Genomic DNA, 55,012 nt, shown 5'->3' on the forward strand with positions numbered 1-55,012 from the left:
GAGTTGGGGTGCTCGCGGGCGGCCAGCTCTCCGCCACCCAGGAGGCGCTGATGCCGCTCCAGACCGGGCTGTGCGACCCGTGGCCGGTCGAGCTGTGCTGCAAGCTCCCCGACGACCTGGACCAGGCCGTCATCGACCGCTGGCAGCGCGTGGCCTCACAGACCCTGTGGCGGCTGTCCGGCATGCGCTGGGGACCCTGCCCGGTCACGGTGCGGCCGTGCCGCCGGGCCTGCCTCGACGACGCCCCCGTCTCGTTCCAGGCCGGCGCCGGCACGGGCCCCTGGGTGCCGTACACCGGTGCCGACGGGGCGTGGCGCAACGCCTCCGTGTGCGGCTGCGCTTCCAACTGCTCCTGCGGGGAACTGTGCGAAGTCCGACTGGAGGGCCCGGTGCACGACGTCGTTGCCGTCGCCGTCGACGGCCAGGTCCTCGTGCCGGAGGCGTACCGGGTCGACGCCCCCGGGCTGCTGGTGCGCACCGACGGCGAGTGCTGGCCGACCTGCCAGGACATGGCCGCCCCCGAGGGCGCCCCGGGCACGTTCACCGTCACCTACCGGGTCGGCCTGCCGCTGGACGAGGCCGCGATCGCCGCCGTGTCCGAGCTGACCTGCCAGCTGATCCTGGCGTGCCTGCCGCCCGGCACTCGCGGCTGCGGCGAATGCCGGCTCCCGGGGAACGTCACCCGAGTCGTGCGCCAGGGCGTCGAGCTGGAGATGGCCGACCCGACGATCGTCTTCGCCGAGGGCCGCACCGGCCTGCCGCTCGTCGACCTCTGGCTCAGCACCGTGAACCCGCACCGGCTGGACTCCCCGAGCAGGGTCTACAGCCCCGACTTCCGGCGCCCAAGGGTGACGACATGGCCATGAACCCACTCGGCGCGCACGAGCTCGCGGAGACGCTCCTCGGCTGCGTCTGCGCCGAGCTGGAGGAGACCGCAGCGGCCGTGGACGGTCAGCCCGGCTGTCCGTGCCGGGCGTGCGTCGTCCCCGGCCCACCGGCCTGGGACGGCTGCAACGACCCGTGCAGCAGCGACGCAGCCGGCGGCCAGCTGACCGTTCACGTCGCCCGGCTCCTCGCGACCAGCGCGTTCCCCTCCGAGGACCGGGCGCTGCAAGGCGCCCGGAACTGCGCGCCGCCGACGGTCGCCGTCGAGCTGGTCATCACCCTGCTGCGCTGCGCCCCGGTCATGGACGAGCGCGGCTGCCCGCCCGCCTGCGACGAGCTGTCGGCCGCCGCCCGTACCGTGAACATCGACATAGCGACAATCCACAATGCCGTGCTGTGCTGCCTGCCGACAGCGACCGGCGGTGGACGCCGCGGCCCGCAGTTCTACCTCGGCCCCGGCCGGCTCCTGGAACCCGAAGGCGGGTGCATGGGCGTCGAGCAGCGCGTCACCGTGGCCCTGCCGACCTGCGGATGCCCGACAGAGGAGGGCCCATGAGCGTAGAAGTCCGAATTGACCAAGGCCGCATCGCCCGGCTCCTGCGACTGCGCGGCGGGCTCGCCGAGCGAGGCCTGCGCCGGCGCACCGAGCGGACCGCCGCCATCGCCGAGCGGATGGCCCCCGGCCGGATGGGCGACTTCATCTCGTGGAAGATCACCGAGGGCCCGCGCGGGCTCCAGGGCGTCATCGTCTGCGATCACCCGGCGACCCGGTACGTCATCGAGGGCACCCGCCCGCACATCATCAGGCCCCGCCGTGCGAAGGCGCTGCGGTTCGAGGTCGGTGGCCGGACGGTGTTCGCGAAGGTCGTCCACCACCCCGGCACGAAGCCGAATCCGTTCCTCCAGCGAGCGTTGCGCGAGGGCAGCTGACCACCCTGGCCGTGGCAGTGGGAACTCCTAAGCCAACCCGGACGCTGATCCGCTCGTACCCCAGAGGCTGCCTCGTGTTGAGTCGGCGGAGAGGAGTGACGTAGGTGAGCGCATCGGGCGGCGAGGACGAGGTCCCACCTCCATACCTGTCCACCCTCAAGGACGGGACCTCCTACTTCACGAGGCACCCTGAGCCCGAGAGCTGGTGCTGCCACGGCCACGTCCCGGGTCTGGATCCGGTCACCCACCGGCGGGCGGTGTGTGTTCACGAGGCCGGCCATCTCGTCGTCTCCCTCGATGTCGGGATGCACGTCAAGACCGTCGAAGTCGACAGCTACTCGTGGGTCCCTGCGTGCGGGCCTCGGCTGGATTTCACCGGGGCGGTGACCCACGCGCCCTACGAACTGCGCCACTCGGCCGTGATCATGCAGTTCGCGGCCGGGGAGCGGGCCGAGCAGCGATGGCTCCGGGAACAAGGCCGGTGGACAGAGAAGCGAGGGTGGGCCGCCGAGATGGCTGCCCTGAACGACCGTGGACGGGCCATCGAGAGGCTGATCGCCCTCACTGGCTCGTACGACCTGGAGACTGTGCTCGGCCGGTACGTGTTCCTCGGGGACCAGGTCGAGGGAATCCTCGATCGGCACTGGCCGGCGGTGCTTGCCGTAGCGGAAGCGCTCGACGCCGCAGGCGAGCTGACCGGCGACCAGGCCGCCGAGCTCGCCGGTCTGCCGAACCCGATGCCCGCCTGAGCCGCCCGCCAGTCGGCGGCGAGCAGCCCGGCCCGACCCACGGCTACCCTTCGAGGTACGCCGCTGGTTCTGGGCCGGGCGACCTGCGCGGGAGGAAGGGCTACCCGTGGCCACCAAGAAGTTCGCGCTCAACACAACGCCGCACGTCGCCGAGGTCGGCGCGCACACGTTGCTGTTCCAACCCGAGGCGTTGGGCGACGAGTTCCTGGAGTCCTACAGCCGGCTCCAGGGCACCTACAAGGGCCTGAACCTCGACCTTACGAATCCGGCCCTCGACCTTGGGCAGGTCCGCGATGCGACCGTCGCCCTGCGCCAGTTCCTCGCCAGCCTCATGCTCCCCGAGTCCGCCGAGGAGTTCGCCCGCTGGGACGTCGTCGTGGGCGGGAAGACGGCCAGCTCCCATGGCGACCCGGCGGAGGCCCGGGAGGCCGCCGACGGCCGCAAGGGCGCCCGGGTGGTCGACCGCGGGCTGCGGCTGCCGGACCGGGTGCTCATCGAGCTCATGGAGTGGGTCGTGGAGCTGTACGGAGGCCAGCGCCCTCCTACGTCGTCCAGCGGCTCTGCGACAGCATCGCCGCGGCCTGGGAGTCCTGGGAGGGGCACCTCGCGCTCCAAGGCGTAGACCTTCACAAGTGGCCGCTGCGGGTGATGCTCTCCGCCGCCGAGGCCGCCATCGATGACGCCGCAGCGGACGACACCGAGCGGCAGCGCAACCGCGCACGGCTCTACACGCCGCCGCGCACCGCCGATGGCCGGCGCATGCGCCCGGCGGGCACCCGCCTCGACGCCGCCAGCGCGCAGGCGCTGATGGCGCAGCTGGCCGCCGAGGACGCACAGCTCGCCGGGAGACGGACCAGCTAGTCTGTAGTCGCCGCTGGTTTTGGGCCGGGCAACCACCGCTGAGAAGCAGAGGTTGCCTTGGCCGCCGAGGAGGACTACGGCGCCGGCCGCATCCGCATCGAGCTCGATGATGCGGGCGCGGTTGCTGACGCGCGTACGCTCGGCGAGCGCATCCAGCAGGCGCTCGACCGCAGCACCCGCACCGTCGGCACCACGATCCGGCGGAACATCGAGCGGGGCCTGCGCGCAGGCGGTGCGATCGCGGTCCAGGTCGAGCCGGACATCGCCCGGTTCGGGGCCAGGCTCCGGCGCGAGCTCCGAGGGCTCGACGGGCTCCGCATCCCGATCGACCCGGACGTCCGGCGCTTCGGCCCGCGGCTGGTCGCCGGCCTTCGGGATCTCGACGGGATCAACATCCCGGTCCTGCCGGATCTCCGCCGTTTCAACGCTCGGCTGGTCGCCGGCCTTCGGGACCTGGACGGGATCAACATCCCGGTCCTGCCGGACCTCCGGCGCTTCGACGCGCGGCTGGTCGCGGGTCTGCGGGACCTGGACGGGATCAACATCCCGGTCCTGCCGGACCTCGCGCGTTTCGCCGAGCGCATCCGGGCGGCCCTCGCCCGCGAGGAGTTCAAGGTCCGGGTCGTCCCGGACCTCACCGGCGTCGACGAGCGGATCCGGGCGCACCACGCGCCGCCGGTCCGGGTCGAGACCGACGTCGACCACGACCGGCTGACCCGGTCCCTCTCCGCCCTTGGCGGTGTCGCCGGCCGCGTCGCCGGAACCCTCGGAGGCCTCCTCAAGTTCGGCGCGATCGGCATCGCGGCGGCCAGCGCCGCCCAGTCGGTCGGCGGCCTCCTCGCGGCCCTCGCCCCGGCGGCCGGCATCCTTGCCGCGCTGCCCTCGGCAGCCCTCGGGTTCGCAGCCGCGCTCGGGACGCTCAAGCTCGGGCTGATGGGCGTCGGAGACGCCTTCGGGGCCGCGCTGACCGGCGACGCCAAGGCGTTCGACGAAGCGCTCGATGCGCTCAGCCCGAAGGCCCAGTCGGCCGCCCGGGAAGTCCGGGCGCTGAAGCCGGCCTTCGACGACCTGCGCAGCTCGGTCCAGGACGGGCTGTTCGGGCCGGTCGCGGGACAGATCACCGCCACCGCGCGGGCGCTCCAGGGCCCGCTGAAGGCGGCCTTGACCGGCATCGCCACGGAGTGGGGGCGCGCCGCCTCCGCGGTCCTGAGCTACGTCGCGTCGGGCGATGGGGTCCGCAACGTCCAGGGCATCCTGGCGGGCACCCAAGCGGCCATGGGCGGCGTCGCCCAGTCCGCCGAGGACGTCGTCCAGGGTGTCTTGGAGATCGGCCGCGCCGTCTCCGAGGCGTTCGGCACCCGCCTCGCCGGCGGACTTCAGCGGGCCGCCGCCTCGTTCGGTTCGTTCCTCTTCGAGGCGGGCCAGTCCGGCGATGCCGTCCGCTGGGTCGACGGCGCGCTCACGGTCTTCGCGCAGCTCGGCGGCGTCGTCGCGAACGTCGGGCGCATCATCGGAGGGCTCTTCTCCGCCGCGACGACCTCCGGTGGGGGTTTCCTCGCCAACCTCCGCGAGATCACCGGGGCGTTCGCCGCGTTCGTCGCCTCCGCTCGAGGGCAGCAGGCGATCGGCAACGTCTTCCAGACGGTCAGCCAGATCGCGGCGCAGCTCGGCCCGATCCTGGCCGCGCTGGTCACCCAGGTCGGGGCGATCGCCCCCGCGCTCGCGCCGGTCTTCACCGCGCTCGGCCCGGCGATCGTCGGGCTGATCAACGGCCTGGGCCCGGCGATCGCCGCGATCGCCCCGAGCCTCCAGACCGTCGCGAGCGCCCTCGCGGTCGGGCTGGCCGCGATCGGCCCGAGCCTCGGCCCCGTCGGCACGGCGGTCGCCGCGGTCGCCAGCGCCCTGGCCCCGCTGCTGCCGCTCGTCGGCCAGGTCGTTGCCGCCGTCGCGGGCGCCCTGGCCCCGACGCTCCAGGCGCTGGCGGCGCTCTTCGCGCCGATCATCTCCGCGCTGACCGGAGCCCTGCTGCCGGTCCTGCCGGGGATCGCCGCCGCGTTCGCCCAGCTCGCCGTCGCGCTGACGCCCCTGGCCACCGGGGTCGGGCAGGCGGTCGCCGCCCTGCTCGCAGGCCTCTCACCGCTGCTGGCGGTCCTCGCCGACGTCCTGGTGCGGCTGGTCGCCGCCCTGGCGCCGGTGATCGCGGCCATGGGCGCGGCGTTGCTGCCGGCACTCGGGCCGCTGGCGCAGGCGTTCACCGCGCTGGTCTCGGCGCTGCTGCCGCTGCTGCCGCCCCTGGTAGCGCTCATCGAGGCGTTCGCCCCGCTGCTCACCCTGCTGGTCCAGGTACAGGGCCGGGTCCTGGCGGTCGAAGCGTCGTTCGGCACGTGGGGGGCGATCAATGTCGTCGTCCCGATCATCCAGCGGGTCGTCAGCGGGCTTGCGTCGCTCGTCAACGGCCTGGCGGCGGCCGTCTCGTGGGTCGCGGCGCTGCCCGGCCGGATCGTCGCGGCGTTCTCGTCGGTCGGGCCGTCGCTGACCGGCTACTTCGACCAGGCGACCGCGACCGTCAGCGGGTGGATCGACACGGCCGCCGGCTTCTTCTCTGGGCTGCCGGACCGGATCGTCTCGAAGCTCGCCTCGCTCCGGGACACCCTGAGCGCGTTCTTCACCTCCGCGCTGACCGCAGCCTCGGCGGGGATCTCGGCGGGGATCGACGCGGTCGTCTCCTTCTTCCAGGCGTTGCCAGGCCGCATCGTCGCCGGAATCCAGGCGCTCCCCGGCCTGCTGGTCGACGCCTTCGTCAACGCCGTCGCCGGCGTGGGCATCGCCCTGCTGACGGCCTTCGCCGGACTGATCTACCTGTTCACCGTCCTGCCGGTGCAGATCGCCGATGCGCTGGTCGCGCTGAACTCGGTGATCGGTGACGCGTTCGTCGTTGCGTTCGACTGGGCGAAGGCGCAGGTCGTTTCGTTCTTCACCGGCGTGGTCCAGGACGCGACCGCGCTGCCGGGACAGATCGCGGCCGGGATGTCCTGGCTCGGCTCCGCGATCGGGGGAGTCTTCGCGGGGGCATTCAACTCCGCCTCGGCGACGCTCAGTTCGTGGGCATCGTCGACGGTCGGGTTCTTCCAGGCGCTGCCTGCGCGAGTGGGGTCCGCGATCTCCGGCGTCGCCGGGCAGGTGTCGTCGGCGTTCTCGTCTGCCGGGAACTGGGCGATGAATGCCGCCTCCTCGTTTGGGAACGCGGTCGTCTCCTTCTTCTCTGGGCTCCCCAGCCGTGTCGGCAGCGCCCTGTCCAGCGTGGGGTCCTGGATCAGCGGGGCGTTCTCCAACGCGATCGGCTGGGTCTCGAACGCGGTCAGCTCGCTGCTCAACTCGATCGTCAACCTGTTCTCCTCGCTGCCGGGCCGGATCGTCAGCACCCTGGGGAACATCGGCAACCGGATCGTTGCGAAGATCAAGGACGGGTTGCCGTCGGTCGTGCGTGATCTGCTGCCGTTCGCCGACGGCGGGATCGTGCGGCACCCGGTCGTCGGCCTCGTCGGTGAGGCCGGCCCCGAGGTGATCATCCCGCTCAGCCGCCCTCGCCGCGCCGTTGAACTCGCGGCTCAGTCCGGTCTCCTGGACATCCTCGCGAGCCAGGGCATCGCCGCTGGCGGCGCGCCGAGACCGTCGGGCCGCAGCGGGGGGCGCAGCGCGGCGTCGCAGGTGACGCACAACTGGCACATCAACTCCCAGGTCTCGGACCCGTACGTGCTCTCCCAGCACCTCTACGGCCGGATCGCCGTCGCGACGGGGGTATGACGATGCTCATCGACTACGCGGACCTCGGGTGTGCGGAGGTCGTCAACTCCTCGCGCGCCGCCGCCTACGTGCGGGCCCACTGCCTCCCCGTCGACTGCGAGGACTGCCCGAGCCTGCCGCAGGCCCTCGGGCACGCGCCGTACACCAACCCGAGCGGCGACGACGCCCCGTGGTACGACCCCAACATCCCGGAGTCCGCCGGCTTCCTCGGCGTGATGGGCCTCGACGCGGCCGGTTTCCAGGCCTCGACGGTCAGCCGCTCGCCGGTCCAGCTCGTCGGGGACGGTGCCGCCCTCGGGATCGTCCGCCGCGCACACCGGGAGATCGCGTACACGGTGCTGCTCATCGCCGTCGACGAGTGCGCGCTCTCGTACGGGCTCGCCTGGCTGTCCTCGGCCCTCGACGGTGCCGGCTGCGGCGGGACCTGCACGGGGGAGACCCTGACCACGTTCGCCTGCTGCCCGACCGGAGACGGCTCGGCGCAACGGCGCTACCTGTACGACGTCGCGCTCCTGGAAGGCCCGAAGGTCACCGAAGCCGAGTACCTGGCCGAGGCGATCATCGCGAAGGTGGAGTTCGTGTTGGGCGCGGCGAAGCCGTGGATCTTCCGCGATCCGCTACCCGGCACCACGGTGTGGAGCCAGCTCGCCGCCGGGGCACAGGTGACGCTCGACCCGGATGCCATCTACGGGCTGTGCGTCGAGCCGGGCGACTGCCTGGACGATCCGGCCTGCCCGCCGCCGGCCCTCCCGGTCCGCCCGCCGGTCCCGGTCGACGCCTGCTACCCGAGCGGTTCGGCGACGTTCCGGCGTACGGTCATCTCGATCCCGCCAACGGACATGTACCAGTGGCTGGAGGCCGTGCCCATTCTGGAGTTGGAGACCGGGGCGAGCGACCTTCGCCGCCTGATCGTCCGGCTGCGCCCCAACGTCCTCGGCGACTGCTCGCTGAGCCCGGACCCGTGCGGGATCTGCTCCGACATCCAGATCCCGTACCTGCCAGCCGGGTCGACACTGCGGGTGGACGGCAGGGTGCAGCGGGCCGAGGTGCAGTGCAACGCGGCCGGCACGGCCACGAGCGCGCCCCTCGTGTACGGCCGCCAGGGCCACGCCTTCGAGTGGCCCGTCTTCGACTGCCCGACCGGGCTGTGCATCGAGATCCTGTCCACCGCGGCGACGACCGCTTCGGATGCGCGGGCGCGGGTGCTGCTCACGGCGCGCGCGGATGCGGGGTGACGCGCCGTGCCGGGAGTGCTGGGGTGCGCGCAGGAGTACAGGGCCGTCGTCCACTGGCGGGGCGGCGCCCGGCCGTTCACGACGCCAGGCGTGGACTCGCTGACCCACGTGAAGTGGAACCGGACGATCAACGACGTCTCCGAAGGGCAGGTGACGATCTCCAAGTCCTTGGCGCCGGACTGCTGCGGGCTCCTCGGCGACATCGAGCCCTGGGTGCACGAGCTGACCGTCTACCGGGACAGCGAGCTCGTCTGGCAGGGGCCGGTGACCCGGGTCGTGGAAAGCCGGACGAGCCTGCGGATCGAGGGGCAGGACATGGCCGCCTGGCTCGGCCGCGTGGTGAACACCTACCGGCTGCGGTTCGTGAACGCGACCGGCACAACGCACGCCGGGCCTGTCCAGGAGATCGCCGACACGATCATCCGGCTCAACGTCAGCGACCCGGGGCTGAGCACCCCGCCGGACTGGTGCAGGATGCTGCCGTACATCGTCCGCCAGGACTCGCCGGTGACCACCCGGTTCGAGAAGGACGGCAGCGACGACGCGTCCATTTGGCTCGTCCCCGTGCTGCGGATCCTGCACGACGAGCTGGTGCCGCGCGGACTGCAGTACACCACCGTGGGCCGGGCCCTGGTCCTCGGGCGGCCCCAGACGGCGAGCGACCGGCCGCAGGCCCGCCTCACCCTCGACGACATCGCCGGCGACGCCCAGCTCATCAAAGATGGCCCGTCCGGGGCGGCGATCGTCTGGGCGACCAACCAGACCGGCAACGACATCACGGGCGCGTCCTGGGGCCTGTCCGGCTACACCAACACCGCGTATGGGCGCCTGGACAGCCTCGTCGTCACCCAGGCCGAGAACATGTCCGGCTACGACCTGCTCCAGCTCGCCCAGGCCTCCATGCTCGGCCGCTTCCCGGTGCCGATCTCCCTGAGCATCCCGGCCGGTTCCCGGCTCACCGCGACCGCCCCGGTGACGATCGACCAGCTCGTGGCCGGCGTGCGCCTGGACGTCGAGGCGACCGGCATGTGCAGTGCCGTCACCGTGCCCTACCGCCTGTCCGACGTCGAGGTCGAGTGGAGCGACCAGGGCGGCGAGCAAGTCGGGGTGTCCCTGATCCCGCTCGGCTACGACCCGCCGCCTCCAGGAGGTCCCTGATGCCCGCAGCACCCGGCCAGCGCGCCGCACAGCACCCGCTGAGGGCCGCCACGGCGACGCAGCGGGCCCTCGGTGCCGCCCTCACCCAAGGCGGCAACGAGGCCCTGCCGCCCGTTGGCGTGGCCCTGCTCGACGGCACCTACTACACCGTCGACCTCTCCGGCGACGTGCCCCGGCTGGTGCCCAGCCCACCGCTCCAGGCCATCGAGCCGCACCCCGATCCGCCGCAACCGGTCCCGCAGCGGGACGCCGGGTCGGCGCTCCTTGGGCCGGCCAGGCCGCCGTGTCGGGCGGACCGCGATGAGAACTGACGCGGGCACCGGACGCCGGGTGTCCGGGCGTTGTCCGGACACCCGGATCCGTGACCCTGGCACGGCCCGTGAGCTGGGCGGACACCATCCGGACAGGGCAGGCCGGGCACTGGCCCGCCGGGCATCGAAGACCGACCAGCGGACACCGAGGACACCGTGTCCGGACATGCCCCTTCTGGGCGTCCGGACAGGAGCGACAACGAGGAGGACACCAACGATGAGCGCACCACTGACTGCCGACCAGCTTCTCGCCGCACTGCGCGCCGAGGGCGCGACCGTCGTCGAGACCGGTGGCTGGCGTACCCACAACCGCAACAGCCGCGGCCCCTGGGGTCCGGTCAACGGCGTCATGATCCACCACACCGTGACCCGCGGCACCGACGCGACCGTGCGGATCGTCCACGACGGGTACGAGGGGCTGCCCGGTCCGCTGTGCCACGTCATGATCGCCAAGGACGGCACGATCTTCACGATCGGCTGGGGCCGCACCAACCACGCCGGCCTCGGCGACCCGGGCGTCCTCGCCGCGGTCGTCGCCGAGCGCGCCCTGCCGCCCGACGTCCAGGCCAGCGTCGACGGCAACAGGGCGTTCTACGGCGCCGAGTGTGAGAACTTGGGGACGGGCGACGACCCGTGGCCCGAGCTCCAGTTGCTCGCGATCGAGCAGTTCGCGGCGGCGCTGTGCCGCGCCCACGGCTGGACGGCCGCCTCCGTCATCGGGCACCGCGAGTGGCAGCCCGGGAAGGTCGACCCGCTGGGCTTCCCGATGGATGCGATGCGGGACCGGATCGCGACCCGCCTCGGCCACGGAGCGCCCCGCCAGGTGCCGCCGCCGTCCCGCCCGCAGGTGTCCCTCTCCCAGCTGGTCACTGCGGCCCGGACGAACCCCGGCATGGCGGGCACGCCCGTCACCTACCCGGGGGTCCTTGCCGTCGAGGCCGCCCTGGTCGACGAAGGCCTGCTTGCCAAGCCGTACAGCGATGGGCACTACGGCACCACGACCGTGACGGCGATGTCCGGGTGGCAGGAGCGCTGCGGATACAGCGGCAGGGCCCCGGGCCAGGCCGCCGACGGCATCCCCGGCCGGGCCAGCCTCACCCGACTCGGCGCGAAGCACGGCTTCGACGTCATCGACTGAGAGGAACACGACCATGGCCAAGAACCGCGTGGAGACGAAGGTGACGGCTGCGTCCGCCTTCGCCTACCTCGGCTCGACCGGCCTGCTCGCCACCATCGCGGCGGTGCAGGACAACGCCCGGCTGATCAGCTGGATGCCGGACTCGCTGAGCCCGTTCGTCCTGGCGCTCCTGCCGACCGCCGCCTCCTTCGTGGCGGGCTGGGCCGCGCGCCACACCCCTCGGGAGGAGTGAGTGGTGAGCACCGGTGTCCCGGTGCTGGACGTCGTGCTGCTGTGGGCCGGCGTGGCCACCGTCCTCGGGACGGTCGGCGCCGGCCTGTGGCGGGTCGTCCGTGCCGGGCTGCGCCTGGCCCGCCGGATCGAGGAGCTGGCCGACGACTGGGTCGGCGAGCCGGCCCGCCCGGGTGTCCCGGCCCGGCCGGGGGTCGTTGAGCGCGTGGCGGTCATTGAGGAGCGGGTCAGCGGCATCGAGCACGAGCTGCACCCGAACGCCGGCGGCTCACTGCGGGACGCGGTCGACCTGGCGAACACCAGGCTTGCCCGGCTCTGCGTGCCCGGGCCCGCTGGCGACGACGGCGACCCGCCGCCGGCGGCCCCCTGACGGACCGCCCGCCCCTACGGCTCCAGGGGCGGGCGGTTCACTTCCACGGCTTTCGGCAGGTCACGGGGTGTTGTCCTGTTTCCGGAAACAAGTGGAGAAAAGTGGAAACAGCTACCCTCTGGTGGAGGGGTGTTGCGGAGGGTCATCGTCGTGGGTATGGAACCCATCCGGATTGCCCCCGGCCTGCTGCTCAGTGAGGCCCAGTACGAGACCGCGGCGGCGGCCGTCGCCGCCCATGCGCCCGAGGTCGGCCCGCTGGCGTGGTCGACGTTCACGGACCCGATGCGCTGGTGGCTGGTGCCCGACCTCGATGGCCGGCTGAGCAAGGCGGAGCTGACCTTGCGAGAGGACGCCGAGCGGACCGTCAAGATCAACATCTGGCACTTGCCCGACCTGCGCGGGCCGGACGGTGCGCCTCGCCCGCACAGCCACCCCTGGCGGTTCGAGTCGTTCATCCTCGCCGGCGGGTACGCCGAAGACCGCTATGTCCTCGACGCCGGCCGGGTCGTGGAGGAACTGGGCGTCGAGCACCGCAAGGGCGGCGTCAACGGGGTGCCGCGGGAGTTGTACCACGAGGTGACGCACGTCGAGGCGCCCGGGGAGACGATGACCCTGATGGTCTGCGGGCTCGGCGTCCGCGGTTCGTGGCGCCACCTCGACCCGGCCACGGGCCGGCTCTACCGGCCGGACGCCGACCCGGGCTTCTCGTCCCGGCTCCAGGCCCTCAATCCTCACCGGGCGTGATCCGGCGAGCGCGAGGACTCGGCAGGAGGCGCGGGTGCGGGCCGCGCTGGACCAACATGAGCGAACCGTGCACTCCGATCACGCGTCGGGTGCAGACTCGGGAAGCGCCCGGCCGGACCCCCCTCGGCTGGGCGTGCCTGGCCGGGCTCCCCCCACCGGCCAGCGGTGCCCCGCCGGACCCCCCCTTCGGCGGGGCACCGCTGTGAGCGGGCAGTCAGATCCGCCGCAGGACGTCCTCGCACTGCTGGCACCGACGCGCCCGGAGGTAGACCGGGTACCAAGGTTCGCCTGGGCGGGCCGGCCGGTAGTGCGAGTGCACCATGGCGGCCGTGCTGAGCCCGCAGAGGGTCTGCTCCAGGGGGTCCTCGACCGCCTCCGCGCTGGCCCCGGCGGCGTGCACTCGCAGCACCCCCGAGCTCTCGTCCTCCGGGTCGGGGCTCTGCCCGGGCCCCATCTCGAACAGCACGGTGATCGCCATAGGTCGACCATGGGGCAGAGTTGCGGCGCCCGCACCTCCTGGCGGGCTGGGACTACCGGTATTCCAGCGCCTGGAGCACACGGGCGGGAAGCGCTCGCTACGCGCTGGTCTCCGGCGCCGGAGGGAGGTGCTTGAGCTTGGACCGGGCGTCGCTGCGGTCCTCGGGCGAGAGCGTGGCCCAGAAGTTGTCCGACCACACAGCGTGGCTGGCCTGGCGCTCTTCCTCCTCCAAACGCTTGGACTCCGTGACCTGCTCCTCGCCCAGACCCTGCTTGGCGGCATCTAGGTTGCCTCCCCAGATGGGGAGGCTGGCGAGGAAGGCGTGCCGCCGCGCCTGAACGTCGTTGAGCTTGCGCTGCGCCTTCTGGAGATCATCAGGGAAATCGAACGTCTTTTCTTTCTTGGCCACGCTCGAATCGTACGGCGCCCCCTCCGCTGTGGAGGAGAGCCACCCTGGACGCCTACTCCTGTCGGTGCCGGCCGCGGCCGTGTGCCCGGGGAGGGCGCCGCGCGTTGTTACCCCGGGGTCGGTGGCGGTGGCGCCGAATGCGGTCGGGTCCGCTGGATCAGAGGGTGATCTGTCGGAACATCGACACGTATCGGGGCGATCCGGGGTGCTGCATGATCCCCATCTTCTCGTAGCCCCACCGCTCGTAGAGCGCCCGCACCTTCGGGTGCTCCTCCTCGACCAAGAGGTGCGACCGCTCCTCGGGGCGGTGCGACATCAGCTCCTCGTGGAGGGTGCGGGCGATGCCGGTGCCCCTGACTTCGGGAAGGACCATGATCTCGCAGAAGGCGAACGTGCGGGTGTCCGTCTCCGTCAGGTCGGCGCCGGGCTCCGTCTCGATCAGGCCGCCCCACTGGTAGTCGGCGCGGCGGGCGAACCCGTAGGCGTAGCCAACCGGCCGGCCGTCGACCTCCCCGAGCGCGCAGCCCCAGCGCGGACCGGCGGCCTGACGGTGGAGACGGCCGGTGAACGCCTCCATGGTGAAGAACTCGTCCCCCGCCTTCTCCTCGGCGTAGATCCGGGCGTAGAGGTCGAGCAGCACCGGCTCGATCTCGGGCAGGTGCTCGGTGGTGTAGTAGGTGACGGTCAGGGTCGGTCCGGGGTGGGCGGCCACGTTGCTGCTCCTAATCCCTAGGCGGCGGTGACGGTGTCGTAGCGTTCCACGAAGACGTCGCCTTCGGGAAGATCCATCCCGGCCACCTTGTCCCGGACTGTGCCGAGGTGGACCGCCCAGCGGGGGCAGTTGACGGTCGGGTAGAGGTCCAGCGCCTTGCCGGCCATGCTGATCCCCAGCTCGACCTGGCCGTCTGCCAGGTAGCACTGCGAGAGGTGAACGGACGTAGCGAACTGGTTCCTCCTGAACCCCGAGGGGCGGAGCGCCATCGCCTGTTCTTCCTGCTGCGCCGCCTTGCCGGGCTGACGGAGATTCATGTAGGCCAGCGCCCCGGCCGACAAGACCTCGCCAGCGCCGACGAAGGCGAGCCACGGGGCGACCGGGTCGGGGCCGATGCGGTCGAGGACGGCCTCGGCTCTCGCCAGCGAGTTGCCGGTCTGGGCCTTCTGTCCGGAGGCGGCGTAGCCGAGGGCGAGTCGGCCGTGGAGGAGGGCACTCAGCCGGTGGTCGCGGTTGTTGCGGGTTGCGTCGAGGGCCAGGCGCGCGATGGTGATGGTCTCGGTCGCGCGGCCGAGCGCCCAGGACTGGCGGGCCATGTACGACCAGATGCGGGCCTGGAGTTGCCGGTCGCTGGCGAGGAGGCCTGCGCGGAGGCCGGAGTCGAAGTTCTTGCTTGCGCGTTCCTGGTCGCCGCTGTCGAATGCGAACCATCCGGCTGAGGCGTGCAGTTCGCCGATCACGCGGTAGAGCGCCTTCTCGACGCTGGGCCCGTACAGGCAGCGGGCCATGGCCTTCTCGATCTGTCGGACGAACTCTTCGGCGATGTCGGCCAGTTGGTCACCGCCGTAGAGGTCGTCCACTTCGTGCAGCTTGGTGATGCTCTCGCGGATTCTTTCGACGTCGCTGGCTCCTATCCGCCCGCTGCTCGGTAGCGGAGCGAACGCGAAGGACAGCAAGTTTCCTGCGGCGGCGAGCATGAAGGAGCGTCGGAGCACGTGGTCCTCCTGGTCAGGGGTCTTCACCAGCAGCGTAGAGGCCGGTTGGAACGCGGCAAGCTCAGCCAGTCTCTTACCCGAAAGAGCGAAGCCCAAGGCGTCGCCAGTTAGCCCGAACACGTCCATCATGCTGACCAGGTAGTGCGTTTGGGGCATCGCCGTCTCTCCGGACAGCCACCTGCGGACCTGGCGCCCGCTGGCGTTCCCCGGCTTCTCGAACCGCTTCTCCTCGGCCTCGTTGACCGCCTTCGCCAAGTCCTCGTGGGACAGCTCGGCGGCCTCCATCAGCGCTCTCAGCACGGTGTTCGGGCGGGCGTCTGCCATGGGCACTCCTGAGTCCGGTGAGGCGACCCCCTCGCCTCCCTCGCGCTGTCGGCCCCCCGGAAGTGTCCTAGGGGCGTGAAGACAACGCCCTCAGAATGTCCTATCCCCAGTTGCGTGACTACCAGTTCACTGAATGTCAGCAGCCGGTGGGCAGCACGAGGAACATCGCGCACCGGTCGCCCCGCACCCCCGCAACGGCGCGGTGGTGCGGTCCTGCGCTCCCGGCACGGGTCCTCACGGATTCTGCGGAGACGTATCCACACTGACGCCGCCTCGGCGGCCCCCAGGAGGTACAGACCCATGAGCAACAACAACCACGGCAGCGGGAACAACGACCACCACTCCGGCGACGAGGGCGGCAACAACGACAGCGCCGGCGGTTCCACCGGCGGCGACGAGTAGTCAGGCCCGTACGTAGCAGGGCCCCGGGTGCACCCCTTTGCAGCGCCCGGGGCCCTACCCCTCGCGGAAGAGTCAGCGCCCTCTGACCGCTGCACGTCCCCCGACGTGACTGGCCATCAGATTCAGGTCGGCACCCGCTTGAGCTTCACCGCGGGCCCCGGATTCCCAGTGGCGCACACGCTCCCTACCGAGCTGCCGTGCTCGGCCCTGCGACCCCCGTCGGGGCCGGGCGCGGCGACCATCTGTGTCGTCCACAGGAGCCCCCCACCATGCGCACCGCGATCGTCTACCTGTGTTCCACCGACCAGCTCAGCGGCCCCCTGATGGAGGGATGGTGCGAACAGCGCGCCGCCGCCGAGACCGTCCCGGTGTCGGAGGTCATCACCGACACCGACGAACTCCTCCCGCCGGCCGAGCGCCCCGGCTGGCAGCGCGTGATGGCGCTCGTGGCCGGCGGCGACGTCGTCATGGTCGTGACCCTTGACCGCACGATGCTCGCCGTCGGCCGTAAGGACTGGGACGCGCTTTCGGCCGGCCTCGCCGAGCACGCGGCCGTCCTGATCACCCACCGCACGCCCGTCCCGACGGTTCCCCCCACCGACGGGACGCAGGAACGACCGACCGTCCCCGCGGCTCCCCCCGTGGTGGAGCTGGTCGAAGCCGGGGCGCAGCGGTGAGCGGGCGGAGGGCGCGGCGCTTCGGCCGGGGCTACCGCCTGGCGATCGACGCGACGGACGAAGACCCCGACGTGCGGCTCTGCGTCATCGCCCCGGTGAAGGAGAAGCTGCACGAGACGCTGATCGACTGGGGCATCAAGGGCGTTGACCACGACGACCTGATGTCCATCGCCTACGAGCTGCTTGCGAACGCCGTGCGGCACAGCCCGCCCGGCCAGCACCAGGTCTCCCTGTTCCTGTTCCCCGAGGGGGACCGCCTGGTGGTGACCGTCCACGACAGCAGCAGGGCGATGCCGTTCATCCCGGCGGACGCCGTTGGCAACCCCTTCGCCGAATCCGGCCGCGGCATGGTACTGGTCGACGGGCTCTCCGAGCGGTGGAACGCCGCGCTGACCCCCGGAGGGAAGAAGGTGTGGGCCGTGCTGCCCCTCCAGGCCCCGGTGCCCGTTCTGAACCTGGCGTCGATCACGCCGCAGGCCGTACGGCGCGCGGCCGTCATCGCCGCGGCGGTCGGCACATCCCGCTTATGGGCGGTCGGGCCTCGTCAGGCGGTCGCATAGGCACCACAAGCTCCCGGGGCCCGTGCTCCCCGGGTGTCCGCCGGCGTCGGTCGGCGGACGAAACGGCGCGCTGTCGGGGCGCGCCGGGCCTCCTCCGGCTTCATGGGTCGGGCGAGGGAGGCCACCACAGAGGCCCCGCAGGTGGTGACACCTCCCGCCTGCGGGGACTCTGCCCAGCTCCTCCCCGGTCTGACTGACGACACCAGACCGGGGAGGCCCACCCTGTCTTTCTCGGAGGACGTCGTGCAGCCCACCCCTGACGAGCCGGGCCGGCTCGACACCGTGGCTATCGCCGCGGCGATGGACCGCGTGCACCAGTTCACGGTCGACGCCCAGGTGAGCGGGCCGCCGCCGGAGGACGGGTTGGCGGAGTTCGTCGAGGAGCTGACCGGGCATCTGGCGCAGCTGATCGCCGCGGTGCACGTCACCTGCGGGGAACTATCCGAGGACGCGGCGATGCGGGGGCCGGCCGAGAGCATCCTCTGCGACGCCCGCCGCATGCTCAGCGACCCGCCGCCGGACCTGGCCTCGGGCGTCGTCCTCATCGGTTCGTTCTGCCGGGTGCTGTTCGCCCTGCGGGCGGTGCACCTCCTCACGGGGGAGATTCAACAGCGGTGCGTGCCGTGCGGCGGCATCAGGGTCGACAGTAGGCCGCCGACGGCCCCGCAGAGCCGTCACCGGCACGCCCGGATGCGGGCACCGCACGGGCGTCGGCCGGGGTCGAGCTAGCTAGACGGCCTGCTCGGCCCGCACGCCGGCGGCCCGTCGGCTGCGTCCTGAACCTCTCCCGGCCTGACGACGAGACCAGGCTGTGGAGGCCCCGGCCTTTCTGGCCGGGTTTCCCCTCGATCACTCGCGAGTACCCCGGAGGACATCGTGTCTGGCAATGCCCCTGTTGACGCGGCGGCGCCGCCGACTGCTGGTCGCAGCGGCCCTACTGATTCGGGCGGAGGCCTGAGAGGCCACCTGGTGACCGGCGTGGAGCGCGAGGCCGCGGTGGCGCAGTGGCTCATCTGCGCTGTGCAGACGATGGAGCGCCGCGCGGTCTGGCAGGACTGGACGGAGCGCGGTGCGGCGCTGATGCCCACCGGCGTCCTGTTCTCCGGGGTGAGGATCCCGGCGCGGACCGTGGTCGCGGCGGCCGGCAAGGAAGACGTGGACACGTACCTGGCGCGCGTGATCCACGGGCCGGTGATCTGCACGCAGGGCGGTCGGTCGTACGTGGCGCTGGTCGGGCCGAGCGTGGCCCGGCGGTGGAGGGTGCCCGGGGTCAGCATGGTCGGCGACGGGGCGCTCCTCGGTGTTCCGCGGCCGTCGCTGGACCGGGCCTCCGGGGCGGTGGCGTACTGGTCGGTGCCGTTCGACTCGCCCGGCGTGCTGTGCATGGGGCCGGACGTGGAGCACGTCGTGGAGGCGGGCAGGCGGGGAGGGCCGGCCTGTGACTGAGACCGGGTATCCGCTGGACGTGAAGGCCGCCGAGGCGGCGGTCCGGGCGGCGGACGAGGTCGGGCTGGCCGCTGCGGTGGGCGGCTCGGTGGGCTTCGTCGCGCTCATCCAGCTCCATGAGGAGCTGACCGGCCATCTGCTGCTGCTCCTCGCGGCGGTGGAGGGGCTGTACCGGGATCAGCCGGGGCGCTCGTGGATGGGGCAGGTCGTCGAGGGCGCGGCGCGGCTGGCCGGCGGGCTCGTGGCCCGACCGGGCATCGGCCAGTTGAACGAGGTCCTGGTGGTTGCGGGTGTCTGCAAGCTGCTGCTCGTGCTGCACCAGATGCACCCGCAGGCCGCTCCCGTTCTGGAGGCCCTTTCGTGATCGCAGATCTGTCCATGAACGACGCGATGCGGTGGCTGAACAAGGAACTCGCCACAGCGGGGTTCCGGGCCTGGGAGGTCATCAAGGACGGCCGCTACAGGCAGGTCACCGAGGGCACTGGCTGGTGTCAGGCGGCCGGTGTTTGGCCGGAGTGCTGGCCGCCCGGCGTGCTCGGGTGCCTGCGCGTCATCTGGACCCCCGACCCGGCGTACCAGCGTGACGACAGGACCGGTCGCATCCCGGCCGGCGCCGCCGAGCACTGGCAAGAGTCCACCGGGGCGCTGCTCGCGGCGGTTCGGGCGCTCGGCCTCGGCGCGGCGCTGACCGGGCCGCCCCGGACCCCGGAGCGGTTCACCTCTGCGGAACTCCTCGTGTGGGAGCCGGGCCTCGAAACTCCGGCGGAGTGGCCACCGCCCGGTGCCTGGGAGGGCGTCCCCCCGACGCGGCCCAACTGGGTAGACGGCTGGCACCGATGGGGCTCCGATCCCCGGGAGGAGCTGGCATGGGCGCTGCGGCAGGTTCGTAAGGCGCGCAAGGCGGAGGGGCGGCGGACCATCGGCAAGGTGTCGGCCGGCGACCTCGACGGCGTCCTGTGGCCGCCCGGCGCACACGCCTGCGCCCGCGTGCTCTGGCACCCGGAGCCGCCCCACGAGCGAGGCTCTGGCGGACTGCTGCCGGAGGCCGCCGCGACGCACTGGCACGACGGTATCGCCCAGCTCCGAGACGACCTGACCTCGCTCGGCTACAAGAGCCGCACCGCGTGGGGCCACCGCGCGGCCAGGCGGACCAACTTCGCCGTCGTGCTGGCCTGGCGCGGCGCGCTGCCGGCCGCACGGACGTGAAGGACTACCTGATCCGCACCAAGTGAAGTGGAGTTCAGCGTGATCGCACCCGCCGTGTTCCCCACGTTCCAGCACGCCTACGCCGCCGTCCTGCGGCACGTCACCGAGAACCACGAGCACGTCAACACCGCTCGGGGCAACGACAGTCACGAGATCATCGGCGCGGCCTTCCGGCTCACCGACCCCCGCCGGCGCGCCCTGTACCTGACGAGCCGGCCGGTCAACCCCGTGTACCACTACGCGGAGGCGCTCTGGTACCTGGGCGGCCTGCGGAACCTCGACCTGATCGGGCACTACGCCTCGCGCCGCCGGGCGGACTCGCGCGACGGGACGACGATCGAGGGTTCGTCCTACGGGGCGCGGATCTTCGCCCCCCGGTCGGACGGCACCCCGTCCGCGTTTGACCGCGCGCTGGAACTGCTGCGGGCCGAGAAGGACAGCAAGCGCGCGTACCTGCCGGTGTTCCAGGCCGGCGACCTGGACGAGATCGGTCACCCCGATCTCCCGTGCCTGGCCGGGCTCCACCTGCTGGCCCGTGACGGCTACCTGCACATGGTCACCTACATGCGCGCGAACGACGCCAACCGCGGCATGGTCTGCGACGTCTACTCCTTCACCCTGATCCAGGAGTTCGCCGCCGTCCTGCTCGGCCTGCGCCTGGGCGACTACACCCACCACGTCGGGTCCATGCACGTCGGCGTCCGGGACCTGGAGCGCGCGGGCAAGGTGCTGGAGGAGTCGGCAGCCAGCGGTCCCACGGCCGCGCCGCTGTTCCCGGGCCCGGTGATGCCCGCCGGCACCACGTGGAAGCACATCCGGACCGTGCTGGAGCACGAGGAGCTGCTGCGCACCAACCGGGTCCAGTACACCCCGGCCGACGTCGCCGGGCTGGACCTGCCGCTGTACTGGCAGCGGGTGCTCCTGCTCTTCGAGGCACACCGCCAGATCGTCAACTGCCCGGCGGACCCGGTCGATCAGCAGACCCTCGACGCGCTGGAGCCCGGGGCCCGCTGGCAACTTGAACGCCGCTGGCCCACCCGGGTCGCCACCGGGGAGATCGCGTGAGGCAGAACCCGCTGCACGGCGTGGACTGGTCGCGCTGGAGCGTGGTCCTCCTCAAGCCGGACTGCCTGCACCGGGGCCTGGCCGATGAGGTGCTGGCCCGGCTGGAGCCGGCCGCCCAGGTTGTGCACCGGCGCCGGGTCGTCGTCGCCGACTGGCAGATCCACGTCCACTACTGGGACCTGCTGGTCGACCGGGACCTGTTCGAGGTGGACGTGCCCGGCTGCCTGCGCACCACCTACGTGGGGCAGCGGGTCGAGGTGGCGCTCGCCTACGGCGCCCCGGGCATCCCTGAGCGGCTGCGCGGCCTCCTCGGGCACTTCGATCCGACCCAGGCCGAGCCGGGCACCATCCGCGCCGACCTGGGCACCGACAGCCTCACCGCCGCCCGCGCCGAGCGGCGTCTGGTGGAGAACCTGATCCACACCTCCGACCACCCCCGTGCCGCGCGGCGGGACTTCGGGACGTGGTTCGGCGCCGGCCAGCACCAGCTACTGGAGATCAAGGAGGATCACCGATGACGACCGCCACCCCGAGGGCCCGGCGCCCGCTGCCCCTGCTGACCAGCGGGCAGATCGCGGGGCTCAAGCCCGAGCTCGCCGAGGTCATCGAGTACCGCAAGTCCGGGCTGTCGCTCAACCACATTGTGGGCTGCCCGCTGGACTGCGGGTACTGCGTGCGCCACCTGTTCGACAACTTCGAGCTCAAGACGCCCAGGCGGCTGATGAGCGACGAGGCCGCGGTGGAGCTGCTGACCGGGCACCGCTACTTCCGGCCCCACCGCACGCCGATCCAGATCTTCAACAGGGCGACGGACCCCATGCTCCCCGTGGTCAAGCCGCACACGTTCAACACGCTGCGGCTGCTGGACGAGCAGGGCCTGACCAACCACGTCCTGGTCATCACCAGGTGGCGGGTCGACCCCGAGGACTGCGAGGTCCTGAACAGCTTCCACAACATCCGGTTGACGGTGCTGGTCACTCACTCCGGCATCGACCACCCGGGCATCGAGCCGGTGGACTCGGCCATCGCCGCCGCCAGCCTCCAGACGCTCCACCGGCACGCCGAGCGCTACCGCACGGTGCTGTACTGGCGGCCGATCGTGCCGGGCCTCAACGACTCCGACGCGCACATCCAGCGGGCCCTGGAGCTGTCGAGGCACGCCGACGCGACGGTGTTCACCGGGCTGTTCTTCCGCAACGAGATCGCCCAGTACTACGCCGACCACGGCCTGCCGATGCCGTACGAGGACACCGCCCGCCGCAAGATCATGCCGGAGGAGTCCGAGCAGCGCATCCTCGCCGCCTTCCGCCGACCCGACGACCAGGGCGAGCCGTACGGGCCCCTGTTCCGCAAGACCAGCTGCGGCGTCGCCTACGCCCACAAGGTGCCCGACTACAACGGCCACTACGGCATCCGGGAGTTGTGCGACATCTGCCCGGTGGCGCAGCTCGGCCTGTGCCGCGACGCCTGGAAGGCCCCGAGCCTGGAGGAAGCCACCGAAGCCGCCCGTGCTCTCGGGGCGATCGGGGACGTTGAGGTGGATGAACGCGCCATCATCGTCGAGGGCTTGAACGAGCCGCCGCGCTACTTCATGCAGCACGGCTTCGGCTACCAGGTCCACGACCGTGACAAGCCCCACCGCCCCCGTCGGCACGGCCGGGCCGAGATCGGCTGGACCGACCCGAAGTAGAGGAGACCGAGATGGACTTCGGCACCTGGCCCACCGTCTTCGTCGTGGACGTCGAAGGCAACGGCGGACAGCCCCCGGAGCTGGTGGAGGTCGCCGCGATCCCCGTGGTCGGCGGGAGTCCGGTGCCGTCGTCCGTCCGCTCCACCCTGCTGCGCCCGCCGAGCCCGATCACGCCGTTCGCACGGCGGGTGCACGGCATCCGCAACCAGGACGTCGAGCAGGCGCCGACCTGGGAGAAGGTCGGCCCCCAGATCCACGCCTCTCTGGAAGGCGTGTGGATCTGCGCGCACAACGCGCACGTGGACTACGGCGTTCTGCTGCGGCACATGCCCGACTGGAAGCCGGCCGGCGTGCTGGACACCCTGCGGCTCGCCCGCGCGACCTTCCCGAAGGCTGGCGGGTACAGCCTCGACGCGCTGGTCGGGATGACCGGCCTCGACCTGGCCGCCATCCCCGGCCAGCGCCACCGCGCGGCCTACGACGCTCACGCCACCGCGCTGCTGCTGATCGCCCTCGCCGGGCACTACGAGACGTGGGACGCACTGCTCGCCGCAGCCGTCCCGCCCGGAATGCCCGGCGCTCCCCTCCCACCCGCCCCCAAATCCGAGGAACAGAAACTGTGGTGACACCGCTTCGCCTCTGCATCGCCGGCACGCACTCGACCGGCAAGACCACCCTCGCCAGGCGCATCGAGATGGAGTTGCGCGCTACCGGCATCACCGTCGCCCGAACCGGCGGCTTCGCCAAGCGGGCCGCCCAACTCGGCTTCCCGAAGATGACGCGCCACACCGACCGGTCCACCGCCTGGATCATCCACGCCACCGCCAACGCCGCCCTGGAGGCGGAGCTCACCGCGGACGTCGTGATCGTGGACCGCACCCCCTTCGACGCGCTCGCCTACTACCTGGCCGCCGTCCGGCATCGCGGCGAGCACCCCGACCCCGAGGCGCTGTCCCGTCTGACCGCCCTGGCGCAGCTGGCTTGCCCCCGCCCGCAGGTGTTCCTCGCCACCCTCCTCGACCCGGCGATGCCGCTGGCTGAGCACCCGGGCAAGGACCCCGACTGGGCGGACAGCGAGTTCCGCGAGGCCGTGGACGAGCAGCTGCACCGGGCCCTCAGCGCCTACGCCGTCCCGCACGTTCCGGTGCCCAGCGACGGGCACGCCGCCGCCGTCGAGCTGGCGGTCGAAACGATCACCGCTTCCTGGGCGGCCGCCGCGTGAACACGATCGCCATCGCGGGCAAGGAGGTCCCCCGGCTGGGCCTGGGCACCATGCGGCTGACCGGCCCTGGCACCTGGGGCGAGCCGGCCGACCCGGCCGACGCCATCGCGCTGCTGCGCACGGCCGTGGACGACCTCGGCGTCCTCCACATCGACACCGCCGACGCCTACGGGCCGCACACCGTCGAAGAGCTGATCCGCCACGCGCTGCACCCCTACTCCGAGCGGCTGCTGCTGGCCACGAAGGTCGGCATGGTGCGGCCCACGCCGAACGTCTGGAAGCCGCTGGGCCGTCCCGAGTACCTGCGCGCCGCCGTCGAGGCGTCCCTGCGTCGCCTGGGGACCGAGCGGATCGACCTGTGCTACCTGCACCGGGTGGACCCCGCGGTGCCGCTGGCCGATCAGGTCGGCGAGCTTGAGGACCTGAGGACCGAAGGCAAGATCGGTTCCATCGGCCTGTCCAAGGTGACCCCCGAACAGATCCGCGAGGCCGCCGCCCTGGTGACGGTCGACGCCGTGCAGAACTGCCTGAACGCCGCCGAGCCGGACGATCCGGCGCTCGCGTACTGTCTGGCCAACGGAACTCCGTACGTGCCGTACCGGCCGTTGAACGCGGGTCTGCTGCCCGACCCGGCGGCGGCCCTGCGGTGGCTGCTGGACCTCGACCCGCTGGTGGCGCCGATCCCTGGCACCGCCAACCCCGCCCACCTGCGCGCGCTCTTCGCGCCCGCGACCTGAGCGGCAGGCGCATGATGTCGAAGTCCTGGATGCCCCGCGAGGAGTTCGTCGAGACGCTGCCCCGTGCCCTGCACGGCTGCGGTGTGCTGCTCTTCGACCCGGACGGGAAGCTGCTGCTCCTGCACGACTCCTACAGCGCGGGCCGGGCCGCCCAGGGCTGGCCGCAGCGGTGGTGGGCGCCGGGCGGCCTCCTTGACGACGGCGAAGCGCCCGAGCAGGCCGCGCGCCGGGAAGTGCTGGAGGAGACTGGCCTCAAGCTGGACGGCCAGCTCTGCCCGGTCGGCGTGGACTTCCTCCCGCCGGCCGAGGGCTGGCCGCCTGTCTCAACCTACTTCTTCACCGCTGAGCCCCTTACCTGGGAGCAGATCGACTCGATCAGCCTGTCCGAGGCGCACGATCAGCACCGGTTCCTTGAACTTGCCCATTGGGAGGACGAGGTGTCGTCGACCATGTACGCGCGCCTGACCGCGCTGGTCACCGCCTTCACGACCGAGCAGCAGATCGTCCTGCACTGCGGCAGGCCGATGTGATCTGGAAGCAGCACGCCCGCGCGACGGTCCTGACCGGCCCGCGCCTGGCCGTCCACCTGGACCAGGTCACCCGGCCGGACGGGCAGCCGGGGGAGGTGTGGGTCACCGAGCAGCCCGACGGTGCCCTGATCGTCCCCCTGGACGACTGCGGTCGGGTCGGCATGGTCCGCTCCGTCACGTACATCCATGGCGAGGTCGTCACTCCGCCGGGCGGGGCCGTCGAGCCCGGTGAGAGCCCTGAGGACGCCGGGCGGCGGGAGCTCCGCGAGGAGGCTGGGATCACCGCCCAGGAGTGGACGGCGCTGGGGAGCGTCGCCCTGATGACCCGCAACACCGCACGCCTGCACGTCTTCCTGGCGCGAGGCCTGACCCTCGGCGAGCAGCAGCTGACCGTCTCGGAGTTCGGCATGACCTTGGAGTGGTGGGGTCTGCCGGAAGCGGTGAAGGCGGCGTGCGACGGCCGGCTGACCCTGGCCGGCGCGTCGCTCGGCATCCTCGTGGCCGCCCGCTACCTGGAGACCGAGTAGGAGAGGGGACGCTCGTGTGCACGGCCTTCGTCAGCATCGACCCTGGCTCGTCGGTGCCGGTCCTCCTGCTCGCCGTCCGGGACGAGTACACCGACCGCCAGTGGCTGCCGCCCGGCCGCCACTGGCCCTCACGGCCCGCCGTCACCGGCGGCCTGGATCTGGAGGCGGGCGGAACCTGGCTTGCCATCCACCAGGGCGACGGCGGGCCGGTGGCGGCCTGCCTGCTCAACGGCTTCGGCCCGCGCCTTCCCCGGCAGCGGTGCCTGTCCCGGGGCGAGATCCCGCTGATCGCCGCGAGCGGTCAACGGATCGACCGATTGGAGCGCTACGACCCGTTCCACCTGATCCTGGCCCGCCCCGGCAGCGTTCGGCTTCTCAGCTGGAGCGGCAGCACCCTGGAGGATCGCGAGCTGCCCGCTGGTCTGAGCGCCGTACACAACGACGGCCTGGCCGGCCGGGCAGTTGCCAGCGGCTGCCCAGCGCACATCCGCGCCACGATGGCCGCCCGCACCGCGCACTTCCGCGCCCGGCTACAAGCCGTCGCGCGCCCTGAACCGGTGGCGGGCTCGTCGGACGCCGCGTGGGGTGAGTGGCTGCCGATCGTGTGCGGCGACGGTTTGCCGGCCGACGACCCGGCGGCCCTGGTACGCCGTCTTGAGGCGCCGGGCGGGCGCGTCTGGGGCTCCGTGTCGCTCTCCATGGTCGCCCTCGCACACAGGCAGGTGCGCTACGACTTCGGAGCTGTCTCCACTGCCGGTCCTTTGCCCCGGATCGTTCTGGAGTCAGTGCCGATGCCTGCGGTGAGGGCGGCTGCCGCAGGCTGAGCACAGCACTTGCAGGGGCATTGGGGCCTCGTCGGGGCCGCTGCGTTTGTGGTCGGCGTAGTGCCGGCCCTGTTCCGAGAGCATGGGGAGAGGCGGATGGAAGACGAGCTGTGGGGGCGGGTCGGGAAGTTGCGGACCTGGCTGGACGACCAGGCGGACGAGGTGCCGGTCGCGGACGTGCGGCTGCTGCGCATCCTCAAGGTCGGTGAGGAGTTCGGGGAGGCCTCGGAGGCCGTACACGGGGCCCTTGGGGCGAACCCCCGCAAGGGGCGCTCGCACACATGGGGGGACGTCGAGTCGGAGCTGGCGGACGTCATCGTGACCGCGATGGTTGCGCTCGACACGATCTCGGGTGATGGCCGGGCGGTGCTTGCGGAGCGGCTGCGGTACCTCGTGGAGAGGGTCGGTCTCGAGGAGCACGCGGAGGCCGGCTGAGCGCCCTGAGTCCGGCGGCACCGGCGGCGGGCCAGGTGCCAACTTCCGTGGCGCGACGGGCTGCGGGGGCCTCGGTCATGAGGATTCCGACCGTGGGCGCACTAGCCCTTTAGGGTGATTGACGGTCCATCACCTATCCGGGTGGACGGAGCTGGTACAGGGTATTGGTACCCGCAGCATTTCAGCCAAGATCAAGAGTCTCGCGCAGATTGCCGAGACGGGATAGGTTGCGGCAACGAACTGCCTGATGTCCATGCTCCGCAAGCTGGGCAGACGGGGATGTGGAAGGCCCGGCGGGGTGACCGCCGGGCCTTCCGCGTGTCCGGGTTCAGGCGGTGCGCCGGCGGTGCGCCAGCCGCTGGCGCACGGGCCCCCGAAAGTCCGGTTATGAACGGGGAGAAGCGGGGAGAAGCGGGTCAGTCCGGGGACGTTTCTGCACGTGAGGGCAAAAGGCCAGGTCAGGAGGGGTGCACCCTGCCGGTTCGAGTCCGGCTCCGGGCACCGATCACCCGGCGGGGGCGCGACGGCGTCCCCGCCGGTCGTTGTTCACCGGATCCTCCTCGCGGCGTATCCCGAAATTTTTGCCAAGCCATTACCCTTGTGCATGGGCGGTGCAGTGCCGCCACGGAGGGAATGAGCAATGAGAAGCAGCAACCCGGTCTTCTCGCGGGAGGGGTCCTTCACCCGCGACTCCGGCTACGCGGGGTTCGGTACCGCGCAGGCCGGGACCCAGCACGGCCAGAACCAGTACGGCCAGAACCCCTACGCGGGTACGCCCTACGCCCAGCAGCAGCCGCAGGGCCAGCCCATGACCGACGAGCAGCTCTACGAGCTGTACAACGGGCCCTCGGCGGGCCCGGCGGCCACCGGGCGGATGACGCTGGACGACGTGGTCGCCCGCACCGCCATGACGCTGCTGACGCTGGTCGTCGCCGGCGCGGTGGCCTGGTTCGCGCTGCCGTTCGAGAACTTCGGCTTCGCGATCGCCGCCAGCCTGGTGGCCATGGTCGTCGGCCTGGTGGTCTCGTTCAAGCGCAGCGTCAGCCCGCCGCTGATCCTGACCTACGCGGCCCTCCAGGGCTTCGCGATGGGCGCCGTCTCGCACGCCTTCAACACCATGCTGAACGGCATCGTGATCCAGGCGGTGCTGGGTACGGCGGCGGTCTTCGGGGCGATGCTGTTCGCCTACAAGAGCGGCCGGATCCGGGTCACCGCCCGGTACCAGCGGATCGGCATCGCGATCGCCCTGGGCTTCGTGCTGCTGATGATGGTCAACATGATCGCGATGGCCTTCGGCGCCGACATGGGCCTGCGCTCCGGCCCGCTGGGCATCGTGGTCGGCTTGGTCGGCATCGGCCTGGGCGCCTTCTTCCTGTCGCTGGACTTCGCGGCGATCGAGGAGGCCATCGCCCAGGGCGCCCCGCAGCGGGAGTCCTGGCGGGCCGCCTTCGGGCTGACCCTGTCGCTGGTCTGGATCTACATGGAGATGCTGCGGCTGATCGCGATCCTGCGCGGCGACGACTGACGGTCCCTTCCTTCGTGAACCACTGCCGCCGGGCCCCGGAGCGACTCGCTCCGGGGCCCGGCGGCTTTTCGCCTAGGCTCGCTGCCATGCATGACGTAGAGCCCCACGACGTAGCGCCCCTGGACGTGGATCCCCTGGTCGAAGCCGTCGAGTCCCTGGCGGATCGTTTCCGCTCGCTGCCGCAGAGCAGGCTGCTGGGCGCCGTGCCCGGGTACGGGTCGCGGGCGGCGGCCGCGCTGGAGCTGGCCCGGCGGCTGGTCGCGCTGACGGCGGCGGTGGAGGGCGGCCCGCGGCGGGAGTTCCCGGACGCCGGGGCCTTCGCGGTGGGGGACCAGCTGGCCGTCGCCGGGCACGACCTGGCGGCCGCGCTCACGGGGCTGCGGGAGGACGCCCCGGTGGGGCTGCCGGAGGGGCCGGCGGCGGCGGCCGCGGTGCTGGCCCGGGCGGTGGCGGCGGCGCGGGAGACGGCGGCGCTCTGCGGCTGAGGCCCGGAGGAGTCCGGACACGCCGAAGGCCGGCCGGGTCGGTAACCCCGTGACCCGGCCGGCCTTCGGCGCGCTGCTGCTGGTGAGCCGGTGTCAGATGCTGGCGACCACCCGGTCGGCCAGCACGTAGACGGCCTCCTCGTCGGTGGAGAAGGTCAGCGAGTACGAGCCGGAGAAGCGCGAGCCGCCGAGCAGCCGGACGTGCTCACCGGCGCGGACCGCGTCGATCAGCCGGTAGGCGGCCTCCCGGTCGCCCGGGGCCACGCAGAGGGTGGTGCCGTCGGCGAAGGCGTACACGTCCAGGGTGCCCAGCGGGCCCGGGCGGACGTCGACCAGGGCGACGGCCTCCTCGGCGAGGGCGGCCAGCCGGCTGTCCGTCCACTCCCGGGACGGCGCCTGGCTGGGCACGAAGTCGGGGTGCGAGGGGTGGCGGCGCGGGTCGGGCGCGGCGACCGGGGCCTCCTCGACGGCCTGGTCGGCGTCCAGCAGCCCGGCCTCCAGGCCGGTGGCCAGCAGGTCGGCCTCGCGGCGGGCCCGGGCGTCCTTGGTCTCGCCGGCCGGGTGGCCGGGGCGCAGCGGCACGCCGCCCTCGCCGCCGGGCTCGGCCGGGGCGGAGCCGCCCTCGTTGATCAGGTCCTCCAGCGCGGAGCGCAGCGCCTCGCCGAACTCCGGGTCCATCGTCCCGGCGTTGTCGACGGCGTCCTGCGGGCCGGTGGGGCGGGGGAAGAAGAGCGGCCACTCCTCGGTGCCGGAGAAGGTGCCGGAGAACGGGGAGTCGAACAGCGGCGCGTCCTCGGCCGCGCGGGCCTCCTGCTCGGCCCAGAACGCCCGGGCCTCCGTGATCTCCCGCTCGCGGTCGGCGGCGAGCGCCTCGGTGACGGCCCGGCGTATCGCGGCCTCGTCCACGGGTGCGGGCGCGGACGGGGCCGCGGCCCGTGCGTCCAGCCGGCGGGAGAGCCCGCGGAGGTGGAGCAGCACGGCGGTCGACACGGCGATCAGGATCAGCAGCAGGATGGTGTAGACGGCGCTCACGGAACGTACTCCTAGCGAGGAGCGGAACGGGGTTACGTGTCCACACTGCCGCATGCGGGGCTGTTACCGCAGGGGCGAATGTCCAATTCATCCCGGACTTTCGCTCTTGTCCCCAAATTGTTAGGTAACACCGTTCTACGCAGTGGAGTTGATCCGCTCCGCAGTGTCGATTTCCGGGTCGAAAACGAACGAAATGAGGGCCGGATCGACCTCTCGGTGTGATCCGGCCCTCAATTACGCTGCGTCACTCCAAATGGGTGGTCCAGACCCTTCGGAGGGCGCCCGGAGGGTCAGCTGAGGCGCTCGATCACCATCGCCATGCCCTGGCCGCCGCCGACGCACATGGTCTCCAGGCCGAACTGCTTGTCGTGCCACTGCAGGGAGTTGATCAGCGTGGTGGTGATCCGGGCGCCGGTCATGCCGAAGGGGTGGCCGACCGCGATCGCGCCACCGTTGACGTTCAGCCGGTCCAGGTCGACGCCGAGGTCACGGTAGGACGGGATCACCTGGGCGGCGAAGGCCTCGTTGATCTCGACCAGGTCGATGTCACCGATGGTCAGGCCGGCCCGCTTGAGCGCCTGCTTGGAGGCCTCGACCGGGCCGTAGCCCATGATCTCGGGGGAGAGCGCGCTGACGCCGGTGGAGACCACCCGGGCGAGCGGGGTGATGCCCAGCTCGCGGGCCTTGGTGTCGGACATGATCACCAGCGCGGCCGCGCCGTCGTTCAGTGGGCAGCAGTTACCCGCGGTCACGGTGCCGTCGGGGCGGAACACCGGCTTCAGGCCGGCCACGCCCTCCAGGGTGACGCCGGCGCGCGGGCCGTCGTCCGTGCTGACCACGGTGCCGTCCGGGAGCGTCACCGGGGTGATCTCGCGCTCCCAGAAGCCGGCCTTGATGGCGGCCTCGGCGAGGTTCTGCGAGCGGACGCCGAACTCGTCCTGCTCGGCGCGGGTGATGCCCTTGAGCGCGGCCAGGTTCTCGGCGGTCTGGCCCATCGCGATGTAGGCGTCCGGCACCAGGCCGTCCTCGCGCGGGTCGTGCCACTCGCCGCCACCCTCTTCGGCGCGCTTCTTCGTACGGGCCTGGGCCTCGTCGAAGACCGGGTTCATGGTGCCCGGCAGGCCGTCCGAGGTGCCGTTGACGCTGCGCGAGACGGTCTCCACGCCGGCCGAGACGAAGACGTCGCCCTCACCCGCCCTGATCGCGTGCAGCGCCATCCGCGTGGTCTGGAGCGAGGAGGAGCAGTAGCGGGTGATGGTGGCGCCCGGCAGGTAGTCCATGCCCATCTGGACGGCCACGATGCGGGCCAGGTTGTGGCCCTGCTCGCCGCCGGGCAGGCCGCAGCCCAGCATCAGGTCGTCGATCTCGCGCGGGTCGAGCTGCGGGACCTTGGCCAGGGCGGCCTGGATGACGTGGGCGGTCAGGTCGTCCGGGCGGACGTCCTTGAGCGAGCCCTTGAAGGCCCGGCCGATCGGCGAACGGGTGGCGCTGACGATGACGGCTTCGGGCATGGCGGGCTCCTCGCTGGGTGACGGCGGACCTGACGTCCGGGAGGAAAGTTACCGCCTGGTAGATCAGGCGTCACCCGCCCCAGCGTGTGAGCTGGCCGACGTATTCCCGGGGCCCCCGTCGGGGGTCGTACCAGCCTCCTTCCCGCTCTCCGGGCCGGGCAGACCGATCCGCAGCCGGTGCCTCAACTGGGCCCAGCGGCGGCCCGTGCCCTCCGCCGGTACGGCCGCCACCTCGGTGCCCTCCCGACCGGCCGCCGTGGCGGCCGCGACCGCGACCGGCAGCACCGCGCCGCCCGGGACGGCCGTGGCAGGACGCTCCTCCTCCGGCCAGAGCCCGAGCGCGGCGCAGACCGAGGGCAGCACGGCCATCGCGGCGGTCGCGTAGCCCTGGGCGGAGGGGTGGTAGCGGTCGGCGGCGAACATCTCCGGGCGGGCGGCGAACTCCGGGCCCAGCAGTGAGCCCAGCGAGACCGTCCGGCCGCCCGCCTCCACCACCGCGATGGTCTGCGCGGCGGCCAGCTGCCGGCTCAGCCGGCGGGCCACCCAGCGCAGCGGCGGCCGCACCGGCTTGATCGTCCCGAGGTCCGGGCAGGTGCCCACCACCACCTCGCAGCCGTTGGCGCGCAGGGCGGCGACGGCTTCGCCGAGCTGGCGGACGGCCAGCTGGGCCGGGCTGTGCCGGGTCACGTCGTTGGCGCCGACCATGATGACGGCGACGTCCGGGTGGTGCGGCAGGGCCTGCTCCAGCTGGCCGGAGAGGTCGGCGGAGCGGCCGCCGGAGCGGGCCACGTTGACCAGCCGGACCGGGCGCTCGGCCACCGAGGCGAGGCCCGCGGCCAGCAGCGCGCCCGGGGTCTCGCCGGCCCGGGCCACGCCGAGGCCGGCGCCGGTGGAGTCACCGAGGACGGCCAGCACGAGCGGGGCCTGCGGGTCGGCGGCGCGGTCGGCGAAGGCCTCCCCGTAGACGCCGTCCGCCTTGGGCGGGACGGTCTCCAGGACGCCGATGGCCTGGATGGCGAGTCTGCTCTCGGTCACCAGCAGGCCGACGACGCCCACCCCGAGCAGGCCGAGGCCGCCGCCGCCGTACGCCGCCGCGGTGGCGATCCGGCGGGCCACCCGGGCCCGCGAGTCCCGTGCCCCTGGCATCCGGTGCCCCCTTCACGTGCTCTCCTGCCGGCCCCTCCGGGGCCACGGCCATGCCTGCACAGCGCTCTTACCCGTGCGGAGGGCGGGAGTACCGGGGGTGCCACTGGGGGTGGGCCATTGGGGGAGGGGTGCAGGAGGGGAGCCGCGGGGCGGGTGCCACGCCCTACGCTTTGCAGTACCGAACTCCGCAGTACCGAAATCGCATGCCCACAGACCGGGAGGATCCCCGTGCGGTACCACAACTCGATCATCGACCTCGTCGGCAACACGCCGCTGGTCAAGCTGAACAAGGTCACCGAGGGCATCAGCGCGACAGTGCTGGCCAAGGTCGAGTACTTCAACCCCGGCGGCTCGGTCAAGGACCGCATCGCGATGCGCATGATCGAGGCCGCCGAGGCCTCGGGCGCCCTCAAGCCGGGCGGCACCATCGTCGAGCCGACCTCCGGCAACACCGGTGTCGGCCTGGCGATCGTGGCCCAGCAGAAGGGCTACAAGTGCATCTTCGTCTGTCCTGACAAGGTCTCCACCGACAAGATCAACACCCTGCGCGCGTACGGCGCCGAGGTGGTCGTCTGTCCGACCGCCGTCGCCCCGGAGCACCCGGACTCCTACTACAACGTCTCCGACCGCCTGGTCCGGGAGACCCCGAACGCCTGGAAGCCGGACCAGTACTCCAACCCGGACAACCCGGCCTCGCACTACCACTCCACCGGCCCGGAGCTGTGGGAGCAGACCGACGGGAAGATCACCCACTTCGTGGCGGGCGTCGGCACCGGCGGCACCATCTCCGGCACCGGCAACTACCTGAAGGAGGCCTCCGGCGGCAAGGTCAAGGTGATCGGCGCCGACCCGGAGGGCTCGGTCTACTCGGGCGGCACCGGCCGGCCGTACCTGGTCGAGGGCGTCGGTGAGGACTTCTGGCCGACCGCCTACGACCGCGGTGTCGCGGACGAGATCGTCGCGGTCTCCGACAAGGACTCGTTCCAGATGACCCGCCGCCTGGCCAAGGAGGAGGGCCTGCTGGTCGGCGGCTCCTGCGGCATGGCCGTGGTGGCCGCGCTGGAGGTCGCCAAGAAGCTCGGTCCGGACGACGTCGTCGTGGTGCTGCTGCCGGACGGCGGCCGCGGCTACCTGTCGAAGATCTTCAACGACGACTGGATGGCCGACTACGGCTTCCTGCCCTCGGCCACCGACGAGGCGCACATCGGCGAGGTGCTGGCCCGCAAGGAGTCCCTCGCGCAGGGCGGCGTCCCGCAGTTCGTCCACATGCACCCCAACGAGACGGTCGCCGAGGCGGTCCGGGTGCTGCGCGAGTACGGCGTCTCGCAGATGCCGGTGGTCTCCCCGGGCGCCGGCCACCCGGACATCATGGCCGGCGAGGTGATCGGCTCGGTGGTGGAGAAGCTGCTGCTGGAGGGCATCTTCGCCAAGGACATCGAGCTCACCGACACGCTGGACAAGGTGATGTCCAAGCCGCTGCCGGTGGTCGGCTCGGGCGAGACCGTCACCAACCTGATGACCGTGCTGGAGAAGGCCGACGCGGCCGTCGTGCTGGTGGAGGGCAAGCCGCAGGGCATCGTCACCCGCCAGGACCTGCTGGGCTTCCTGACCGGCCGCGCCCAGCACTGACCCGGCGTCACCACCGCCCCCCGCGGATGGATGCGGAGGATTCGTCCACGGGGGAAGTGGTACACCGGCGTCACCTGTCCGCAGCACGTGGTTAACACGGCTCGGGCATCGTGGTGGTCAACGGCAGGACGCCGAGTGAGGCGACGGCAACCGTCCGGGAGCGGCTCCCCGGCGACCGCGGTCGGCTCCGGACACATCGGGTGGCCCTGACCCGGCCGCTGTGTCCTCCCGCCGCGGGAGGCGCCGTCGTCCCGCCCCTGACCGGCCCCGGCCGGTCGACAGGGTGCGGCGGCTCCCGCGGCAGCACCGCGCCGCACGGCGCGTGTCCCGCGGCTCCCGGGTGGGGGAGCCCAGGCGGGGAACGGTGGGGCCGGTCCTTCTCCGAGGGACCGGCCCCTTCCGTTCGCGCCGTCGCACGTTCCGTTCGCGCCGTTCACGCCGGGCGCGCGGGGTGCACTCCGAGCGGCCGCCCGTGCGCCGCGCCGGGCGCGCCCGTCCCGTACGCTCGCACGCATGACCAGCACTGAAACGACCGACCAGGATGCCCCGCGCTACGTCCGGGTGAAGATCGAGCTCATCGCGGAGATCACCGACGAGGGCGCGCTCAAGGCGGCCGCCCTGGAGGCCGTCACCGCCGACGAGTACCTCGACGACGAGGAGCGCGCCCAGTCCGTCGAGGCCATCGAGGTGGACCCGTCGGGTTCGCTCGCCCACTTCATCGACCCCGTCGCGCTGCTCGGCGACGTGCCCGGCGTGGAGCTCGCCTCGGCGACCTGGGAGTCGGCGCAGACCGAGTTCGACCCGGACGACGAGGAGTGGGACGAGTACGCGGTGGAAGGCTCCGCCGAGTAGGGCGGGGAACCGTCGGGTGACGGTCCTCACCGTCACCGCCCGTGAACGCCCGGTCCGCTCCGCGGGCCGGGCGTTTTGTCCCTGTTCGTCGGGAAGTTGGGTCATCTCATACGATCGCTTACCCTTCGGTGATGGAACCGTGAACGGGCGTATTGCGTTTCTGTATCCGTAATGCCCGGGATGATCAGCAGGGAGACGCGACGTGACGGCACGGGACGGTCAGGGACGGGCGGCCGGAAGCAGCTGGAGCCGACGCGGGGTCCTCGCGGGCCTGATCGGAGCGCCCGTCCTGCTGCTGACCGCCTGCAACGACAACAGCGCCAACAGCGCCAGCGGCGGTAGCGGCGGCTCCGGCGGCGCGAACGGCACCCCGGCCTCCGGCGGTACGGGCAGCAGCGCCCCCAAGACCTCGGCCGCGGTCATCACCGTCACCCCGGCCGACGGCGCCGCCTCCGCGAGCTTCAGCGAGCCGGTCAAGGTCGCCGTCGCCAACGGCACCCTGACCAGCGTCAAGGTCACCGACACCGCCGGCAAGGAGCTGGCCGGCCAGCTCTCGGCCGACGGTACCGGCTGGACCTCGGCCGCCGCCCCCGCCAGCGGTACCAAGTACACCGTCGCCGCCGTCGCCCTCGACAAGGACAAGCTGGAGGCGGACTCCAACGCCGTCTTCACCACGGCGACCCCGGCCAACACCTTCGTCGGCTACTTCACCCCCGAGGACGGCTCGACGGTCGGCGTCGGCATGCCGGTCTCGATCAACTTCAGCAAGCCGGTCACCGACCGCAAGGCCGTCCAGCAGGCGATCACCGTGATAGCCGAGCCGGGCGTCGAGATCGTCGGCCACTGGTTCTCCAGCACCCGCCTCGACTTCCGGCCGCAGGAGTACTGGGCCAAGGGCACCAAGGTCACCCTCAAGCTCCGGCTCAAGGACGTCGAGGGCGCCAAGGGCGTGTACGGCACCCAGTCCAAGGACGTGAGCTTCACCATCGGCCGGGCCCAGACCAGCGTCGCGGACCTCGCCGCCAAGAAGCTCACCGTCACCACCGACGGCCAGGTCAGCGCGGTCTACAAGATCTCCGGCGGCTCGCCCGAGCACATGACCTGGGGCGGCAAGATGGTGATCTCCGAGCAGTACACCCAGACCCGGATGAACTCGCAGACCGTCAACCTGGGCAGCGAGTACGACATCGCGGACGTGCCGCACGCCCAGCGCCTCAGCACCTCGGGCACCTTCATCCACGGCAACTACTGGTCCTCGCCGTCGATCTTCGGCGGCCAGAACACCAGCCACGGCTGCATCGGCCTCCGGGACACCAAGGGCGCCCAGGACAGCGGTACGGACGGCTTCAAGTTCTACAAGTCCTCGATGGTCGGCGACGTGGTCGAGGTCGTGAACTCCGGCGACAAGACGGTCGCCCCGGACAACGGCCTGAACGGCTGGAACATGGGCTGGGCCGCCTGGAAGGCCGGCAGCGCCGTCTGACCCGGCCCCGCACCCCGACCGGCCGGACCCCGGTCGGAGAACCCACCGGTCGGAAAAACTCCCCGGGCGGACCGAACCTCGCGGTCCGCCCGAGGAGTAGGACGGGTGTGAAACGCGAGCAGAGACAGCGGCAGGACGACGAGTTCAGCGAGTTCGTCGCCGGGAGCGGTCGGCAACTGCTGCGGCTGGCCGAGCTGTTGACCGGCGACCCGGACCGGGCCAAGGACATCGTGCAGTCGGCGCTGGAGCGCGCCTACCTGCACTGGCACCGGATCACCGGGGACGACCCCACCGCGTACGTCCGCCGGATCGTGGTCAACCAGCACCGCGACTGGTGGCGCCGACTGCGCAACCACGAGCTGCCCGTCGAGCACACCCCCGACCGGCCGCTCTCCGACGACCTCGCCGAGCGGCAGGCCGAACGCGCCCTGCTGCACCAGGCGCTGGGCACCCTCACCCGCCGGGAGCGGACGGTCGTCGTGCTGCGGTACTACGGGGACCTCAGCGAGGCCGCCGTCGCGGCCGAACTGGGCATCGCCCAGGGCACGGTGAAGAGCACGCTGCACCGGGCCATGTCGAAGCTGCGCGCACTGCCCGAACTCGCCGACCGTTCCGGCGTGACGGCGAGTCCCACGACGCACATCGAGGTGACGGTATGAGCTTCGAACACCGGCTCGGCGAACTGCTCAAGGACCAGGACCCGTACGCGACCGGGCCGGACCCGGTGCCGATCATCGCCGCCGCCCGACGGCGCCGGGCCAGGCGCAGAGCCGGGACCGCCGCGGCCGCGGTCGCGGTGGCGCTGGTCTGCGGGGCGACGGCGGTGACGGCCGGCAGCGCCCGGCACGTCGGGCAGGTCGCGGGCGAGGCGGGGGCGGCGTTCAGCCCCGTCGCCGTCCCGAGCCCCACGCCCACCGCCACGCCGAGCCCCACGGCCACCGCCACGCCGCTGCCGCTCTCGCCGGTACGGCAGGTCGGCCCGGGGCAGCGCATCGAGATGGCGGCCGGCGCCCGGATGTGGGTCAGCCCGTTCGAGAAGTGCGACAACTACCAGCCGGACGGCTCCGACTCCGGCACGGACTGCCGGGACGTGCGCAGCGACAACCTGGAGCACGACAGACCCGCCCTCTACGCCCAGTCGCACGGCGACCGCGACCGCTTCATCGTCGCGAGCTTCTACCTGGGCCCGGTCGCCCCGGCGAGGATCGTCGCGTTCACGGGGGGCAGGGCGACCGTCGCCACCCTGGTCAGCACCGTCGGAATGCAGCGGTGGATCGGCTACTACGTGGTGCTGCCGCCGCTGCCGGAGGCGGATCCGGCCGCCCACCGGCGTCCGGTGAGCCCGGCGATCGCGGCGTACGACTCCGAGGGCAGGCTCCTGGCGGAGCTGCCGGGCACCACCGCCGACGGCGCCGACGAGCGGGCCCCGCAGCAGCTGTGACCCGGTCCGCCCGCAGCTCTGCTCACAGCTCCGCTCACCGCTTCGCGTAGTCCGCGAAGCCCTGCCAGTCGACGATCACGCAGGGCTCGTCACCGACGGTCCAGGCGTCGTGCCCGGGCGGGCAGAGCATGAAGTCGCCGGGGCCCACTTCGGCCTCCTGGCCGCCGTCCATGACGATCCTCATCCGGCCGGAGAGCACGTACCCGGCATGGGCGGCCTGGCAGCTCTCGGTCCCGGCGATCGGCTTCACGTGCTTGGACCACTGCCAACCCGGCTCGAACACGGCCCGGCCCACCGGGCCGCCGTCCAGGTTGACCAGCCGCAGTTCCCCCGTGCCCTCCTCGAAGGGGCGGACTTCCTCGGGATCGTCGAAGTTCCGCTGGTAGAGACCGGACATGGCGCACTCCTCTCCCGCGAGGACCGCCCGGCCGCCAGTGGGTGGCCGGGCCGGCCCTGCTGGCCCTTCCAGTCTGCGCCCGGATCGGGGATCGGTCACGTTGGGTGGTCGATCCCGGGGCGGGGCCGGGCGGGCCGGGGCGGTCCGAGGGGCGGCCCGGGGCCGGAGGTCAGTCCCGGGTGCGGGCCACGCCGATCGGGCAGGAGGCGCCGGTACCGCCGAGACCGCAGTAGCCGTTGGGGTTCTTGGCCTCCGACAGGTACTGCTGGTGGTACGGCTCGGCCGGGAAGAACGGGCCGGCCGGGGCGATCTCGGTGGTGACCGGGCCGTAACCGAGCGCGGTCAGCGAGGGCTGGAAGGCGTCCCGGGTGGCCACCGCGGCCTCGGCCTGGGCGGGGGAGTGGGTGTAGACGGCGGAGCGGTACTGGGTGCCCACGTCGTTGCCCTGGCGGTTGCCCTGGGTCGGGTCGTGCGCCTCCCAGAAGGTCTTCAGCAGCCGCTCGTACGGGATCACCGCCGGGTCGTACACCACCCGGACCGCCTCGGTGTGCCCGGTCAGCCCGCTGCACACCTCCTCGTACGTCGGGTTGGGGGTGTGGCCGCCCTGGTAGCCGACCAGCGTCGTCCAGACGCCGGGCAGCCGCCAGAAGGCGCGCTCGGCGCCCCAGAAGCAGCCCAGCCCGAAGTCGGCCACCTCCAGGCCCTCCGGGTACGGGCCGGACAGCGGGTGCCCGAGCACGGTGTGCGGCTCGGTCAGGGTGAAGGCCGGGGTGGGCCGGCCGGGCAGCGCCTGGTCGGCGGGGACCAGCGAGGTCTTGTGGCGGTTGAACAGCACGGCCTGCTCCAGCGGGTCGGGAAACCTGGCGCAGTGTCCAACGCGGACGGCCGCCCCCGGATTCCGGGAGCGGCCGTCCGTTCCGCGCGGGGGCCGGGAAGGCCCGCCGCGCGGTTTTCGCATGGTGAACACGTGTGCGACCGGTGGAGGTCGCGGCGGCCCCGGGGGTTCGGCGCACCGGGGTTCCGGCCCGCCGTGCCCCCGCTCCGACCTGCGGGTTCGTCCCGGTTCCCGGTTCGTGCGGGCTTGGCGGCATTCGCACACTAGGCTCGGACCCATGACCGAGCACCAGCTTCCTCAGGGCTTCGAGACTCTCGCCATCCACGCGGGTCAGGAAGCAGACCCCCAGACCGGGGCTGTCGTCACGCCGATCTACCAGGTGTCCACCTACAAGCAGGACGGGGTGGGCGGCCTGCGGGGCGGCTACGAGTACAGCCGCAGCGCCAACCCGACCCGCACCGCGCTGGAGGAGTGCCTCGCGGCACTGGAGGGCGGCGCCCGCGGCCTCGCCTTCGCCTCCGGCCTGGCCGCCGAGGACACCCTGCTGCGGACCATCCTCAAGCCGGGCGACCACATCGTCATCCCCAACGACGCCTACGGCGGCACCTTCCGGCTGTTCGCCAAGGTGCTGACCCGCTGGGGCGTCGAGTTCTCCGTCGCCAACACCCAGGACCTGGCCACCGTCCGCGAGGCGCTGCGCCCCAACACCCGCGCGGTGTGGGTGGAGACCCCGTCCAACCCGCTGCTGGGCATCACCGACCTCACCGCGCTCGCCGAGATCGCGCACGGCGCCGGCGCGCTGCTGGTGGTCGACAACACCTTCGCCAGCCCGTACCTCCAGCAGCCGATCGCGCTCGGCGCGGACGCGGTCGTGCACTCCACCACCAAGTACATGGGCGGCCACTCGGACGTGGTCGGCGGTGCGCTGGTGCTGGCCGAGGCGGGCCTCGGCGAGGAGGTCGCGTACCACCAGAACGCGATGGGTGCCGTCTCCGGCCCGTTCGACGCCTGGCTGGTGCTGCGCGGCATCAAGACGCTGGGTGTCCGGATGGACCGGCACAGCGCCAACGCGGAGAAGGTCGCCGAGCTGCTGGCGGGCCACCCGAAGGTCAGCCAGGTGCTCTACCCGGGCCTGCCCGAGCACCCCGGCCACGACATCGCGGCCAAGCAGATGAAGGCCTTCGGCGGCATGGTCTCGTTCCGGGTCGCCGGCGGCGAGGAGGCGGCCGTCGAGGTCTGCAACCGCGCGCAGCTGTTCACCCTCGGCGAGTCGCTCGGCGGCGTCGAGTCGCTGATCGAGCACCCGGGCCGGATGACCCACGCCTCGGTGGCCGGTTCGGCGCTGGAGGTGCCGTCCGACCTGGTGCGCGTCTCGGTCGGCATCGAGTCGATCGACGACCTGCTGGCCGACCTCAAGCAGGCGCTGGGCTGAGCCGGTTGAGGGGCCTGGGGCCCCTCACTGCCCCTGCTGGTCCGCCGTGTACGACTCCATCGCGAGGTTGAAGCGGGCCAGCAGGGCGCAGAACGCGCGCTGTTCCTCCGGCGGCCAGCCGGCCACCAGGCGGCGGGTCAACTCGGCCCGGCCGTCCCGGACTTCGGTGAGCCGGCCGACGCCGTGCGAGGTCAGCGCGAGCCGTACGGCACGGCGGTCGGCCGGGTCCTGCACCCGGCCGACCAGCCCGGCCGCGACCAGCGGGGCGACCTGGCGGGTCACCGTGGAGGAGTCCACGCCCAGCGCCTCGGCCAGCGCCTTGACGTTGGCCGGCCCGTGCCGCTCCAGCCGGTCGAGCAGCAGGTAGGCGGCCCGGTCCAGCACCCCGACCCCGCCGCCGCCGGAGGTCCGGACCTGTTCCATTCGGCGCGCGAACACCGCGAGCTGGTACTGGAGTTGGGTGTGCACGGGGTCGGTGCGGTCGGTGGCCTGGGGCGAGGTCGTCGTCATCGCGGCTCACGATCGTCGTGCGGTGAGAGAGACTCAGAAGCAGCAGCGTACGCGGGCCGGGCGGGCCCGGGAACAGGCCCGGCATGCCGGATTGCCTCTCCCCGTCCCCGTACCCTGGCGCCATGCACACCTGGCCGATCACCCTCGACGACGTCCGCGGCGCCCAGAAGATGCTCGCCGGGGTCGCCCGGGTGACCCCGATGGAGGGCAGCCGGCACCTCTCCGGGCTGATCGGCGCGCCGGTCCACCTGAAGTGCGAGAACCTCCAGCGCACCGGGTCCTTCAAGCTGCGCGGGGCGTACGTGCGGATCGCGGGACTCTCGCCGGTGCAGCGGGCCGGCGGGGTGGTGGCGGCGAGCGCGGGGAACCACGCCCAGGGGGTGGCGCTGGCGGCCGCGCTGCTGGGCGTGCGCTCCACGGTGTTCATGCCGGTCGCGGCGCCGCTGCCGAAGGTCGCGGCCACCCGGGAGTACGGCGCCGAGGTGCGGCTGCACGGGGCCACCGTGGACGAGGCCCTGCAGGCCGCGCAGCGGTACGCGGAGGCGACCGGCGCGGTGTTTATCCACCCCTTCGACCACTGGGACGTGGTCACCGGCCAGGCGACCGTCGGGCTGGAGATCCTGGAGCAGTGCCCGGAGGTGCGGACCATCCTGGTCGGGGTGGGCGGCGGCGGGCTGCTGGCCGGGATCGCGGCGGCGGTCAAGCCGCTGCGGCCGGACGTGCGGGTGGTCGGGGTGCAGGCGGCCGGCGCCGCCGCGTACCCGCCCTCGCTGGCGGCGGGGCGCCCGGTGTCGCTGGAGCACTTCGCCACCATGGCGGACGGGATCATGGTCGGGCGCCCCGGCGACATCCCGTTCGAGGTGGTCAACACGCTGGCGGACGGCGTCCGGACGGTCTCCGAGGACGCGCTGTCGCGGGCGCTGCTGCTCGGGCTGGAGCGGCTGAAGCTGGTGGTCGAGCCGGCCGGGGCGGCCCCGATCGCGGCGCTGCTGGAGCAGCCGGACTCCTTCGAGGGGCCGGTGGTGGCGGTGCTGTCCGGCGGCAACATCGACCCGCAGCTGATGCAGCGGGTGCTGCGGCACGGGCTGGCGGCGGCCGGGCGCTACCTGTCGCTGAGGGTGCGGCTGGCGGACAAGCCGGGCGCGCTGGCGGACCTGTTGGGCGTGCTGACCAGGGTGGACGCCAACGTGCTGGACGTGGCGCACGTGCGGACCGACCCGCGGCTGGGGCTGACCGAGGTCGAGGTGGACCTGCACCTGGAGACCAAGGGGCCGGAGCACTGCGCGCTGGTGGTCGGGGAGCTGCGGGACGCGGGGTACGTGGTGGTCGCCGGCTGAGCTCCCACCCTTGACGCGATATATCGCGTGCTGGGAGACTCGCGATACATCGCGTTCGAGTCCCACGGGCCGAGAATCGAGTCGCCTGTGTGCCCAAATTCGGGGCAAAGTGGGACAGATCGCCCCATACGTCCGAGGAGATGAGGCAAGGCCATGGCGCCAGCCATCCAAGCCGAGAACCTGGTGAAGACCTTCGGCGACGTACGAGCCCTGGACGGCGTCAGCCTCGACGTCCCCGAGGGAACGGTGCTCGGGCTGCTCGGCCCGAACGGCGCCGGGAAGACCACCACCGTGCGGGTCCTCACCACCCTGCTCCGCCCCGACTCCGGCCGCGCGGTGGTCGCCGGGGTCGACGTGCTCAAGCACCCCAACCAGGTCCGCAGCCTGATCGGCCTGTCCGGCCAGTACGCGGCGGTCGACGAGTACCTGACCGGCTTCGAGAACCTCACCATGGTCGGCGAGCTGTACCAGATGAGCAACCGCGCCGCGAAGGCCCGCGCGCTGGAGCTGCTGGAGTGGTTCAGCCTCACCGAGGCCAAGGACCGCACCGCCAAGACCTACTCCGGCGGCATGCGCCGACGCCTGGACCTCGCCGCCGCGCTGGTCGTCCGCCCGCCGGTGATGTTCCTGGACGAGCCGACCACCGGCCTCGACCCGCGCAACCGGCTCGCGCTCTGGGAGGTCATCGAGACGCTGGTCGAGCAGGGCACCACGCTGCTGCTCACCACCCAGTACCTGGAGGAGGCCGACCGGCTCGCCCACGACATCGCGGTGGTCAACCACGGCCGGGTGATCGCCCGCGGCACCGCCGACCAGCTCAAGGCGCAGATCGGCGGCGAGCGGATCGTGGTCGTGGTGCACGAGCCCGGCCTGGTCGGCGACGCGGTCGCCGCGCTGTCCCGCTACGCGCTGAGCGAGCCGACGGTGGAGAAGAACACCCGCCGGATCACCGTGCCGGTCAGCGGCGGCGCCCGGGTGCTCGCCGACGCGATCCGCGAACTCGACTCCCGCGGGATCGAGATGGACGACATCGGGCTGCGCCGCCCGACCCTGGACGACGTCTTCCTCACCCTCACCGGCCACGTCGCCGAGGAGCGGCCCGAGGAGGAGGACGGCGCCGACGCCAAGGCGCGCGGCCGGGGCAGGGGGAAGGGCGGCCCGGACGGTCCGGGCGGCCCGGGGCCGGACAAGCGGGCCGTCGCGGCCGGGAAGGAGAGCTGAGATGACCACCGCCACCGAGCACGCCATCGGACCGGCGATACCCAGGCAGCGCCGGGGGATCGCCGCCTCCCTGCACGACTCCTGGGTGGTCGCCAAGCGCAACCTGCGCCGGATGACCCGCATCCCGGAGATCGTGGTCTTCGGGCTGATGCAGCCGGTCATGTTCGTGCTGCTGTTCTCGTACGTGATGGGCGGGGCGATCAAGATCCCCGGCACCGACTCCAGCTCGGACACGTACATCCAGTACCTGATGGCCGGAATCTTCGCCCAGACCGTCACCTTCGCCGTCGCCGGCGCCTCGGCGGGCATCGCGGAGGACATGAGCAAGGGGCTGGTGGACCGGTTCCGCTCGCTGCCGATGGCCCGCTCCGCGGTGCTCGTCGGCCGCACCCTCGCGGACCTGTGCCAGACCGCGTTCACCCTGGTCGTGCTGGCGGTGGTCGCGCTGCTGGTCGGCTGGCGGATCCACGAGGGCGTGCTCAAGGCGCTCGGCGCCTTCGGCCTGCTGCTCCTGCTCGGCTACGCCTTCTCCTGGATCGGCGCGCTGATCGGCCTGTCGGTACGCAGCCCCGAGGCGGCCACCTCGGCCGGGCTGATCTGGCTGTTCCCGCTGACCTTCGTGTCCAACGCCTTCGTGCCGGTCACCTCGATGCCGGGCTGGCTCCAGGGGATCGCGTACTGGAACCCGTTCAGCGCCACCGTGCAGGCCTGCCGGGTGCTGTTCGGCAACCAGGTCGGGCCGGTGGACAGCGCCTGGCCGATGCAGCACGCGGCGCTGGTGTCGGTGCTGTGGTCGATCGTGATCACCGCGGTGTTCTCCTGGCTGGCGGTGCGCAAGTACCGCTCCTCCACCGCCTGATCGGGCCCCGGGGCTGATCGGGCTCCTGGGTTGATCGGGTCCCGGAGCTGATCGGGTCCTTGGGCTATCGGGTCCCGTGCCCGGCCCCGCCCGGAACGCCGGAGGGCGGCCGCGGAAGTCCCTGACTCCCGCGGCCGCCCCCGCGTCGTGGCGCGGCCGGATCAGCCGGCGTGCGGCACGACCTTGACGATCTTCACCATGGCCGGCTTGCCGTTCGGCAGCTCGTAGGTGGCCTCGTCACCGATCCGCTTGCCGTCGATCGCGCGGCCCAGCGGGGACTGCGGCGAGTAGACGTCCAGCTCGTCCGAGCCCGCGACCTCGCGGGAGGCGAGCAGGAACTCCATGAGGTCGTCCTCGTCGCCGTCGAAGGCGACCGTGACGACCATGCCCGGGGCCACCATGCCCGAGTCGGCCGGCGCCTCGCCGACCTTGGCGCGCTCCAGCAGCTGGGTGAGCTGACGGATCCGCAGCTCGTACTTGCCCTGCTCCTCCTTCGCCGCGTGGTAGCCGGCGTTCTCCTTGAGGTCCCCCTCCTCGCGCGCCGCCTCGATCTTCTGGGCGATCTCGATGCGCCAGGGCCCGGTCAGGTGGTCCAGCTCGGCCTTGAGCTGGTCGTAGCCGGCCTGAGTGAGCCAGGTCACGTTCTCACTGGTCTGGGTCACGGGTGCTCCTCGTAGGTGCTGGGGCTGTGCTGAGGGTGTGAGTCGTCAGCAGGGGTCGGTGGTGATATCGGTCTCAACTACAAAGCAACGCCCGCTCCCGTACCATCCGGTGCGGAAGGGGCGAAACCACGAGCCTAACAAGTCCTGCTGACAAGCGGGAGGGGCGTTTGCGCGCCATTGACGGCGGCGTTACGCCGAGGTGTACAGCAACCGGGTGCGGGACCCTCTACGGATGCCCGTTCTCCGGATCGAATATGCGCGCCGCCCCGGTCGGGGTGCGCTGTCCGGCCCGGGCGCGCCGCCCGCCCGGGGCGCGTTGCGCGGTCGGGGTGCGCTACTCGGCGGGAGTGCGCTACTTGGCGGGGGTGCAGCCCAGCAGCTCGGCGGTGGTGCCGCGCGAGGTGGTGCGCAGGGTGACCACCGCGTCGTAGCTGGAGCCGGCCGCCGGGACGGGGAAGTCGGCCACCCCGACCACCCCGTGGTCGTCGCCCTGCGAGCGGACCGTGCAGCTGCCGGCCTGCCCGCTGCTCTTGCGCACGGTGAGGTGCAGCTGGACCTCGGAGTCGGAGAGCACCTCGAAGGTCGGCACCGAGCCGTTGATCTTCGACTCGCGCAGCATGTAGGAGCCGCCCAGCCAGGCGATCAGGCCGAGGCCCAGCACGCCGCAGACCGCGCCGATCACCTTCAGGCGGCGGTCCGAGTCGCGGTCGCCGCCACGGCCGTAGCGCCCCTCGGGCGGTGCGGTGGCGGTGGTGTCTGCACTCATCGGACTCCGTCCTCTCCTGGGGGAGGGGCCGCCCGGGGTGGTGCGGGGGAATGCGACGCTCCTCCAGTCCGTCACTATAGGAGGGGCACGCCCGCGGCCGGTCCGGCGGGGGCAGGGCTCGGCCGCGCCGGCGACGATCCGCGGCCCGGCCCCGCGGCGACGCGGTCCCGGAGTGAGCGGTTCGTACGGTGGGCAGACCCGGACTTCGCGGAACGCCCGACAAGTGTGGAAGGAACGCAAGGCGTTGACTGAGCAGTTGCGACTGATGGCGGTGCACGCCCACCCGGACGACGAGTCCAGCAAGGGCGCGGCCACCATGGCCATGTACGTCGAGCAGGGCGTGGACGTGCTGGTGGCCACCTGCACGGGGGGCGAGCGCGGGTCGGTCCTCAACCCCAAGCTCCAGGGGGACCCGTACATCGAGGAGAACATCCACGAGGTGCGCCGCAAGGAGATGGACGAGGCGCGGGCGATCCTCGGCGTCGACCAGGCCTGGCTGGGCTTCGTCGACTCCGGGCTGCCCGAGGGGGACCCGCTGCCCCCGCTGCCCGAGGGCTGCTTCGCCCTCCAGGACGTCGAGGCGGCGGCGGAGCCGCTGGTCCGGCTGATCCGCGAGTTCAAGCCGCAGGTCATCACGACCTACGACGAGAACGGCGGCTACCCGCACCCGGACCACATCATGACCCACAAGATCACCATGCTGGCCTTCGACGCCGCGGGTGACCCGGACGCCTACCCGGAGGCCGGCGAGCCCTGGCAGCCGCTGAAGCTGTACTACAACCACGGCTTCCCGATGGGCCGCATCCGGGCCCTGCACGAGTACCTCACCGAGCACGGCCACGAGTCGCCGTACGGCGAGTGGATCGAGGGCTGGGAGAAGAGCGGCCGCAAGGAGCGCGAGATCACCACCCGGGTCCGCTGCGGCGACTGGTTCGAGACCCGCGACCGCGCGCTGATCGCCCACGCGACCCAGATCGACCCGGACGGCCCGTGGTTCCGCGTCCCGCTGGAGGTCCAGCGCGAGGTCTGGCCCACCGAGGACTACGAGCTCGCCCGTACCCTGGTCGACGTCGACCTGCCGGAGGACGACCTGTTCGCCGGCCTGCGCACCCCCACACTGGCGGCCGAGGCCGCCGACACGCGCGACTGAACCACCCCCCGATGGCCCGGCTCCCCGTGAGCCGGGCCACCATAGAGATATGAGCGCCTCCGTGAACCTCGTCAATCTCGCCGCTGACCTCGCCGTCGACGACGCCAAGGTCACCCCCGGCCTCCTCGGCTTCGTCGTCTTCGCCGCCCTCGGCGTCGCGACCTGGTTCCTGGCCAAGTCGATGAACCGGCAGTTCAAGAAGGTCGACTTCGTCGAGGAGCCGGAGGGCCCGAAGGAGTGAGCCGTCGGCCGGTCCCCCGTGGGGGCCGGCCTTCTCCGGAACCGGCTGGGGCCCGTCTGCGGTGAGAGCCGTCCGTTGGGTCCGTCTTCGGTGAAGCGTCCGCGGGGCCCGTCTTCGGTGAAGCCGTCCTGGCGGGCCGTCAGGCTTCGTAGGATCCCGAACCATGACGTGGTCGTGGCACACCGTGGTGCGCAGGGCGGGGTACGGAACGGCGGCGGCGGGGGTGCTGGCGGCCGCGCTGGCCGGGTCGGGGGACCCGGGGCCGCTGATCGTCGGCTCCGGCGCGGTGGCGGTGGTGGCCGGGCTGTTCCCGGTGCTCTGGGCCCCGGGGCGGGTCGGCGCGGTGGGCCCCTCGGTGCTGGCCGCCTGCGCGGTGTCGCTGCTGGTGACGGCCGGCTACCGGGGGCCGGCGTCCGGCGGCATCGAGTTGTGGTGGCTGCTGGAGGCCGTCGCGCTGCTCGCGCCGGTCGTCCCCGCGGTGCGCAGGCTGTCCCCGGCCGCCGCCTTCGGCCACGGCACGCTGCTGGTGGCGGCGGTGGCGCTGCTGCCGCTGCGGATCGCCCTCTGGGCCGAGCCGCCGGCCCCGCCCGTGGTGACCGTCAAGCTCTGCCTGGGCTCGGCCCTGCTGGCCTGCGTGGTGGTCGGGGTCGGCCGCTACCTGCGCTCGATGGACAGCCGCGCGCGGGCGGCGGTGGTGGCCGAACGGCGGGCGCAGCGCCTGGACCTGGCCCGAGACCTGCACGACTTCGCCGCGCACGACGTCACCGGGGTGGTGGTGCTGGCCCAGGCCGCGCAGGTGCTGGCCCAGAAGGACCCGGGGCGGGTGGTCGAGCTGCTGGCGGGGATCGAGGCGGCCGGTCGGCAGGCACTGGTCACCATGGACCGGACCGTCCAGGTCTTCACGGCGGACGACGCCGATCCGGAGCCGCGCGGGTCCGGGGCGGTCGCGACGGCCGACCGGGGCGCGGGGCGGGCGGCGGCGGGGGGAGCCGGTGCGCGCAGTCTGCGCCGTGACCTGAGCGAACTGCCCGCGCTGGCCGAGCGGTTCACCCGCAGCGGCTCCGCGCGGGTGCGGCTGGAGGCCCCCGCGGAGGCCGAACTGGCGGCGGTGCCGGCGGCGATCAGCGGGCTCGGTTACCGGCTGGTGGTGGAGGCGCTGACGAACGTCCGACGGCACGCGCCCGGGGCCCGGGAGGTGGCGATCGAGGTCGGCCCGGACCGGTGCGGCGGGCGGCCGGCGTTGCGCGTCACGGTCACCGACGACGGGGCGCCGGACGGGGCCGGGGGCTCCGGCGGTGCGGACGGCGGCGTGGGTGGCACGGGCGGCGCGGGCGGTGTCGGCGTCGGGCTCGGCGGGGCCGAGCGGGAGGGCGGCGGCTTCGGCCTCGCGGGCCTGCGGGAGCGGGTGGAGGCGGCCGGCGGCGAACTGACGGTCGGGCCGGGGCCGGAGGGCGGCTGGCGGGTCGACGCGGTGCTGCCGACGGAGGGTGTGGCGGGCCTCGGGGGCTGATCGGGCGGGGTGGTTCCGTCGGGGCCGTCCGGAGGGCTGATTCGAGCCCGCTGACGGGTCCATCCAGGCCATTCGGCACATCCGGAGGCGCCGATTTCGGCGTTCTCGACGATCAAATGGGCCGATCGGCCGATGGCGACGCGCCTCGCGGGCGGGCAAGGATGTCGGTGCGGCGATCAGGGTGCGGGGTTCCCCTGGGCCGTCCCGATGCATGAACCCCGATCGGGGGATCAGTCTGTGATTCGCATTGCGATGTCCGCCGAGGATCTGGCTCGTGTACGAATTGCTGGAAATGTCGACCAGGAGATGGAGGCGGTGCTGGCACTGGAGGCGTGGCGGAGCGGCGGGGAGTTCTTCCGCCCCTGGCAGCGGGCCGTCCGCGGGCAATTGGCGCGGCAGCCGGTGCTGGCCGAGCGGCTGCGGCGCCTTTCGGGAGCCAACGGTGGTTTCCGGGACGTACTGCGGGTGTGGGCGAATGGCCGGATCGTGTCGTCCGGTCGCGGCGCCGAATCGGTGGTCCAGCGGGCCGACGTCGCGGCGGCGGTCCGCGAGTTCCACCGGGTGGCGCTGCAGCCCTGCTGGGCGGACGTCCGGTCCCGGCTGGAGGCGGAGCGGGACGCCCGCCGCCAGATCGCCGGCCGCGGCGGGGTGGACGCGCTGCTCGGCACGCTGCACCCGCGGATCCGCTGGACCGCCCCGGTGCTGGAGATCCCCGCCGAGCGGGACGTCGAACTCACCCTCGACGGGCGGGGGTTGCGGCTGGCCCCGTCGCTCTTCCTGCAGGGCGCCGGGGTGGTGCTCCGGCCCCGGCACGGGGAGCCCGAGGAGGCTCCGACGCTGCTCTTCGCGATGCGTCCCGACCGGATCGGCCTCCCCGTGCCCGTGGGGGCGCGGGAGGCGGCGGAGAGCGCGGGCCGGGGCGGGGAGGAGTCGCTGGCGGCCCTGGTCGGCCGGACCAGGGCCGCGGCCCTGCAGGCCCTGCTGGACGGCTGTACCACCGGCGAGTTGGCCGGGCGGCTCGGAGTGACGGCCTCGGCGGTCAGCCAGCACACCGCCGTGCTGAGGGCGTCCGGGCTGATCGACACCCGGCGCTGCGGCAACGGCGTGCTGCACACCGTCACCCCGCTGGGTCGGGCACTGCTGCGCGGCGAGGCCCCGTCGGGCGGGGAGGGGCGGCCCCTCGGCGGCGCGGCCCCGCGGTGGATCGGGGACCGTCGGCGGGCGCTGCGATGAGCGGCCGGTGCGGCCGACGGCGGCCGAGCGGGCGGGCCCGCTCAGCCGCGCTCGGTCAGGCCCGACTCCCAGGCCCAGGTGGCGATGCCCACCCGGTTGCGGGCCTTCAACTTGCGCTGGAGGTTGGCCAGGTGGGTCTTGACGGTGCTCAGCGAGATGAACAGCTCGGCGCCGATGTCGGAGTTGGTCAGCCCCTCGGCGACCAGGACGGCGATCTCCTCCTCGCGGCTGGTCAGCGGCTCGACGGGGGAGCGGTCGACCCGGCGCGGGCCGGTGAAGCGGTGCAGCAGGCGGGTGGTGATCTGCGGGCTGATCAGCGAGTCGCCGACCACCGCCGAGCGGATCGCCTCGGCGAGCAGCGCGGGCCCCGAGTGCTTGAGCAGGAAGCCGCAGGCGCCGTTGCGCAGCGCGGTGTGCACGTACTCGTCGAGGTCGAAGGTGGTCACCACCACGACCTTCACCTCCGGGGTGATGCCGGCCAGCCGGCGGGTGACCTCCAGCCCGTCCAGCTCCGGCATCCGGATGTCGACCAGCAGGACGTCCGGCCGCAGGGTGCGGACGGCCTCCAGGGCCTCCAGGCCGTCCGCGGCCTCGGCCACGACCTCCATGTCGGGCTGGGCCGCCAGGATGTGCCGGAACCCCTGGCGGACGCTCGCCTGGTCGTCGGCGATCACGACACGCGTCTTCATGGCGTCATGATCGCACGGGCTTTCGGCGCCCCCGAAGTGAAGGCCGGGATTCCGCCTGGTATGCGCCGGATTCAGTTTCCGCTTAACACCGTTGTCACATGACGGGGAGTCCGGGAAGGATGGTTCCTGTCGGAACGGGGAGTCGGAGCTTCGAAGGTTCCGGCGGAAACCGGAATTCGGTTCAGCGGATATTCGAAAGGGGGCGGACGGCGAAGTGGACGCGAAATACGAGTCGTATGCGATAGCCGACCCGGTGTGGTACGACGCCCTGGAGCGGTGTGACGACCGGGCCTCCCGGTTCACACCGGGCGGGGGCGCGCTGCCCGAGGGCTGGCGCGGCCGCACCCAGGGCGTGTGGGAGGTGCTGGCGCCTTCCGGCGCCCCGCAGCTGCCGGAACAGGGCTGGAAGGTCCACGTCAGCGCCACGCCCGAATCCGCCGAGGAGACGATCGAGACGGCCTGGCGGGTCTGCCGCCGGCTCGGGCTGCCCTGGAAGTACCTGCGCAGCCGGCTGGTGGTCGCGGTGACGAACGCCAAGTACGCCGACCGGTCCGCCAGCGGCAAGGTCGTCACCGTCTACCCGAGGACGGCCGAGGAACTGGAGACCGTCCTCGCCGAGCTGGAGGAGGCGCTGGGCGGCCGCCCCGGCCCGTACGTCCTGTCCGACCTGCGGTGGAACCAGGGCCCGGTGTCGGTGCGCTACGGGGGCTTCGCCCTGATGTGGTGCGAGCTGCCGGACGGCACCAGGGTGCCCGCGGTGAAGGACCCGGACGGCCGGCTGGTGCCGGACGCCCGGCGCCCGCGCTTCACCGTCCCGGAGTGGGCCTCCACCCCGGACTTCCTGGCCGCGCGGATCGCCGCGGCCGCCGACGACGCGGGAGCCGGCCTCGGCCGCTACCGGGTGGTCAAGGCGCTGCACTTCTCCAACGCCGGCGGGGTCTACCTCGCCGAGGACGAGGACGGCCGACAGGTCGTCATCAAGGAGGCCCGCCCGCACGCCGGGCTGGACGCCTCGGAGACGGACGCGGTGGCCCGGCTGCTGGTCGAGCGGGACGCCCTGGAGCGGCTCGGCCACCTGCCGTTCGTGCCGGAGCTGTACGAGTACTTCACCAGCTGGGAGCACCACTACCTGGTGATGGAGTACATCCCCGGCGAGTCCTTCAGCGCCTGGCTGGGCCGGGAGTACCCGCTCACCCGGCACCGGCCGGACGCCCGGGCGCTGGCCGACTTCGCGGGGCTCGCGGTCACCCGGCTCGCGCTGGTCGAGGAGTGCGTCGCGGCGCTGCACCGGGAGGGGGTGGCCTTCGGGGACCTCCACCACCGCAACATCATGATCCGCCCGGACGGCACCGTCGCCCTGATCGACTTCGAACTCTCGACGCCGCTGGACACCCCGCGCCGGCGCACCCTCGGGGCGCCCGGCTTCACCGACCCGGAGATCACCGACGCCCGCGAGGCCGACCTGTTCGCGCTCGGCTGCTGCCAGCTCGCCGCCTTCGTCGCGCTGACCACGCTCACCAGGCGCAACCCGGCCGTCGTCGGCGGGCTGCTGGACCTCGTCGCGGAGTGCTTCCCGACGGTGCCCGCCGGCTTCGCCGAACGGATGACGGGGCGGCTCGCCCTCTCCCCGGCACTGCGCCCCCACCTCGGGGCCCGGCCCGCGGCCGGTGCCCGGGCGGAGCTCACCGCCGCGGCCCTGCTGCGCGGCATCGACGCGGCGGCGACCCCGGAGCGGGAGGACCGCCTCCACCCCGGCGACGTGGCCGGGCTGCGCCCCGGCGGCGCGCTCGGGCTGGCGTACGGTTCCTCCGGCGTGCTCCTCGCCCAGCACCTGGCCGGGGCCGCACCGGGCGGGGAACAGCTGGACTGGCTCGCCGCCGCCGTGCGGCGCGCCCCCGCGGACACGCCCGTCGGGCTGTACGACGGGCTGGCCGGAGCCGGCTGGCTGTTCCACCGGCTCGGGCATCCGGACGCCGCGAACGTGGTGGACCGGCTGCTGGCCGGCCCGCCGCCCTCCTCACTCGGTCTGTACGGCGGCCTGACGGGCGTCGCCCAGCTGCTGCTGGAGGCCGGAGCGACGGACGAGGCGCTCGCCCTGGCCGCCAAGGCCGCCGGGCGGATCGGCGAGGCCGGGCTGCTGGACCGCCCGGGTCTGCTGCGCGGCTGGTCCGGACCGGCGGTGCTGTTCGCCCGCTGCGCCCGCCTCACCGGCGACACGGCCTGGGCCGAGGCCGCCGAACGCGCCGTCCGCTGCGACCTGCGGCACGGCCGGCTGGTCGACGACATGCTGCAGACGTACAGCTCGGGCCGGCTGCTGCCGTACCTGGCGGAGGGCTCGGCCGGAGTGGCGCTCGCCGTCCTGGCCCTGCCCGCCGCGCAGGCCGAAGCCCTCGACGCCGAGCGGGTGCTGGAGGCCGCGGCCCGGGCCGGCGCGGTCCGCGTGGTCGTCCAGGGCGGGCTGTTCAACGGCCGCGCCGGGCTCGCCTACACCCTGTTCCAGGTCGCCGCCCGCCTGCCGCGCTGGCGGGCCGAGGCGGAGGAGCAACTCCGGCTGGTGGACCTCCACCTGGCCCCCCATCAGGACGGCAGCGTCCTGCACGGGGACCAGCTGATCCGGCTCTCCACCGACCTGGCCACCGGCTCCGCCGGCGCCCTGCTGGCGCTGGCCGCCGCCAAGAGCCCCGGGCAGTGCCTGCTCCCCGGTGCCCACCCCGTCCACGGGTGGACGCCGGAGCGGGCCGAGCCCGGTACCCCGTCCCGGCGAGACGACGAGGGGAGGTGACTGTGATGGCCAACATCCTGGCGCTTCAGGAGCTCGACGAGGAGATCGTCGTTGACGCCCCGTTCAGCTCGGTCAGTGCGTTCAGCTGCTGATGTCCGTGGCCTGGTGCCGCGTTCCGGCGAGACGGTGAGGAGGAGGTGATTGTGATGGCCGACATCCTGGCGCTTCAGGAGCTCGACGAGGAGATCGTCGTCGACGCCCCGTTCAGCTCGCTCAGCTACTGGAGCTGCTGATCCCGGCAGCCCGGTGCCGTGTACCGGCGAGGCGGTGAGGAGGAGGTGATTGTGATGGCCGACATCCTGGCGCTTCAGGAGCTCGACGAGGAGATCGTCGTCGACGCCCCGTTCAGTTCGTACAGCGCGTTCAACTGCTGACCCCTGTGGCCTGGTGCCGCGTTCCGGCGAGGCGGTGAGGAGGAGGTGATTGTGATGGCCGACATTCTGGCGCTTCAGGAGCTCGACGAGGAGATCGTCGTCGACGCCCCGTTCAGCTCGTACAGCGTGTTCAGCTGCTGACCCCCTGGGTCCGGCAGTACCGGGTGACAGAGAGGGGAAGGCCGCGGCACATGCGGCCTTCCCCGGCTCTGCATTCTGTTTACCGTTTTGGGGTGAGTTAACCGTGGCCGTGGCATCAGAACCGACTACCCGTCCGAGCGGACCGCTCGGCGCGCTGCGACTGTGCGTCGCCGAGGTACGGGCGTACCCGGGGCGGGTCATAGGTGTCGCGGTCGCCTGCGCGCTCACCGCCACCGGCGTGGGCGCCTGCCTGCTGCTGCTCGCGGCGGTCAGCGGCCCGTCCTACCCGGAGGGTTCGTCCGCCGCGGCGGCGGCCAAGGACGCGCAGAACCTGCTGGGCCTGCTGCTGACGATGCTGCTGATGTCGGCGGTGCTGGTGACGGGGTCGACGGTCGCGCTCTGGACCAACCAGCGGCTCGGGCAGTTCGCCGTGCTGCGCGCCCTCGGGGTGACGGCCGGCCGGCTGCGGGCCCTGGTCGTCGCGGACGTCGCGCTGGTCGCGCTGGCCCCCTCCGCCGTCGCCGCGGTGGCCGGGACGGTCCCGGTGGCCGGGTTCGGCCGCCGCCTGCTGATCGAGCGCGAGCTGTTCCCCGCCGCGGTCGACCTGCCCTCCGCCGGGCAGACCTGGGCGATCGCGGTCGGCGCCTGCCTCGGCACCTGCGCGGTCGCGGTGCTGGCCGCGCTGGCCAGCGTGCTGGCGGCCGGCCGGGTCCAGCCGATCGACCTCCTCAAGGACCAGTCGCTGGCCCTGGCCCCGCCCCGCCGCAACGCCGGCCGGCTGGTGGCGGGCATCGCCATGGTCCTGATGCTCTGCGGGCCGCTCGTGGCCCTGATGGTCGTGATGGACCTGCCGCCGGTGCTCCAGGGCGCGCTGGTGATGGGCCTGGCCACGGCCGTCATCCCCACGCTCGCGGTGCTCGCGCCCTGGTTCGTGCCGCTGCTCGTCGGCCCCTGCTGCGCGGTGCTGCTGCTGCTCGACCGCAAGGCCGGCCGGATCGCCGCCGCGGGGCTGCGGGCCGCGCCCGCCCGGACGGCCGCGATCGCGGTGCCCGTCCTGCTGGCCGTCGGCACCGTGGTCTGCCTGCTCGGTTCGGGGGCCACCATCGGGGCCGCC

62 protein-coding genes (1 of these 62 running past the window's edge) are annotated in these 55,012 nt (G+C 72.6%); 49 read left to right on the forward strand and 13 right to left on the reverse strand.

Annotated elements, in window-relative coordinates; translation table 11 throughout:
• Positions 1-50: 50 nt before the first annotated feature.
• From ACFVU7_RS05185 to ACFVU7_RS05250, 14 genes are all read left to right on the forward strand, one after another.
• Positions 51-866 (forward strand): hypothetical protein, encoded by an 816-nt coding sequence (locus ACFVU7_RS05185; protein WP_388044407.1) that lies wholly within the window; start codon positions 51-53, stop codon positions 864-866.
• A complete protein-coding gene (locus tag ACFVU7_RS05190; RefSeq protein ID WP_388044408.1) occupies positions 857-1,441 on the forward strand; it encodes a hypothetical protein in 585 nt (194 codons plus the stop codon). The genes ACFVU7_RS05185 and ACFVU7_RS05190 overlap by 10 nt, the downstream gene beginning before the upstream one ends.
• The gene (locus ACFVU7_RS05195; RefSeq protein WP_388044409.1) at positions 1,438-1,815 is read left to right on the forward strand and encodes a hypothetical protein; all 378 of its coding nucleotides are present in this window, start codon (positions 1,438-1,440) and stop codon (positions 1,813-1,815) included. Before ACFVU7_RS05190 ends, ACFVU7_RS05195 begins: the two co-directional genes overlap by 4 nt.
• 104 nt (positions 1,816-1,919) lie before the next feature.
• Positions 1,920-2,564: a hypothetical protein gene (locus ACFVU7_RS05200; protein WP_388044410.1), complete on the forward strand. Its 645-nt coding sequence runs from the start codon at positions 1,920-1,922 to the stop codon at positions 2,562-2,564.
• 106 nt (positions 2,565-2,670) lie between these two features.
• Entirely contained in the window at positions 2,671-3,186 is a 516-nt protein-coding gene (locus tag ACFVU7_RS05205) for a hypothetical protein (protein WP_388044411.1), read from the forward strand.
• Between the two features lie 26 nt (positions 3,187-3,212).
• Entirely contained in the window at positions 3,213-3,425 is a 213-nt protein-coding gene (locus ACFVU7_RS05210) for a hypothetical protein (RefSeq protein ID WP_388044413.1), read from the forward strand.
• A 57-nt stretch (positions 3,426-3,482) separates the two neighbouring features.
• On the forward strand, positions 3,483-7,229 hold the full coding sequence (locus ACFVU7_RS05215; protein ID WP_388044414.1) for a hypothetical protein: 3,747 nt from the start codon (positions 3,483-3,485) through the stop codon (positions 7,227-7,229).
• On the forward strand, positions 7,226-8,464 hold the full coding sequence (locus tag ACFVU7_RS05220; protein WP_388044415.1) for a hypothetical protein: 1,239 nt from the start codon (positions 7,226-7,228) through the stop codon (positions 8,462-8,464). The genes ACFVU7_RS05215 and ACFVU7_RS05220 overlap by 4 nt, the downstream gene beginning before the upstream one ends.
• Positions 8,465-8,554: 90 nt before the next feature.
• Positions 8,555-9,622, forward strand: coding sequence for a hypothetical protein (locus tag ACFVU7_RS05225; protein WP_388044416.1), 1,068 nt, complete (start codon positions 8,555-8,557; stop codon positions 9,620-9,622).
• Positions 9,622-9,933 (forward strand): hypothetical protein, encoded by a 312-nt coding sequence (locus ACFVU7_RS05230; RefSeq protein WP_388044417.1) that lies wholly within the window; start codon positions 9,622-9,624, stop codon positions 9,931-9,933. Before ACFVU7_RS05225 ends, ACFVU7_RS05230 begins: the two co-directional genes overlap by 1 nt.
• 217 nt (positions 9,934-10,150) lie before the next feature.
• Positions 10,151-11,071 carry an N-acetylmuramoyl-L-alanine amidase gene (locus ACFVU7_RS05235; RefSeq protein ID WP_388044418.1) on the forward strand — a complete coding sequence of 307 codons (921 nt, stop codon included), beginning with the start codon at positions 10,151-10,153 and terminating at the stop codon, positions 11,069-11,071.
• Positions 11,072-11,084: 13 nt separating this feature from the next.
• Positions 11,085-11,303 carry a holin gene (locus ACFVU7_RS05240; RefSeq protein ID WP_388044419.1) on the forward strand — a complete coding sequence of 73 codons (219 nt, stop codon included), beginning with the start codon at positions 11,085-11,087 and terminating at the stop codon, positions 11,301-11,303.
• A 3-nt stretch (positions 11,304-11,306) separates the two neighbouring features.
• Positions 11,307-11,672 carry a hypothetical protein gene (locus ACFVU7_RS05245; RefSeq protein WP_388044420.1) on the forward strand — a complete coding sequence of 122 codons (366 nt, stop codon included), beginning with the start codon at positions 11,307-11,309 and terminating at the stop codon, positions 11,670-11,672.
• Between the two features lie 156 nt (positions 11,673-11,828).
• Positions 11,829-12,416, forward strand: a complete 588-nt coding sequence (locus ACFVU7_RS05250; protein ID WP_388044421.1) for a hypothetical protein — start codon at positions 11,829-11,831, stop codon at positions 12,414-12,416.
• Positions 12,417-12,630: 214 nt separating this feature from the next.
• Here the strand turns inward: ACFVU7_RS05250 and ACFVU7_RS05255 are convergent, their stop codons facing one another.
• The 4 genes from ACFVU7_RS05255 to ACFVU7_RS05270 all read right to left on the reverse strand — a co-directional run bounded on the left by ACFVU7_RS05255 (position 12,631) and on the right by ACFVU7_RS05270 (position 15,334).
• Positions 12,631-12,894: a hypothetical protein gene (locus ACFVU7_RS05255; RefSeq protein WP_388044422.1), complete on the reverse strand. Its 264-nt coding sequence runs from the start codon at positions 12,892-12,894 to the stop codon at positions 12,631-12,633.
• Positions 12,895-12,991: 97 nt separating this feature from the next.
• Complete coding sequence (locus ACFVU7_RS05260) at positions 12,992-13,303, reverse strand: hypothetical protein (protein WP_388044423.1); 312 nt, start codon at positions 13,301-13,303, stop codon at positions 12,992-12,994.
• Positions 13,304-13,460: 157 nt separating this feature from the next.
• On the reverse strand, positions 13,461-14,015 hold the full coding sequence (locus ACFVU7_RS05265; protein ID WP_388044424.1) for a GNAT family N-acetyltransferase: 555 nt from the start codon (positions 14,013-14,015) through the stop codon (positions 13,461-13,463).
• 17 nt (positions 14,016-14,032) lie between these two features.
• On the reverse strand, positions 14,033-15,334 hold the full coding sequence (locus tag ACFVU7_RS05270) for a hypothetical protein (RefSeq protein WP_388044425.1): 1,302 nt from the start codon (positions 15,332-15,334) through the stop codon (positions 14,033-14,035).
• Between the two features lie 671 nt (positions 15,335-16,005).
• Between ACFVU7_RS05270 and ACFVU7_RS05275 the strand changes: the two genes are divergently transcribed.
• The 18 genes from ACFVU7_RS05275 (at position 16,006) to ACFVU7_RS05360 (ending at position 28,665) form a co-directional block, all read left to right on the forward strand.
• Positions 16,006-16,413, forward strand: a complete 408-nt coding sequence (locus ACFVU7_RS05275) for a recombinase family protein (protein WP_388044426.1) — start codon at positions 16,006-16,008, stop codon at positions 16,411-16,413.
• A complete protein-coding gene (locus ACFVU7_RS05280) occupies positions 16,410-16,973 on the forward strand; it encodes an ATP-binding protein (protein WP_388044427.1) in 564 nt (187 codons plus the stop codon). The genes ACFVU7_RS05275 and ACFVU7_RS05280 overlap by 4 nt, the downstream gene beginning before the upstream one ends.
• 243 nt (positions 16,974-17,216) lie before the next feature.
• Positions 17,217-17,702, forward strand: a complete 486-nt coding sequence (locus tag ACFVU7_RS05285) for a DUF6415 family natural product biosynthesis protein (protein WP_388044428.1) — start codon at positions 17,217-17,219, stop codon at positions 17,700-17,702.
• A gap of 240 nt (positions 17,703-17,942) precedes the next feature.
• Positions 17,943-18,419, forward strand: a complete 477-nt coding sequence (locus ACFVU7_RS05290) for a hypothetical protein (protein WP_388044430.1) — start codon at positions 17,943-17,945, stop codon at positions 18,417-18,419.
• Entirely contained in the window at positions 18,412-18,783 is a 372-nt protein-coding gene (locus ACFVU7_RS05295) for a hypothetical protein (protein WP_388044431.1), read from the forward strand. The genes ACFVU7_RS05290 and ACFVU7_RS05295 overlap by 8 nt, the downstream gene beginning before the upstream one ends.
• Positions 18,780-19,625 (forward strand): hypothetical protein, encoded by an 846-nt coding sequence (locus tag ACFVU7_RS05300; RefSeq protein ID WP_388044432.1) that lies wholly within the window; start codon positions 18,780-18,782, stop codon positions 19,623-19,625. The genes ACFVU7_RS05295 and ACFVU7_RS05300 overlap by 4 nt, the downstream gene beginning before the upstream one ends.
• 39 nt (positions 19,626-19,664) lie before the next feature.
• Positions 19,665-20,690, forward strand: coding sequence for a thymidylate synthase (locus ACFVU7_RS05305; RefSeq protein WP_388044433.1), 1,026 nt, complete (start codon positions 19,665-19,667; stop codon positions 20,688-20,690).
• Positions 20,687-21,208, forward strand: a complete 522-nt coding sequence (locus ACFVU7_RS05310) for a nucleoside-diphosphate kinase (protein ID WP_388044434.1) — start codon at positions 20,687-20,689, stop codon at positions 21,206-21,208. The genes ACFVU7_RS05305 and ACFVU7_RS05310 overlap by 4 nt, the downstream gene beginning before the upstream one ends.
• Positions 21,205-22,380: a radical SAM protein gene (locus tag ACFVU7_RS05315; protein ID WP_388044435.1), complete on the forward strand. Its 1,176-nt coding sequence runs from the start codon at positions 21,205-21,207 to the stop codon at positions 22,378-22,380. Before ACFVU7_RS05310 ends, ACFVU7_RS05315 begins: the two co-directional genes overlap by 4 nt.
• Positions 22,381-22,391: 11 nt before the next feature.
• Positions 22,392-23,006, forward strand: coding sequence for an exonuclease domain-containing protein (locus ACFVU7_RS05320; protein ID WP_388044436.1), 615 nt, complete (start codon positions 22,392-22,394; stop codon positions 23,004-23,006).
• Positions 23,003-23,602, forward strand: coding sequence for an AAA family ATPase (locus ACFVU7_RS05325; protein ID WP_388044438.1), 600 nt, complete (start codon positions 23,003-23,005; stop codon positions 23,600-23,602). The genes ACFVU7_RS05320 and ACFVU7_RS05325 overlap by 4 nt, the downstream gene beginning before the upstream one ends.
• On the forward strand, positions 23,599-24,339 hold the full coding sequence (locus tag ACFVU7_RS05330) for an aldo/keto reductase (protein WP_388044439.1): 741 nt from the start codon (positions 23,599-23,601) through the stop codon (positions 24,337-24,339). The genes ACFVU7_RS05325 and ACFVU7_RS05330 overlap by 4 nt, the downstream gene beginning before the upstream one ends.
• An 11-nt stretch (positions 24,340-24,350) precedes the next feature.
• Complete coding sequence (locus ACFVU7_RS05335; protein ID WP_388044440.1) at positions 24,351-24,869, forward strand: NUDIX domain-containing protein; 519 nt, start codon at positions 24,351-24,353, stop codon at positions 24,867-24,869.
• Positions 24,866-25,396, forward strand: coding sequence for an NUDIX domain-containing protein (locus ACFVU7_RS05340; protein ID WP_388044441.1), 531 nt, complete (start codon positions 24,866-24,868; stop codon positions 25,394-25,396). The genes ACFVU7_RS05335 and ACFVU7_RS05340 overlap by 4 nt, the downstream gene beginning before the upstream one ends.
• Positions 25,397-25,410: 14 nt before the next feature.
• Positions 25,411-26,220 (forward strand): NRDE family protein, encoded by an 810-nt coding sequence (locus ACFVU7_RS05345; RefSeq protein ID WP_388044442.1) that lies wholly within the window; start codon positions 25,411-25,413, stop codon positions 26,218-26,220.
• 96 nt (positions 26,221-26,316) lie between these two features.
• Complete coding sequence (locus ACFVU7_RS05350; RefSeq protein WP_388044444.1) at positions 26,317-26,655, forward strand: MazG-like family protein; 339 nt, start codon at positions 26,317-26,319, stop codon at positions 26,653-26,655.
• Positions 26,656-27,295: 640 nt separating this feature from the next.
• Complete coding sequence (locus tag ACFVU7_RS05355; protein ID WP_074001301.1) at positions 27,296-28,180, forward strand: Bax inhibitor-1/YccA family protein; 885 nt, start codon at positions 27,296-27,298, stop codon at positions 28,178-28,180.
• Between the two features lie 86 nt (positions 28,181-28,266).
• Positions 28,267-28,665, forward strand: coding sequence for a hypothetical protein (locus tag ACFVU7_RS05360; RefSeq protein WP_387821681.1), 399 nt, complete (start codon positions 28,267-28,269; stop codon positions 28,663-28,665).
• Positions 28,666-28,758: 93 nt separating this feature from the next.
• On the opposite strand, the gene ACFVU7_RS05365 is transcribed toward ACFVU7_RS05360, so the two are convergent.
• The 3 genes from ACFVU7_RS05365 to ACFVU7_RS05375 form a co-directional block, all read right to left on the reverse strand.
• Entirely contained in the window at positions 28,759-29,697 is a 939-nt protein-coding gene (locus ACFVU7_RS05365) for a hypothetical protein (RefSeq protein ID WP_049656499.1), read from the reverse strand.
• Between the two features lie 290 nt (positions 29,698-29,987).
• Positions 29,988-31,208 (reverse strand): acetyl-CoA C-acetyltransferase, encoded by a 1,221-nt coding sequence (locus ACFVU7_RS05370; protein ID WP_049656496.1) that lies wholly within the window; start codon positions 31,206-31,208, stop codon positions 29,988-29,990.
• Between the two features lie 63 nt (positions 31,209-31,271).
• Positions 31,272-32,354 carry an SGNH/GDSL hydrolase family protein gene (locus tag ACFVU7_RS05375; RefSeq protein WP_387821684.1) on the reverse strand — a complete coding sequence of 361 codons (1,083 nt, stop codon included), beginning with the start codon at positions 32,352-32,354 and terminating at the stop codon, positions 31,272-31,274.
• Between the two features lie 228 nt (positions 32,355-32,582).
• Here ACFVU7_RS05375 and ACFVU7_RS05380 point away from each other — a divergent pair, with 228 nt between their 5' ends.
• The 5 genes from ACFVU7_RS05380 to ACFVU7_RS05400 all read left to right on the forward strand — a co-directional run bounded on the left by ACFVU7_RS05380 (position 32,583) and on the right by ACFVU7_RS05400 (position 37,759).
• Positions 32,583-33,983 (forward strand): cystathionine beta-synthase, encoded by a 1,401-nt coding sequence (locus tag ACFVU7_RS05380; protein ID WP_049656493.1) that lies wholly within the window; start codon positions 32,583-32,585, stop codon positions 33,981-33,983.
• Positions 33,984-34,496: 513 nt separating this feature from the next.
• Positions 34,497-34,835, forward strand: a complete 339-nt coding sequence (locus tag ACFVU7_RS05385; RefSeq protein ID WP_063780291.1) for a hypothetical protein — start codon at positions 34,497-34,499, stop codon at positions 34,833-34,835.
• A gap of 202 nt (positions 34,836-35,037) precedes the next feature.
• Complete coding sequence (locus tag ACFVU7_RS05390) at positions 35,038-36,318, forward strand: Ig-like domain-containing protein (protein WP_049656491.1); 1,281 nt, start codon at positions 35,038-35,040, stop codon at positions 36,316-36,318.
• A 107-nt stretch (positions 36,319-36,425) separates the two neighbouring features.
• Positions 36,426-36,977, forward strand: a complete 552-nt coding sequence (locus ACFVU7_RS05395; RefSeq protein WP_053112304.1) for a SigE family RNA polymerase sigma factor — start codon at positions 36,426-36,428, stop codon at positions 36,975-36,977.
• Positions 36,974-37,759, forward strand: coding sequence for a hypothetical protein (locus ACFVU7_RS05400; RefSeq protein ID WP_074001307.1), 786 nt, complete (start codon positions 36,974-36,976; stop codon positions 37,757-37,759). The genes ACFVU7_RS05395 and ACFVU7_RS05400 overlap by 4 nt, the downstream gene beginning before the upstream one ends.
• Positions 37,760-37,793: 34 nt before the next feature.
• Here the strand turns inward: ACFVU7_RS05400 and ACFVU7_RS05405 are convergent, their stop codons facing one another.
• Both ACFVU7_RS05405 and msrA read right to left on the reverse strand, forming a co-directional pair.
• Entirely contained in the window at positions 37,794-38,156 is a 363-nt protein-coding gene (locus ACFVU7_RS05405) for a cupin domain-containing protein (protein ID WP_049654704.1), read from the reverse strand.
• A gap of 169 nt (positions 38,157-38,325) precedes the next feature.
• Positions 38,326-38,991, reverse strand: coding sequence for a peptide-methionine (S)-S-oxide reductase MsrA (gene msrA / locus ACFVU7_RS05410; protein ID WP_049654705.1), 666 nt, complete (start codon positions 38,989-38,991; stop codon positions 38,326-38,328).
• A gap of 277 nt (positions 38,992-39,268) precedes the next feature.
• Here msrA and ACFVU7_RS05415 point away from each other — a divergent pair, with 277 nt between their 5' ends.
• A complete protein-coding gene (locus ACFVU7_RS05415) occupies positions 39,269-40,423 on the forward strand; it encodes a cystathionine gamma-synthase (RefSeq protein ID WP_387968501.1) in 1,155 nt (384 codons plus the stop codon).
• 24 nt (positions 40,424-40,447) lie between these two features.
• Here the strand turns inward: ACFVU7_RS05415 and ACFVU7_RS05420 are convergent, their stop codons facing one another.
• On the reverse strand, positions 40,448-40,933 hold the full coding sequence (locus ACFVU7_RS05420) for a MarR family winged helix-turn-helix transcriptional regulator (RefSeq protein WP_049654708.1): 486 nt from the start codon (positions 40,931-40,933) through the stop codon (positions 40,448-40,450).
• Positions 40,934-41,055: 122 nt separating this feature from the next.
• On the opposite strand from ACFVU7_RS05420, the gene ilvA reads away from it, so the two are divergent.
• From ilvA to ACFVU7_RS05435, 3 genes are all read left to right on the forward strand, one after another.
• A complete protein-coding gene (ilvA, locus tag ACFVU7_RS05425; protein WP_074001308.1) occupies positions 41,056-42,270 on the forward strand; it encodes a threonine ammonia-lyase in 1,215 nt (404 codons plus the stop codon).
• A 153-nt stretch (positions 42,271-42,423) separates the two neighbouring features.
• Positions 42,424-43,491 carry an ATP-binding cassette domain-containing protein gene (locus ACFVU7_RS05430; RefSeq protein WP_079271856.1) on the forward strand — a complete coding sequence of 356 codons (1,068 nt, stop codon included), beginning with the start codon at positions 42,424-42,426 and terminating at the stop codon, positions 43,489-43,491.
• A gap of 1 nt (position 43,492) precedes the next feature.
• Positions 43,493-44,350 (forward strand): ABC transporter permease, encoded by an 858-nt coding sequence (locus ACFVU7_RS05435; protein WP_049654712.1) that lies wholly within the window; start codon positions 43,493-43,495, stop codon positions 44,348-44,350.
• Between the two features lie 161 nt (positions 44,351-44,511).
• On the opposite strand, the gene greA is transcribed toward ACFVU7_RS05435, so the two are convergent.
• Together greA and ACFVU7_RS05445 are read right to left on the reverse strand one after the other, a co-directional pair.
• Positions 44,512-45,012: a transcription elongation factor GreA gene (greA, locus tag ACFVU7_RS05440; protein WP_049654713.1), complete on the reverse strand. Its 501-nt coding sequence runs from the start codon at positions 45,010-45,012 to the stop codon at positions 44,512-44,514.
• A 352-nt stretch (positions 45,013-45,364) separates the two neighbouring features.
• A complete protein-coding gene (locus ACFVU7_RS05445) occupies positions 45,365-45,778 on the reverse strand; it encodes a DUF4307 domain-containing protein (RefSeq protein WP_049654714.1) in 414 nt (137 codons plus the stop codon).
• Between the two features lie 244 nt (positions 45,779-46,022).
• On the opposite strand from ACFVU7_RS05445, the gene mca reads away from it, so the two are divergent.
• The 4 genes from mca (at position 46,023) to ACFVU7_RS05465 (ending at position 49,912) form a co-directional block, all read left to right on the forward strand.
• The gene (mca, locus tag ACFVU7_RS05450; protein ID WP_049654715.1) at positions 46,023-46,928 is read left to right on the forward strand and encodes a mycothiol conjugate amidase Mca; all 906 of its coding nucleotides are present in this window, start codon (positions 46,023-46,025) and stop codon (positions 46,926-46,928) included.
• Between the two features lie 49 nt (positions 46,929-46,977).
• A complete protein-coding gene (locus ACFVU7_RS05455) occupies positions 46,978-47,169 on the forward strand; it encodes a hypothetical protein (RefSeq protein WP_049654716.1) in 192 nt (63 codons plus the stop codon).
• A gap of 163 nt (positions 47,170-47,332) precedes the next feature.
• The gene (locus tag ACFVU7_RS05460) at positions 47,333-48,679 is read left to right on the forward strand and encodes a sensor histidine kinase (RefSeq protein ID WP_388044446.1); all 1,347 of its coding nucleotides are present in this window, start codon (positions 47,333-47,335) and stop codon (positions 48,677-48,679) included.
• Positions 48,680-48,994: 315 nt separating this feature from the next.
• The gene (locus tag ACFVU7_RS05465) at positions 48,995-49,912 is read left to right on the forward strand and encodes an ArsR/SmtB family transcription factor (RefSeq protein ID WP_380743408.1); all 918 of its coding nucleotides are present in this window, start codon (positions 48,995-48,997) and stop codon (positions 49,910-49,912) included.
• Between the two features lie 41 nt (positions 49,913-49,953).
• Here ACFVU7_RS05465 and ACFVU7_RS05470 read toward each other — a convergent pair whose 3' ends face one another.
• Positions 49,954-50,601 carry a response regulator transcription factor gene (locus tag ACFVU7_RS05470; protein WP_049659617.1) on the reverse strand — a complete coding sequence of 216 codons (648 nt, stop codon included), beginning with the start codon at positions 50,599-50,601 and terminating at the stop codon, positions 49,954-49,956.
• 214 nt (positions 50,602-50,815) lie between these two features.
• Here ACFVU7_RS05470 and lanKC point away from each other — a divergent pair, with 214 nt between their 5' ends.
• From lanKC to ACFVU7_RS05490, 4 genes are all read left to right on the forward strand, one after another.
• Positions 50,816-53,383 carry a class III lanthionine synthetase LanKC gene (gene lanKC / locus ACFVU7_RS05475; protein ID WP_388044447.1) on the forward strand — a complete coding sequence of 856 codons (2,568 nt, stop codon included), beginning with the start codon at positions 50,816-50,818 and terminating at the stop codon, positions 53,381-53,383.
• A gap of 2 nt (positions 53,384-53,385) precedes the next feature.
• Complete coding sequence (locus tag ACFVU7_RS05480; protein WP_220450056.1) at positions 53,386-53,475, forward strand: class III lanthipeptide; 90 nt, start codon at positions 53,386-53,388, stop codon at positions 53,473-53,475.
• A 51-nt stretch (positions 53,476-53,526) separates the two neighbouring features.
• Entirely contained in the window at positions 53,527-53,616 is a 90-nt protein-coding gene (locus ACFVU7_RS05485) for a class III lanthipeptide (RefSeq protein WP_198959315.1), read from the forward strand.
• A 385-nt stretch (positions 53,617-54,001) separates the two neighbouring features.
• Positions 54,002-55,012 carry the 5' portion of an FtsX-like permease family protein gene (locus ACFVU7_RS05490; protein WP_388044448.1) on the forward strand. The gene runs 945 nt beyond the window's last position, so the window shows 1,011 of its 1,956 coding nt (coding positions 1-1,011); it begins with the start codon at positions 54,002-54,004; the stop codon falls past the right edge of the window.

The organism is Kitasatospora sp. NPDC058046, from assembly GCF_042885595.1.
In the GTDB taxonomy this organism is placed as follows: Bacteria; Actinomycetota; Actinomycetes; order Streptomycetales; family Streptomycetaceae; genus Kitasatospora.

Excerpts from the sequence above, each read along its gene's own strand:
- ACFVU7_RS05230 (WP_388044417.1), top strand. The coding sequence starts at position 9,622 with ATGCCCGCAGCACCCGGCCAGCGCGCCGCACAGCACCCGCTGAGGGCC.
- ACFVU7_RS05335 (WP_388044440.1), top strand. The coding sequence starts at position 24,351 with ATGATGTCGAAGTCCTGGATGCCCCGCGAGGAGTTCGTCGAGACGCTG.
- ilvA (WP_074001308.1), top strand. The coding sequence starts at position 41,056 with ATGCACACCTGGCCGATCACCCTCGACGACGTCCGCGGCGCCCAGAAG.
- ACFVU7_RS05275 (WP_388044426.1), top strand. The coding sequence starts at position 16,006 with ATGCGCACCGCGATCGTCTACCTGTGTTCCACCGACCAGCTCAGCGGC.
- ACFVU7_RS05420 (WP_049654708.1), bottom strand. The coding sequence starts at position 40,933 with ATGACGACGACCTCGCCCCAGGCCACCGACCGCACCGACCCCGTGCAC.
- ACFVU7_RS05350 (WP_388044444.1), top strand. The coding sequence starts at position 26,317 with ATGGAAGACGAGCTGTGGGGGCGGGTCGGGAAGTTGCGGACCTGGCTG.
- ACFVU7_RS05185 (WP_388044407.1), top strand. The coding sequence starts at position 51 with ATGCCGCTCCAGACCGGGCTGTGCGACCCGTGGCCGGTCGAGCTGTGC.
- ACFVU7_RS05210 (WP_388044413.1), top strand. The coding sequence starts at position 3,213 with ATGCTCTCCGCCGCCGAGGCCGCCATCGATGACGCCGCAGCGGACGAC.
- ACFVU7_RS05360 (WP_387821681.1), top strand. The coding sequence starts at position 28,267 with ATGCATGACGTAGAGCCCCACGACGTAGCGCCCCTGGACGTGGATCCC.
- ACFVU7_RS05240 (WP_388044419.1), top strand. The coding sequence starts at position 11,085 with ATGGCCAAGAACCGCGTGGAGACGAAGGTGACGGCTGCGTCCGCCTTC.
- ACFVU7_RS05320 (WP_388044436.1), top strand. The coding sequence starts at position 22,392 with ATGGACTTCGGCACCTGGCCCACCGTCTTCGTCGTGGACGTCGAAGGC.
- ACFVU7_RS05430 (WP_079271856.1), top strand. The coding sequence starts at position 42,424 with ATGGCGCCAGCCATCCAAGCCGAGAACCTGGTGAAGACCTTCGGCGAC.
- ACFVU7_RS05470 (WP_049659617.1), bottom strand. The coding sequence starts at position 50,601 with ATGAAGACGCGTGTCGTGATCGCCGACGACCAGGCGAGCGTCCGCCAG.
- ACFVU7_RS05235 (WP_388044418.1), top strand. The coding sequence starts at position 10,151 with ATGAGCGCACCACTGACTGCCGACCAGCTTCTCGCCGCACTGCGCGCC.
- ACFVU7_RS05195 (WP_388044409.1), top strand. The coding sequence starts at position 1,438 with ATGAGCGTAGAAGTCCGAATTGACCAAGGCCGCATCGCCCGGCTCCTG.
- ACFVU7_RS05385 (WP_063780291.1), top strand. The coding sequence starts at position 34,497 with ATGACCAGCACTGAAACGACCGACCAGGATGCCCCGCGCTACGTCCGG.
- ACFVU7_RS05400 (WP_074001307.1), top strand. The coding sequence starts at position 36,974 with ATGAGCTTCGAACACCGGCTCGGCGAACTGCTCAAGGACCAGGACCCG.
- ACFVU7_RS05435 (WP_049654712.1), top strand. The coding sequence starts at position 43,493 with ATGACCACCGCCACCGAGCACGCCATCGGACCGGCGATACCCAGGCAG.
- ACFVU7_RS05445 (WP_049654714.1), bottom strand. The coding sequence starts at position 45,778 with ATGAGTGCAGACACCACCGCCACCGCACCGCCCGAGGGGCGCTACGGC.
- ACFVU7_RS05370 (WP_049656496.1), bottom strand. The coding sequence starts at position 31,208 with ATGCCCGAAGCCGTCATCGTCAGCGCCACCCGTTCGCCGATCGGCCGG.
- ACFVU7_RS05455 (WP_049654716.1), top strand. The coding sequence starts at position 46,978 with ATGAGCGCCTCCGTGAACCTCGTCAATCTCGCCGCTGACCTCGCCGTC.
- ACFVU7_RS05415 (WP_387968501.1), top strand. The coding sequence starts at position 39,269 with ATGACCGAGCACCAGCTTCCTCAGGGCTTCGAGACTCTCGCCATCCAC.
- ACFVU7_RS05190 (WP_388044408.1), top strand. The coding sequence starts at position 857 with ATGGCCATGAACCCACTCGGCGCGCACGAGCTCGCGGAGACGCTCCTC.
- ACFVU7_RS05355 (WP_074001301.1), top strand. The coding sequence starts at position 27,296 with ATGAGAAGCAGCAACCCGGTCTTCTCGCGGGAGGGGTCCTTCACCCGC.
- ACFVU7_RS05250 (WP_388044421.1), top strand. The coding sequence starts at position 11,829 with ATGGAACCCATCCGGATTGCCCCCGGCCTGCTGCTCAGTGAGGCCCAG.
- ACFVU7_RS05255 (WP_388044422.1), bottom strand. The coding sequence starts at position 12,894 with ATGGCGATCACCGTGCTGTTCGAGATGGGGCCCGGGCAGAGCCCCGAC.
- ACFVU7_RS05220 (WP_388044415.1), top strand. The coding sequence starts at position 7,226 with ATGACGATGCTCATCGACTACGCGGACCTCGGGTGTGCGGAGGTCGTC.
- ACFVU7_RS05315 (WP_388044435.1), top strand. The coding sequence starts at position 21,205 with ATGACGACCGCCACCCCGAGGGCCCGGCGCCCGCTGCCCCTGCTGACC.
- ACFVU7_RS05460 (WP_388044446.1), top strand. The coding sequence starts at position 47,333 with ATGACGTGGTCGTGGCACACCGTGGTGCGCAGGGCGGGGTACGGAACG.
- ACFVU7_RS05375 (WP_387821684.1), bottom strand. The coding sequence starts at position 32,354 with ATGCCAGGGGCACGGGACTCGCGGGCCCGGGTGGCCCGCCGGATCGCC.
- ACFVU7_RS05270 (WP_388044425.1), bottom strand. The coding sequence starts at position 15,334 with ATGGCAGACGCCCGCCCGAACACCGTGCTGAGAGCGCTGATGGAGGCC.
- ACFVU7_RS05405 (WP_049654704.1), bottom strand. The coding sequence starts at position 38,156 with ATGTCCGGTCTCTACCAGCGGAACTTCGACGATCCCGAGGAAGTCCGC.